Here is a 56533-nt window from a genome sequence, read left to right as displayed (position 1 = left end):
CCGGGTCTCGGGCGGCAACGGCAAACTCCAGAAATCGGTACCCCGGCCAGCCGCCCGGTTGTTCGCGATCGCCTGCTGGACCGCCCCCTCCCCTGCGTTGTAAGCGGCCAGGGCCAGCAGCCAGTCGCCCTGGAAACGGTCGTGCAGATGCTGCAGATAAGCCAGGGCGGCACCGGTGGAAACATGTATGTCATAGCGGCCATCGTAGTCCGCCGCCATCTCCACACCGAAGCGCTGCCCCGTGGCGGGAATCAACTGCCAAAGACCGGCGGCCGTTTTCGCCGAAAGCGCGCTCGGATCGCAGGCGCTCTCTACCAAGGGCACCAGCACCAGATCCAGCGGCAGTCCCCGGCGCTCGATCTCGCCGACCAGATAATGCAGAAACGGCTCCGCCCGTTTGGCCAGACCGCGAACCCGCGCCGGCCGGGCCCGGAAACCCGCCACTTCCGCCTCCACCGATGGATGGTTCCAGCGGGTCAATTCCAGACGCTCCCGGAGGTAATGCCACAAACCGTTCTTGTGGTGTTTGGGCGGCCCCACGGGAATCACCCGGATTCCCCTGCCCGACAAGCGCCGGGCCGGCTCGGGTGCCCCGCTCGCCGGTCCCGTCGCCATCTGCACCGGAACGGCGGGGGACTCCAGCGACCTGAAATAATCCGCCAGCAGGGTCTCGATTAGATCCCCATCGGCGGAGGAATTCAGGCGCGGAATCCGGTCGTCGCCGGCATCGGCCTCCCCGGTTTCACCTGCATCATCCAACATGGCCAGCCGGAACGGCGCTTCCGCGCAGCCGGCAAGCAGCGAGAGCAGCACGGCGGCCGTCGTGAATCGTGGCAAGCTCATTTCCAGCGGTCCTGTTGTAGTCTGGACGAGATTCGGCACCCCTTAATGTATAGCAGCGAACCGCCGCCTCTTCAAAACTTCCAGGACACGGATTCTTGTTGAGATCGACCCGGCCATGCCATCATCCGCCCGGCGTGCCCGCCCAGACACCGTGCGGGACGAGCGCCGCAGTTCACCATCATCCACGTGGAGGAGAACGAACATGCCTAGAAGAACGATGGGCCTGGCCCTGTATTCAGCCCTTGGCGCCCTGCTCTGCGGCTATGCGCAGGCCAGCGAAGAGCTCGCCAAGGCCAAAAACTGTGTCATGTGCCATTCGGTGGACAAAAAGATCCTGGGGCCGGCATTCAAGGACGTCGCCCAGAAATACGCCGGCCAGCAAGGCGCCGATGTCAAGCTCGCCGAGAAGGTGATGAAGGGAGGCTCCGGCGTCTGGGGTACCATGGTGATGCCGCCCAACCCCCAGGTCAGCGAAACGGAAGCGAAACAGCTGGTGCAGTGGATTCTGAGCCTGAAATAGGGTGAACCGGCTCGACGAAAACCTGCATCCTTCGAGGTGTGCAACGAGTCGAACCCGGTAAATCCCCCGACGAGACGGGGGATTTACCTCGACTCACCAAACCCTGTGTCCGGTTTCCGAGGCGCACCGCCGCCAGCCCGGGTTTTCGCCGGAGTGACGGGTCGAGCCTTTCCCCCACGGATCACCTCGGGACCCTGCCTGAGCCGGTTTGACTTCAATATCCCTCAGCCTCCGCTACCTCGAACGCCCCGAAGCAAGCGGCGTGATCATCGGGTCTTCACAAACGTTGCACTGAGCAAGTCGGCAGCACTGGTTTCTTTCAATACGGCGACGTCGCCAGGCTTTACGTCGGGGATCGTTTGCTCGGCGATTTCGGTCGAGATGTCCGGATCGCATATGCCGGATTTGATTTGCAGTATGCCGCGGCGATAGAGCTCCCTGGCGTCGAAAACAACCTGTCTCGTTCTGGCTTGTCCAAGGTCGAGTTCGCATTCGGCGAACGCCGCTCCGTCGGCGTGCCGGAATTCCACCAGCAGGCCCTGCCGGCTCTTTGCGTCGTCGGCCGTCATGAGCTTCAGGGTTTCGTTTGGTATTTTCACGGTGAGGGAAACCTCGATCTGGTCTTTCTTGGCGGACCACCAAGTTCGCTTCACCGTCAGTGCCATCCCGTCCTGCTTCCGCTTGGCCACGGTCACGAGGGGCTGCGCCTGTGGTTGGGGCGTAGGCGTGGTCAGGGGAGTCGTGGCGCTGGCGACGGCGTCATGAGCCAATGACTCCGCTCGCAAAGCGCTTACCACGGCGAGCAGTGCCGCCGCGGCGCTCGACGCTATCCACGAGCGGCTGATACGGATGGATGGTGACATCGAATCATCCCTTCGTCGTAGGTTTATGGAACACACCGGAATCCCGGCTCACGATCGTCGCCAGCCATGAACCGCTACACAGGCCCAGGCTGCAAGGAAAGCCATGCCGCCGACGGGCGTGATCAGGCCCAGCCAGCGGATGCCGGAAATGGCCAGCAGATACAGACTGCCGGAAAACAGGACGATGCCACCGAGCATCAGCCATGCCGCCCAGACCAACGGCCGGCACTGGGGAGCTTGCCGCATCAGGAGGGTGACCAGACCCAGCCCAAGCGCATGCCAGAAATGGTACTGCACGCCGGTCTGGTAAACCGCCAGCATCTCCGGCGCGATAGCGTTCCTGAGGCCGTGCGCGCCGAAAGCGCCCATGGCCACCCCGGTGAAACCGGCGATACCCGTCATCACGAGCCAACAGTTGGTTCCGCTCTTTCCCATTCCATCTCCCATGTGTCCTGGGCCTTGGCGACAATTGCGCCCTGCCGCAAAATGGTTCAGGCTACACTTTTCCCGAGTTTAGCGCCTTAGGACCTTTTCGCGTATCCCATGCCATGATCAGACACCTCGCTTCCGGATTCCTCGCCGTATTTTTCGCCGCCTCGGCCAGTGCCAATCCTGCCCCGGACTGCCGATTGAGCCGGTATCAGGACGGAGCTCCCCTGAATATCGCCGGTTTCAAGGGCAAAGTGACCTACGTCGACTTCTGGGCCTCCTGGTGCGGCCCTTGTCTGCAATCGTTCCCGTTCATGGCCGAAACCTACAAGGAATTCAAACCCAAGGGTTTCGAACTGATCGCGGTCAACCTCGACGAGGAGCGGGAGGGCGCAGACGCGTTCCTGGCGAAACAGCACGCCGACTTCACCATCGCCTCCGACCCGGCGGGCGATTGTCCCCGACAGTACGACGTCCAGGCGATGCCGTCATCGTTCCTCATCGACCGTAAGGGCAACATTCGCCATGTCCACCTGGGGTTCCGGGAAAAGGACAAGGCGGAGATCCGCGCCCAGATCGAAGCGTTGCTCAGCGAGCCGTGAGCGGACCGTGCTCCCCTCACGGGTACGAGTGCAAAGATCTTCCCGGGTTCGCTACAGGCACCACGCCGTGACGAAGCGCGTGATCGTCTTGTGCTGCCATCTCGCGCTTCTGCCCGGCTGCGTGCAGACGGTCGCTCCGTGGGAGCGAGGCGCGCTGGCCAAGCCGCAGATGGCGCTGGTGCCGGACGTCCAGCATTCGGCGCTCATGCTGCATACCTATGCTTCCAAGGAGACCTCGTCGGCCGGCTACGGCGTGGGCGGTGGAGGCTGTGGCTGCAACTGACAGGCTGGCGGCCTTCACGGCGGCGGCCCTGGCACTGCCGGGCATGGTGGCCGCGCAAGGGCTGGATCTCAGTCCGGAAGCCCCGGCCATCGACAGCGGCTACTCGAATTACCAGGAAAGCAACGGGCGCATGTCGGTGCAGGCGTTCCAGAACGATGCCTCGCTCCGGCTGGGCGAGGACGTCAATTTCCGGGTGAACAGCACGCTGGACTTCATCGGCGGTGGCTCGAATCCGATGAACCTGAGCCAGATCGGAGGTGCCTCCCCCACTTTCTATTGGGGCCGGAACAACAACTACGGCAGAAAATACGGCGAACTGGAACTGTCCCAAGCCACCCAGGGTCCACAGCGCGGCCGGCAGGGTGGCATCCACGACCAGCGCCTGGCCATCGACGGCGCCCTGAGCGTAGCGCTGGACGACCTGACCCTGGGCGTCGCCGGCGGCAACTCCACGGAGTGGGACTACATCTCCAACTTCTTCAACCTGGACGCGCGCTGGGACATCAACCGGAAGGCGACGACCCTCGCCGCCGGTTTCGGCTATGCCTCTGACACCGTATGGGCGGACGGCGGCAACCAGGGCCGCATCCACCAGCAATACACCGACGGCACGGTGATCGGCGGCGACAAGAATACCTACCAGGGGCTGCTGGGCCTGACCCAGGTGCTGGACAAGAACTCGCTGCTCCAGGTCAATCTGACCGTCGCCAACAGCTCGGGCTTCCTGTCCGATCCCTACAAATCGGCCTGGGTGAACGACGTACCCGCGGTCCGCTCGCCATCCCGCCGTTCCGCGTCCGCGCGGGCCGCTCCGGACATGTCGACGCATAGCGGTGCCAGCGGTGGGAGCCCCGAGCCGTCGCCGAGTCCCGTTCCCGCGCCCGACCAGCCGGCGGAGGTTCCTGCAACGCCGGTCAACACTTTTTGCCGCCAAAACGTGCCGTTTTCCTTCCAGGTCAATCTTTGCGCCGATACCCGGCCGGGCTCGCGCATCCAGTCCGCGGTGCTGCTGCGCTACGTGCGCAACATCCCGGAGCTCGATGCGGCCGCCCTGCACCTGGACTACCGATTCTATTCGGACGACTGGAACGTCGACTCGCATACCTTCGAAGCCGGCTGGCTGCAGCCGCTGCCCTACGAGACGCTGCTGACGTTCCGCCTGAGGTATTACACCCAGCGCTCCGCCTATTTCTACCAAACCGTCTACGACCACCCCACCGCCGATGGCCTGTATTCCTCCGACTACCGGCTCGCCAGTTTCGGCGCGGTCGGCGGCGGACTCCAGGTGAACAAGACCTTCTTCGGGATGCTGCAGATCGGCGGCGGGGTGGATCTGTATCAGCGCACCCAGGGCATGGGCTTCATGGGCGGTACCGGCAGTCACGTGGACAATTTCAGTTTCGCCCTCTATTCGGTCAACCTGAATCTCAAATTCTGACGAGCCCTTGTCCCTGAATCCGTTCCGTTTTCCATTCCGGGCAATGGGTTCGCCCTGCCACCTGATCCTCTATGCCGAAACCGAAACCGAGGCTCGGGCCGTGGCGAGGGAAGCGATCGGCGAGGTGCAGGTCCTGGAAGCCCGCTACTCCCGCTACCGCCCGGACAGTCTTCTGTCCAGGATCAACGCTCAGGCTGGAAGCAAAACGGGGGTAGTGGTCGACGACGAGATGGCGGCCTTGCTCGACTACGCCCGGACCTGCTACGAACAGAGCGACGGGCTGTTCGACGTGACCTCAGGCATCCTACGCCGGGCCTGGAATTTCGCGGGCGACCGGCTGCCCGAGCCGAGGGACGTCGAAGCCCTTCTGGAACGGGTCGGCTGGAACAAGCTGCGTTGGGAGCGGCCGGTGCTGAGATTCGAGGTGCCCGGCATGGAGCTCGATTTCGGCGGCATCGGCAAAGAATACGCCGCCGACCGGGCGGCCACGCGTTGCCTCGAACGCGGCATCACCGCCGGCGTGGTGAATCTCGGCGGCGACCTGCGGGTGATCGGGCCGCACCCGGACGGCACGGCCTGGGAGGTTGGCATCAACCATCCGCGTGAACCCGGCAAGCTCCTGGCCACCCTCAGCGTCCGTTCCGGCGCGATCACCACCAGCGGCGACTACGAACGCTGCATCAGCGTGGACGGCAGACGCTACGGCCATATCCTCGATCCCCGGACCGGCTGGCCCGTGCAGGGGCTGGCCTCGGTCAGCGTGGCCGCATCTCATGCGCTCATCGCGGGCAGCGCCTGCACGATCGCCATGCTGAAGGCATCCGACGGCCCGGAATGGCTGCGGAGCCTGGGGCTGCCGGCCCTGTGGATGGACCTGGACGGCCGTATCGGTCGGCACGAAGCCGGACCGGTCGAGCGACCTGAGACAAGGCCGTTGTAAAATGAGCGCCCACCGAGACGGCGGACCCCCATCCCATGTGCGAACTGCTAGGCATGAATTGCAACGTGCCGACGGACATCTGTTTCTCTTTCCGCGGCTTCACCCTCCGCGGCGGGCAGACCGGTCACCATACCGACGGTTTCGGCATCGCCTTCTTCGAGGATCGAGGCTGCCGAGTGTTCCTGGACTACCAGCCCTCCGCCGGATCGCCGATCGCCGAGCTGATCCGGAACTACCCGATCAAGTCGACCCACGTCATTGCTCACATCCGCAAGGCCACGGTCGGCGGGATCACGCTCGCCAACTGCCATCCCTTCCAGCGGGAGATGTGGGGACGAAACTGGATCTTCGCCCACAACGGCAACCTGGAAAACCTGCCCGCATTGCGCCGGCGCCATTACCGCCCGGTCGGCACCACCGACAGCGAGCAGGCTTTCTGCCTGATCCTGGAAACCCTGCGCGAACGTCATCCCGAACCGCCTGAAAGTGGCGATCTGGTCCGCACGATCGTCGAGGTGACGCGCGCAATCGCCGGACACGGGACTTTCAACTACATCCTGTCCGACGGCGAACTGATGTTCGCCCATTGTGCCACCCACTTGCACTACATCGTCAGGCAGGCGCCGTTCAGTCACGCCCACCTGGTCGACGAAGACCTCACCGTCGATTTCGCCGATCTCACCACGCCGGAGGACCGGGTGGCGGTCATCGCGACCCGACCGCTGACCGACAACGAAACCTGGACCGCCATGGCGCCGGGCGAACTGACCGTATTCAAGGACGGTGCGCCGGCGACATTCCCGACCGGAGACTTCGAATGACCCACCGCATCCACATCGTCGGCTGCTCGCCCCGCAGCGGGACGACGCTGCTCAACGAACTCATGGTGACCTGCTTCGAGATCGGCGGCTTCGCCGAGCACGAACAGAGCATCTACAAGCCCTATGACTACAGGGACGAGATCCTGCTGACCAAGTATCCGCTGCAGACCACCGTGGTCGCCCCGTTCCTGGCGGTAGACCCCGACCTGTGGGTGATCTACCTGCTGCGCGACCCGCGCGATGCCATCTCCAGCCGCAGCCACCGCAAGGACACGCAGCGCTACTGGAGCAACCTGGGACTCTGGCGCGAACTGCACGGTGCGGCCACTAAACTCATGCGCCATCCGCGCTTCATCACGATCCGCTATGAAGACCTGGTCACCGCTCCCGACGCCGTGCAGCGCGAGTTGATGGCCCGTCTGCCGTTCCTCGCGCTGCGCCATCCCTTCAGTGAGTTCCACCGCCACGCCCGGCCTTCCCGAGATTCGCTCGATGCCCTGGGGAGTCTGCGGCCGATCGACCCCGGCAGCATCGGCAACTGGCGCCGGCACAAGCCGCACCTGGTGGCGCAGATGGCGAAGTACGGCGATCTGTCCAAGCTTCTGATCGAGCTCGGCTACGAGAAGGACGATAGCTGGCTGGCCGAGCTGGAAGGCGTGTCGCCCGACGACAGCGGAAGCCTGGTGCTGCCGGAGCGGCCCTGGTATTGGCACCTGGGCAAGCGGCTGGACCTCTACTGGCGTGCAGCGGTGTACTGGCTCACCCGCCAGCCGGCGCTGACGCCGACGCTCTACCAGCTGCGCACCCGCCGCCGGCAACGGAAGTCCGCTCGATGAACGGTGCACCTTTGATCTATGTCGCCCGCTGTCGTTTGCACCGCAACGGCGCCAACCTGATCCAGGCACTGCACGTCGCCGAAAGCTTCGACCGGATCGGCGTGCCGACCCGACTGTACCTGCCGCCAGCCAAAGGCGTCACCGTCACGGCACGGTTGCGCGACTTCGGCATCGACGAATTCCTGGACCTGCGGCTCGATCCCTGGCTACATACCCGCTTCGGCCTGTGGCCGTTCTTCGTCCGCCATTTGGGCGAACTGCGCCGAGCCCGTGGCATCTTCACCCACAACCTGATGCTCAGCCGCTGGCTGGCCCGGTTTGGCCTCAAACACGTGCTGGAGATCCACGACGCCGACCGCGACCTGGTCCAGGGCGGCTGGATGGATCATGTGGTGGGCTGCCACCGCAGCCGGATCATCGACTGGCTGGTGCCGGTCAGCCGCGCCGCCGCCAAGGTACTGACGGAATCCGGCGCCGACCCGGAACGCGTTCTGGTCGCCCCCAACGCGGTCGCCTTGAAGGCCTACGCCGCGCTGCCGAAATTCGACCCCACCCGGCTCGATCACCCGACTTTCGTCTATCTGGGGACGCTGGCCGCGGACCGGGGGCTTCATGTCTTCGACGCCCTGGCAAGACGCGGCATCGGCCACGCCGTGCTGATCGGCGAGTCCGAACCGGGCTCCCATTTCGTCACGCCGGACAGCGTGGAATCCCATCCCTTCGTACCGCACCACGAGGTACCCGGCTGGTATGGCCGCAGCGACATCACCCTGCTGCCCTACCCGCCGCAGCTCGCCACTGCCGATTCAATGAGTCCGATGAAGCTGTTCGAGGCGTTGGCCGCCGGCCGGCCCATCATCGCCAGCGACCTGCCGGTGCTGAGGGAGCTGCTGGAACACGAGAAAACCGCCCTGCTGGTCGATCCGGAGGACATCGAGGCATGGATCGCCGCGATCCGGCGGCTTCAGTCCGACCGCCAGCTGGCCGTCCGCCTCGCCCATGCCGCCGCCGAACGCGCGCACGATTTTTCCTGGGAGAAACGGGAAGAGAAGATCGCTCGGACCTGCGGCTGGCTGTAAGGGTCCATCAGGGAAAGAACGTCTCCAAATGCATCCGGATGCTGTTTTCTACGGCATAGCCCTGCACCGCTTCGCGGAGGATGGCGGGGGACAAAGGATGATCCAGTGTCACCGCCATCGCCTCGGCCATCGCCTCCGCGTCACGCATCGGCACCAGCGGCCCGAAGCGACCGCCCTGCAGGATCTCGCGTGGTCCGCTGCGGCAATCGGTGGCGACCACCGGAGTGCCGACGGCCATCGCTTCGATGAGCACGTTCGGACATCCTTCCCATAGCGAGGACAGCACGAACAGCCCGGACCGCGCCATGTAGGCGTACGGGTTGGAGACGAAGCCGGCCAGCTCGAAATCCGCCCCGACCCCAAGCTCACGGGCTTGTGCCTCCAGACGTTCCTTCTGACGCCCCTGGCCGAGGATCATCAGGCGGCATGGGCGGTAGCGCCGCAGCAAGGCGAAAGCCTTGAGCAGCGTCCCGAAGTCCTTGGCCCGCCCCAACCGGCCGGCACCGAGAATCACCGGCGGCTCGCCGGACGCGAACCAGGGGTGGGTGAGGGGTTCCTCCGCCGCCGCCAGCAGTTCAGGGGTGATGGTGGGATTGGGCAGGACCGCGATGCCGTCACGGGGTAGATCCAGGAAGGTCACCAGATCATCCGCCACCCCTTCGGAATTACAGATCACTCCGTCGCACTGGCTGTAGATCTGCCGGAGTCTGCGGCGGTACAGGGCGCGGTTCAACCGGAACCGGTACTGGTTCGCCAGCCGTACCGACAAGGTGGTGACCATCCGAAGGAAAAAACGGACCCCGGGATCCCTGAGCTCCTTGCGCACGACCACGGCGATGCCATCGTCGCGCTCTTCGGTCGTCAGCACGACATCCGGTCGCCAGGCCCTCAGGAAGGCCAGCAGCTCGCGCGCCAGGCACCGGTCGCTGCGGCTCGGCAGCACCACCTGACGAACCTGCGGATACAGCTGCTCGGTGAACAGTTCGTTGGGGCGGTTCACCAGGACGCTGACTTCCATGCCGGCCCGTACGAAGCCATTGGCGAGATTGACGATGTCACGTGCAACCCCCCCTTCCCCGAAACTCGGGCCGAACAGGACGATGTGGCGGGATGCGCTAGCGGGCGTCTGCATGAGGAAAATCCACTCCGCCTTCAACGGAAGGCGCGGATGATCTCCAGCGCCGCCGGCAGGGCCTCCATGCCCGCATAAACCGCCAGCGCCAGAAACAGGACACCGCTGAGCCGGTGCAGCCAGACCAGCGGGATCGTCTGCAGGACGGTCCGCCCCGCCCAGATGCCCAGCACCGAGGTCAGGACCAGGGCGAGCGAAGCCCCGGCCCACACCGCCGAAGGCGACACCGACGTGCCCAGCCCGGCCACTGCCAGCTGGGTCTTGTCCCCGAACTCGGCGAAGAGGATCATCAGGAAGGTCGTGACGAAGACGCCGTGTCCGGGCTTTTCCTCGACCGACTCCTCCCCCGTCTCCTCCCGCGTCAGCACGGATTTCAGACCGAACCCCAGGAACAGCAGGGCGACCACACCCGCCACGACGGGCCGCGGAACCCAGTGGACCAGGGCCGCGCCGAACAGTACCGCTGCCAGATTGAGCAACCCGAAGGCGGCCGTTGCGCCCAGCAGCACTGGCAAACCGCGGTGACGAGCCGCCAGCGTCATGCAGACCAACTGGCTCTTGTCGCCGATCTCGGCGGCGGCGATCAAGGCAAAAGTGGTGGTGGAAGCCGTGGCCCATTCCAGGGCGCCGGAGGGCAACGTCGGTGAGCCGGCCCATTCGGGCAGGCTCCAGGACCAGAAACAGGACATGTCAACTGAACAGATTATCCAGGATCATCATGACGATGAAGCCGACCATGACGGCGAAGGTCGCTGCCCGCATCTTGCCGCGGGACTGGGTCTCGGGAATGATGTCGTCGCTGATCACGAACAGCATCGCTCCGGCGGCGAACGCCATACCCAAAGGCAGCAGCGGGAAGAAGGCGGAGACCATACCCAACCCCAGGACCCCGCCGAGCGGCTCCACCAGCCCGGTCAGGGTCGCGATCAGTACCGCCTGACGGCGCTCGTAGCCCATCCCCACCAGGGGCATGGCGACTGCCAGCCCTTCGGGAATGTTCTGCAGACCCACGGCGATCGCCAGCGTGGCACCGTTGTGCCAATCACCGCCGCCGAAACTCACGCCGACCGCCATGCCTTCGGGGAAGTTGTGCAGGGTGATGGCGACGATGAAAAGCCAGATTTTCCGGAGCGAGCCGATCAATTCGCCTTTCTGCGCCAGAAATCGCTCATAAGGCAGCATACGGTCCGCCACCTCCAGGAACAGGGAACCGGTCATCATGCCGAGCGCCACTGCGAAGATGCCCTTCCCCGGCCAGATTTCGTTGCCATACTGGATGCCGGGCACGATCAGGGAAAACGCCGTCGCCGCCAGCATGACGCCTGCCGCCCCGCCCAACATGATGCACAGGGTACGGTGGGAAACGTCGCGGACGAACAGCGCGGGCAAGGCGCCTGCCCCGGTCGCGAGTCCCGCCAGGATACTGGCGAGAATCCCGGCGGCGATCACCGGGCTGAGGTAAATGTAGACCAGCGCCAGCGCCAGGGTGAGCGATACGACCGCGGAAGCGACCACGACCAGCCGCTGCATCAGCGGCGGCAGAGCGCGGTAGCGTCGTGCCAGCGGCGAGGTGCCGATGCGCTCGCTCAGTTGCTTGAAAACAGCCGCCGCCATGTTCCCTCCTGCTCGATGCCGAAGAATGAAGTGGGTGCCGGAACACGGGCGCAACGGCCCCGCTCCCTTGCCAGCGGATTATACCTTTATGCCAGGATGCTCGACCGGTGAGAGCATTTTCTGGTTAGAATGAAAACATTGGTCTGGTCCGATCCTTCCGCCCTTCATGCACATACTCCTTAGCAACGACGACGGCTACGCCGCCCCCGGTCTTCGCGCCCTGGCCGCCGCCCTTTCGCCGTTGGCCAAGATCACCGTCGTCGCCCCCGAACGCAACCGCAGCGGTGCCAGCAACTCCTTGACCCTGGAACGGCCCTTGCGTGCCACCCGCGCCGAGAATGGCTTCATCCGGGTCGATGGGACGCCTACGGACTGCGTCCACCTGGCCATCACTGGCCTGCTCGACAGCGAACCGGACATGGTGTTCGCCGGCATCAACCACGGCGCCAATCTGGGCGACGACGTCATCTATTCCGGTACCGTCGCCGCGGCTACCGAAGGCCGTTTCCTCGGCCTGCCGGCCGTGGCGATCTCGTTGGCCGCCCACAACCCGGAGCACTTTGAAACCGCCGCCCAAGTCGCCGTCGAGCTTCTGGAGCGCATCCGGGAAAACCCGCTGCCGGCGGACACCATATTGAACGTCAACGTTCCCGACATTCCCCCGGATGAGCTCAGAGGCTATCGGGCCACGCGGCTCGGCGCCCGCCACAAAGCGGAAGCGGTCGTCCGCACCCGCGACCCGCGCGGGCGGGAGATTTTCTGGGTGGGCTGCGCCGGCCCCGAGGCCGATGCGGGCCCCGGCACCGATTTCCACGCCATCCGTCAGAACTGTGTTTCGGTCACCCCGCTGCAGATCGATCTCACCCGCTACGAGCGGCTCGATCAACTGAGCGCATGGCTGCCCGGCAGAGTCACCGCATGAACGTCCGCCTGCAGGGCATCGGCATGACGTCGCCGCGCACCCGCGAGCGCATGGTCGGCCGCCTACGGGAACTGGGGATCCGCCACCCCAGGGTGCTGACCGCCATGCGCAGCATCCCCCGCCACATCTTCGTCGAAGAGGCTTTCGCCAGCCGGGCGTACGAAGACATGGCCCTGCCGATCGGCTTCGGCCAGACCATCTCGCGGCCTTACACGGTCGCCCGCATGACCGAACTCCTGCTTGAGGACGGCCCCTTGCGCCGCGTGCTGGAAGTGGGCACCGGCTCCGGCTACCAGACCGCCGTCCTGGCCCAACTGGTCGGCACCGTCTATTCGGTGGAGCGCGTCCATGCCCTACAGGAGCGGGCCATCCGCAGCCTGGCCGACCTGAACCTCCGGAACGTGCGGCTGAAACACGGCGATGGCCATCTGGGCTGGCGCGAATCCGGCCCGTTCGACGGGATCATCGTGACCGCCGCCCCGCCGCGCCTGCCGGCTGCGTTGCTGGACCAGCTCAATCCCGGCGGCGTGCTCGTCGCTCCGATCGGCGTGGGCCGGCAACAGACGCTCGAACGCATCATGCGTACCGACGCGGGCTACGAAGCCCGCTCCGTGGAGCCGGTCGTGTTCGTTCCGCTGCTGGCCGGCACGGTGTAACGGCATGGCCGGCCCCTACCTCGACACCCTCTTCCAGCCCCGCAGTGTTGCCGTGTTCGGCGCCAGCGAACGGCCCGATTCGGTGGGATTCCGCCTCTTCAGCAACCTGCTCGAAGGCGGCTTCCGCAACCCGGTCCACCCCATCAATCCCAGGCACGAAAAGATCCTGGGTCAGCGCTGCTACAAGTCGCTGAGCGAAGTCGACGGCGCCGTCGATCTCGCCCTGATCGCCACCCCGGCACCGACCGTTCCCGGAATCCTGAGGGAATGCGGCGAACAAAACGTCCGCGCCGCGATTGTGTTTTCCGCAGGTTTCGGGGACGGCGACGACCAGGGCCGCCGCCTGTCCCAGTCCTTGCTCACGGAGGCCGGAAATCAGGGCATAAGGCTGCTCGGGCCGAACTGCCTGGGACTGATGCGGCCCAGCCTGAATCTCAATGCCACCTTCAGCAACAATGTCGCCCTACCGGGCGGGCTCGCCCTGGTCTCCCAGTCCGGCGCCTTGTGCACGGCGATCGTCGACTGGGCCAGCGCCCACCGCATCGGTTTTTCGGTGGTGGCATCCATCGGCTCGGCTTACGACCTCGATTTCGGCGACATCTTGGATTACCTGGCGCTGGACCAGGAGACCCGCAGCATCCTGTTGTATGTGGAAGGCATCCGCGACGCCCGCCGCTTCATGAGCGGCTTGCGGGCGGCGGCTCGGCTCAAGCCCGTCATCGTCATCAAGGCCGGCCGCTACGCCGAAGGCTCGCGGGCCGCGGTCTCCCATACCGGCGCGCTGGTGGGCGCCGACGACGTGTTCGACGCCGCTTTGAAACGGGCCGGCGTGGTCCGCGCCAAGACGATCGAGCAGTTGTTCGCCGCCGCCCAGTTGTTGGCGAGCGCCCATCCGGTCCAGGGGGATCGTCTGGCCATCGTCACCAATGCCGGGGGCCCCGGCGTGATGGCGACCGATGCCGCGGTCGAACGCGGACTACGCTTGGCGGAGCTGTCCGAGGCCACGCTGCAACGCCTCGACCAGGTGCTGCCGGCGTTCTGGTCACACGGCAATCCCGTCGACATCATCGGTGATGCCACACCGGAGCGTTATGCCGCCGCGGTCGAGGTCTGCCTGGCCGATCCCGGGACAGACGGCCTCTTGGTGATGCTCACGCCGCAGGCCATGACCGATCCGACCGGCGCAGCGAAACGGACGATCGAAGCCATCGGCGATTCGAAAAAGCCGGTCCTGGCCTGCTGGCTCGGGGAAACCCAGGTCAAGGAAGGCCGGGCACTGTTCACCGACCATGGCATCCCCTCCTTTCCCAACCCGGAAAGCGCCACCCAGGCCTTCGGCTTCCTCGCCGAACATCATCGCAACCAGCAGATGCTGCTGCAGGTGCCCGGCCCCCTGGCCGAACTCGAACCGCCCGACATCCCAGGCGCTCACCTGATCATGGAAGGTGCACTGGGAGACAAGCGCAGCCTGCTTTCCCCCCTGGAAACACGGGCCATCCTCGGCGCTTTCCGCATCCCCATGCTGCCGGCCCTCCCTGCCCATTCCCCCAACGAAGCCCTGGCCGCGGCGGAGTGCCTGGGATTTCCGGTGGCCCTGAAAGTGCTGTCGCCCGACATTACCCATAAGTCCGACGTGGACGGCGTGATGCTCAATGTGACCCATGCCGAATCGGTGCGGCAGGCCTACAACGAACTGCTTGCGCGGGTGGGTCGGCGTAAACCGGATGCCCGTATCGAAGGAGTGTCGGTGGAAAAAATGTACACGGGGCGGCACGGGCGTGAACTGTTGGTGGGCGTGATCGATGATCCGGTGTTCGGCCCCGTGATCGGCTTCGGCGCCGGAGGCACGGCGGTGGAGATCAGCCGCGACCGGGCGATCGGACTGCCGCCGGTCAACGCCCATATCGCCCGCACACTGATCGGCCAGACCCGGATCTCCGCCGCCCTCGGCGCTTTCCGCAACCTGCCGCCGATCCACATGGAGGCGCTGGTCCAGACCCTGCAGCGGGTGTCGGAAATGGTGTGCGAACTGCCGCAGATCCGGGAGATGGACATCAATCCCCTGATGGCTGACGAAACCGGGGTCTATGCGCTCGACGCCCGGATCGTAGTGCGCCACCCGCCGGCCGGACGCCGGCGCTACGATCACATGGCGATCCATCCCTATCCCGCCCAATGGGTCAGCCGGTTCCAGCTCAACGACGGCACGACGGTCACCACCCGCCCCATACGGCCCGAGGACGCGGCGATGGTACAGTCCTTCGTCCGCGGACTGTCGGAGGAAGCCAAGTATTTCCGCTTCATGCAGTCGGTTCAGGAATTGAGCCCCGAAATGCTGGTGCGCCTGACCCAGCTCGATTACCACCGGGAACTCGCGCTGATCGCCACCGTCGAGACCGACCAAGGCGAGACGGAGGTGGCAGTCGCGCGCTTTTTCAGCAATCCGGGCGGAGCCACGGCCGAGTTCGCCATCGTCGTCGCCGACGCCTGGCAGCGCCGCGGCATCGGTTCCCGCCTCATGGCCATGTTGTCCGACGCGGCACGAGAAAAAGGGATACAAAAGCTGCAAGGCGAAGTGCTGGCGGACAATGGCAAGATGCTCCACTTCGTGGAGACGCTGGGCTTCTCGGCAACCCCATCAGCCGAGGACGCTTCGATCGTGCAAGTATTCAGGAATCTGTGAACGGATGAATCCCCCATCGTCACCGGCCGAAGAACAGCCGCATCCTCACCGGGTTTCCGATCTCATCCCCCGGAAAACCCTGGAAACCTGCCTGGCACGCATCGAAACCCACCGGAGGCTGCTGGAAACCATCCGGCGTCTGCTACCGCCGCCCCTGGCCCACCATTGCCGAGAGTGCGTGGCGGGAGATGGCACCCTGGTGCTTTACGCCGAGTCGGCCGCCTGGGCTTCACAGTTACGCTTCTACCTGCCCCGGATCATCGAAGAACTGGCGCAGGAAGGCCACGGCCAGTTCCGCCGGGGCAAGGTCAGAACGCTCTCCCTGGCCATGGAAGCACCGCGCGCCGCGCCCCGCCGACCGGCCCCACACCGTCCCCTCCCGGCGACGATCGCCGCGATCGACGCAGCTGCGCGGGCCAGCGAGGGTGACATTGGAACCGCCCTCGCCCGCCTGTGCAGCACCCTGCGCCGGTTGCCGCGTTGAATGCTCAGCGCCCTGCCGGCGCCGTCCGCATATAGGAGATCGGGGCGTACCCCTCGTCCTCGAAGCTCACCATCTCCCAGGCATCGCGCGCCTTCAGGAGTTCGCACAGCAGATGATTGTTGAGGCCGTGGCCGGATTTGTAGCCCGTGAACGAGCCGATCAGGCTGTGCCCCAGGAGATAGAGGTCGCCGATGGCATCGAGGATCTTGTGCTTGACGAACTCGTCGCCGCTGCGCAGGCCGTCCTCGTTGAGCACCCGGAATTTGTCCACGACGATGGCATTGTCCATGGAACCGCCTAGGGCCAGACGGTTCTTGCGCAGCATCTCGATGTCGCGCATGAAGCCGAAGGTACGGGCACGGGCGATCTCCTTGACGAAACTGGTCGAGGAAAATTCGATGCTGGCAGTCTGCGAGTTCTTGTCGAACACCGGATGATCGAAGTCGATGGTGAACGTCACCTTGAAACCGTCATGAGGCTCGAACCTGGCCCATTTGTCGCCATCCTCGACCTGGAGCGGCCGCTTGATGCGTATGAACTGCTTCGGCGCTTCCTGTTCCTGCACGCCGGCGGACTGGATCAGGAACACGAAGGGCCCCGCACTGCCGTCCATGATCGGCACTTCCGGCGCGCTGACGTCGACATAGGCATTGTCGATCCCGAGGCCGGCAAACGCGGAAAGCAGATGTTCCACCGTGGAGATGCGCACGTCGCCCTTCACCAGCGTCGTCGACAAGGTGGTGTCACCGACGTTGTCGGGCCGGGCATCGATCACCACCGGCTCGGCGAGATCGACCCGTCTGAACTTGATGCCTGAATTGGGTGCCGCCGGCCTGAGCGTCAGATAAACCTTTTCACCGGTGTGAAGACCCACGCCGGTGGCGCGGATGACGTTTTTCAAGGTTCTTTGTTTGATCATACAGATGTCCCCCCATACTAAGGGGCCGCCGTGCGGCGGCCGATCCGGTAGGTCGTTCGATGCGTCATCCGGGCCACGGTCCACATGTTTCCCGAAGGAGCTTTTGAAGGCGCGGAGAGAGCAGGAGCCGGAAACTCAATCAGCTTGGCGGCGCAGGAATGCGGGAATGTCGAGATACTCTAGATCCATCTCCTTACTGGGTTCGCCGCGCGGCTCGTGTTTGGGCTGCTTGCGCAGCACCGTGGGACGCTGCATCTGCTCGTAGTCGATTTCGCCGGTCTGCTTGTGCACCAGTTTCAGCGGGGCCTCGGAGACCATCTGGGACTGGCCCGAGAGTCCGGTCGCCACCACGGTGACGCGGACCTCGTCCTGCATCTCCGGATCGATCACCGTACCGATGACGACCATCGCCTCGTCGGAGGCGTAGTCCTTGACCGCATTGCCCACTTCGTCGAATTCGCCGATGGCGAGATCGAGACCGCCGGTGATGTTGACCAGGATGCCCTTCGCGCCGGACAGGCTGATGTCTTCCAGCAGCGGGCTGGCGATGGCCCGTTCGGCAGCGTCGCGCGCGCGGGTCGGACCGCTGCCCACACCCGTACCCATCATGGCGACGCCCATTTCCGACATGACGGTGCGCACGTCGGCGAAATCCACGTTGATGAGACCCGGACGGGTAATCAGCTCGGCGATGCCCTGCACGGCGCCGAGCAACACATCGTTCGCCGCCGCGAACGCGGCCATCAGACTCACGTCCTTGCCCAGCACCGGCAGGAGCTTCTCGTTCGGAATGGTGATGAGGGAATCCACGAACTGGCTCAGTTCCGCGATGCCCTTGTCGGCGACCAATCGGCGCTTGCGGCCTTCGAACGGGAACGGCTTGGTCACCACCGCAACGGTGAGGATGCCGGCTTCCTTGGCGATTTCCGCGATGACGGGCGCGGCGCCGGTACCGGTGCCTCCGCCCATGCCCGCCGTGATGAACACCATGTCGGCACCATCCAGCACCTCGAGGATGCGCTCGCGGTCGTCGAGCGCAGCCTGCCGGCCGATATCCGGATTGGCGCCGGCGCCCAGCCCCTTCGTCAGATTGTTGCCCAACTGGATGACGGTGCGCGCACCGAGGTTCCGGAGCGCCTGGGCATCGGTATTGGCACAGATGAAATCCACGCCCTCGATCTGACTGCTCACCATGTGATTGACGGCATTGCCGCCGCCGCCGCCGACGCCGATCACCTTGATGACTGCGTTCGGACTGAATGAATCTACGAGTTCAAATTTCATGTTCCCATCCCCTATGAATACGGGCCATCCGGAAAAACCGAAAATCTCAGAAATTTCCCTGAAACCAATTCTTCATGCGCAGCCAGATGCTCCTGAAACCGCCACCTCCCAGCAGGGGGCGCTCCCCGGAAAACAAATGCTGCCGCCCATGCAGCAACAACCCCACTCCCGTGGCGTAGGCCGGATTGCGAATCACGTCGTTGAGACCGGAAACCGTGTAAGGCACGCCCAGCCGCACCGGCATGTGGAAGATTTCTTCCGCCAGCTCCACCAGTCCTTCGACCCGCGAACTGCCGCCGCTCAGCACGATGCCTGCCGCGATCAGATCGTCGAAACCCGCCCGGCGCAGTTCCGCCTGCACCAGCAGCAGCAATTCTTCGTAGCGCGGCTCCACGATCTCCGCGAGATTGAGCCTGGAAATCTGCCGGGACGGCCGGTCGCCGATGCTGGGCACTTCGATCGTGTCTTCGATGTCGGCGAGCTGGGTCAGCGCGCAGGCATGCTTGAGCTTCAACGCCTCGGCATGGGGTGTGGGCGTGCGCAGCGCCACGGCGATGTCGTTGGTCACCTGGTCGCCGGCAATGGGGATCACCGCGGTGTGGCGGATGGCGCCGTCGGTGAACACCGCGATGTCCGTGGTACCGCCGCCGATGTCCACCAGGCACACGCCGAGCTCCTTCTCATCGTCCGTCAGGACGGCTTGGCTCGACGCCAGTTGTTCGAGCACGATGTCGTCGACCTCCAGGCCGCAGCGCTGGATGCATTTCTGGATGTTCTGGGCCGCGCTCACCGCGCCGGTGACGATGTGCACCCGGGCCTCGAGGCGTATACCCGACATGCCGATGGGCTCCTTCACCCCCTCCTGCCGATCGATGACGAATTCCTGTGGCAGGATGTGCAGAATTTTCTGGTCGGCCGGAATGGCGACCGCCCTGGCGGAGTCGATGACACGGTCGACATCCCCCTGGGTGACCTCCTTGTCCCGGATCGCGACGATGCCGTGGGAATTCATGCTGCTGATGTGGCTGCCGGCGATGCCGGCGTAGACCGAGTGGATGCGGAAACCGGCCATCAGCTCCGCTTCCTCGACCGCGCGCTGAATGGAATGAACGGTGGTTTCGAGATTGACGACGACGCCTTTTTTGAGCCCCCGCGAGGGGTGGGTGCCCAGGCCGACCACCTCGATCTGGCCATCCTCATTGACCTCACCCACGAGACAGGCCACTTTGGAAGTGCCGATGTCCAGCCCTACGATTACATTCTTGTCAGACTTTTTGCCCATGAAGTGATATTCGAAGGATGTGTCAGACGCATGCCCAGCCTATTGTGTTCAATAGCCGACCCTGCCGTTCCCCGCCCGACCGGGCGTGTTGTGCGGAAAAAGATTCCCTCTCGTCGATGCGCGGCCGCCGCTTCATGCAGGAGGCTTCCCCCCAAGCTGTTCGAGGGGAGCCTCCACGTCGGGCGGATATGTTTTCCAAACCACCGCGAAGCCGTAAGGATACCTCAAATCGATACTTTGGAGCAGGGCCATGCGTTCTTTTCCCAACAGCGGCAGGAGGGCCAGGAGGCTGGAAATCACCTCGACCGGCTCCCGGCGCCCGAACTCGACGCGGAGGTCCGATTCCAAGCGCAACGACCATGACCAGCGATCGGTCAACCGAAGTTCGGCGACCCGTGTTCCCCAGCTTTCGAACCGTTCATCGAGAGCGATCAGCACCTTGACCAGCCGGCGTTCCTGACCGTCCGGCCCTGCCAGCAGTGGCAGATGTTCGAACCCTCGGGTACTACCGACATGGAAACGGTTCATGCGGTCGTCGATGAAGTCCGTATCGCCCCAGCGCGCCACGGGGCGGTGTTCCCGCACATCCACCTCGAGCCGGTCCGGCCATCGCCGTTCCACCGAAGCTTCGGCCACCCAGGGAATGGTGGTCACCGCCTGCCGGATTTCGGCCAGGGGAACTCCGAAATAGGTGTTGCCGGTGACCAGCTTCTCTCTGACGGTGTCTTCCACCGACGCCGGATCGATATAGCGGAAAGCGCCCTTCACACGGACGGTCTGCACCCGCCGCTCGGCGATCCACGATACTCCCCAGCCGACGCCCCCCCAAATCAGGCAGAGAGCGAACAGCGCCGTCACGGCCGCGCGCGAGCCGCGGCCGGCCGGAACGGCCACATTCCCGGCGCGAGACCGCCGTTGCCGCTTCAGGCGAAGCTGGTTTCCAGGATGTGCCACACCAGCTCCTGAAAATCGATGCCTGCGGCCTTGGCAGCCATCGGAACGAGACTGTGGTCCGTCATGCCTGGCACGGTATTGACCTCGATCAGCCAGGGCTGGCCGCTGCGGTCCACCAGCAGGTCGACCCGGCCCCAGCCGCTGACGCCGACGATCTGGCAGGCCCGCAGCACCAGCGCCTGCAGCTCGGCCTCGCGCCCGGTGTCCAGTCCGCACGGACAGTGGTAACGGGTGGTGTCGGCCCGGTATTTGGCATCGAAATCATAGAAGGCGTGTGGGGTTTCCAGGCGGATCAGCGGCAACGGCACACCCTTGAGCATGCCGCCGGTGTATTCGACGCCGTCGATCCAGCGTTCGGCGAAAACGGCGCAGCCGTAACCGGAGGCACGCTCCCAGGCCTGTGCCAGTTCTTCGGCCGTCGCAGCACGGCTCATGCCTATGCTCGACCCCTCTTCCGCCGGCTTGACGATCACCGGGAAACCCAAGGCCTGCCGGCAACGCTCGAGATCGTCGGGCGAATCCAGGCGCAGCCAGGGGGGGGTCGGCAGACCGGCTCCCGTCCAGCACAGTTTGGTACGCAGTTTGTCCATACTCAGCGCGGAAGCCAGCACACCGCTTCCGGTGCAAGGAACCCTCAAACAAGCGAGGGCGCCCTGCAGCACGCCGTCCTCGCCGCCGCGTCCGTGAATGACATTGAACACCCGGTCGAAGCGACGCTCCAGCAACGGGGCGATCAGGTCTCGCCCGACATCGATACCTTCGGCATCGATCCCGCCGCTCCGCAATGCTTCCAAAACGGCCTTGCCGCTTTTCAGCGAAATCTCCCGTTCGGCCGCCGAACCGCCCATCAGGACTGCGACCTTGCCAAACTCTGATGCCTGCTGAATCCTTTTTTCCACTCGGTTCCTCACAAAAAATGGTTTACGCCTGCGCTTCGCCCACGATTCGGACTTCGGGCTCGAGCCAGACACCGCAGAGCAGGGCCACCCGATCGCGCACTTCCGCAATCAAGGTCTCGATGTCAGCCGCCGTCGCATCCCCTGAGTTGACGATGAAATTGGCATGCTTGAGGGACACCTGGGCCCCACCCACGGTATGCCCCTTAAGACCGCAGGCCTCAATCAGGCGGGCGGCGAAATCGCCGGGCGGATTCCGGAACACCGATCCGCAGCTCGGCTGATGGGTCGGCTGAGTCGCCGAGCGCCGCGCCAGCAGGGCCTTGATGCGCTCGCGCCCGGCGCGCCCGTCGCCGGGCGCGAGTTCGAGTTCCGCCGCCACAAACCACTCCCCTTCCGGCCCTTGCACATGACGGTAGCCCACTTCGAATTCCTCGGGGGCCCGCCAGATCATCCGGCCGCCACGGTTCACCGTGAGCACGCGTCGCACCAGGCTCCAGGTCTCGCCCCCGAACGCGCCGGCGTTCATCGCCAGAGCACCGCCCAGGGTGCCGGGAATGCCGGCCAGGAATTCGGCGCCGACCCAGTCCCGCTCGGTACAGAAGCGGGCCACATGAGCACAGGGGATACCGGCTTCGGCATAGACGCAGGCAGGGCCCCGGGCTTCGATGACGCGCAGACGGTTCTTGGTGCAGACCACCGTACCGCGGATACCGCCGTCCCGGACCAGCACGTTGCTGCCTAGGCCCAACCAGAACAACGGCTCCTGGGGCGACAGGGCGCGGAGGAACTGGACCAGATCGTCGAGATCGGCCGGCTGATAGAACCGCTCTGCCGGCCCACCCACCCGCCAGCTGGTATGCCCGGCCAGCGGCTCGTGTTCGAGCCAGGTTCCACGCGAAGGTGCGGCGGTACGGGCAGCGGACTCGCGGACCGTCACGGAACCGCCTCCGATCCCAGACGCTCGGGCAACTGCTGGGCGAGCACGCCGACACTGCCGGCACCCAATGTCATCACGACGTCGCCCGGCTTCAGTACATTCGGCAGGATGTCGAACACCTCTTCCGGCATTTCGGCGAAAATCGGATCGATCTGTCCCCGCACGCGGATGGCCCGGCTGAGGGATCGCCCGTCGGCGCCGGCGATGGGCGCCTCGCCGGCGGAGTAGACCTCCAGCAGGATCAGCACGTCGACCCGGGACAGGACCTGCACGAAATCCTCGAACAAATCGCGGGTCCGCGTATAGCGGTGGGGCTGGAACACCACGACCAGACGCCGGTCCGGCCAGGCGTTGCGGGCGGAATCCAGGGTCGCCGCCAATTCGCTCGGGTGATGACCGTAATCGTCGACGAAGGTGATTTCGCCGTCACCGAAGTTCAGGCAGGCATTGATCTGAAAGCGCCGGCCGATGCCGCGGAATCCCGCCAGCGCCCGCTGGATCACCGCGTCGGCGACACCCAGCTCGGTGGCCACGCCGATCGCGGCCAGGGCATTGAGAATATTGTGGTAGCCCGGCAAATTGAGTGTGATTTCCAGCGGTTCGGCGCCCTGCCGCAGCACGCTGAACCGGCTCTGCAGACCGAGACGCTGGATGCCGACCGCGCGGATGTCGACACCTTCCCTTTCTCCATAGGTGCGGTATGGCTTGCTCAGGCGCGGCAGGATGTCACGCACGCCGGGGTCTTCGGCACACAGCACCGCCGTCCCGTAGAACGGCACATGGTGGAGGAACTCGACGAACGCATCCTTGAGCCGGCCGAAATCGTTGCCGTAGGTGCCCATGTGATCCTGGTCGATGTTGGTCACCACCGCGATCATGGGCTGGAGATGCAGGAACGAAGCGTCGCTCTCATCGGCTTCGGCGACCAGATACTCGCCCTGGCCCAGCTGGGCATTGGCACCCACACTGTTCAACCGGCCGCCGATCACGAAAGTCGGGTCCAGCCCCCCTTCGGCCAGGATGCTGGCGGTCAGGCTGGTGGTCGTGGTCTTGCCGTGGGTGCCGGCCACCGCCACGCCGTAACGGAAGCGCATCAGCTCCGCCAGCATTTCGGCCCGCGAGATGACCGGAATCCGGGCGGTCCGGGCGGCATCGATCTCCACGTTGGACTGCTCCACCGCACTGGAAACCACTACGACGTCCACGGTCTCGACATGGCGGGCCTCATGCCCGATCGAGATCACGGCGCCCCGCTCGGCCAGGCGGCGGGTATTGGCGTTCTGCTGCAGATCGGAACCGGATACCCGGTAGCCGAGATTCAGCAGGACCTCCGCGATACCGCTCATGCCCGCGCCGCCCACACCGACGAAATGGATGCGGCTGATCTTCTTCATGCCTTCGGTTCGGGGTGTCATGCGCCGGCCTCCTCCAGACAGACCTTCGCGACGCTTTCTGCGGCATCGTAACGGGCCAGGTTACGTGCCGCCGCGCTCATCGCCTCGAGCCGGTCGCGTTGGTCCAGGAGTGCGCGGATCTCGACCGCCAGCGATACCTCATCGAGGGACGACTGCGGCATCAACACCGCCGCACCCGCCGCCGCCAAATAGTCGCCGTTGGCAGTCTGGTGATCGTCGATGGCGTAGGGGAAAGGCACGAGTATGGCAGGCAACCCCGCCGCGGCCAGTTCGCTCACGGTCATGGCGCCGGCACGGCATATCGCGAGGTCGGCCCAGCCATAAGCCTCCTCCATGTCCTCGATGAATGGGTCCACTTTCGCGGTCAGTGCGAGCTGCTGGTACAAATCCTGGGTTTCCTGGAACATGGCCTGCCCGGTTTGATGACGAATCGCGACCGGCTCCCCGCCTAGGCGCGCGAGGGCCCGCGGTACGATGCGGTTCAAGGTCTGCGCGCCCAGGCTCCCGCCCAGGACGAGGACGCGCCGGCCTTCACGGGCCGTATGATGGTCTCGAAAGGTTTCTATGCCCTGCCGCAAGGGATTGCCGGTGCAGACGGCGCCGGCGGATGCCTGGAAGGCGCCGGGAAAGGCCTCCAGCACCCGGTTGGCTATCCGGGACAACCATCGATTGGTGGTGCCGGGAATCCGGTTCTGTTCGTGGATGATCAGCGGAATGCCGAGCACCCGGGCCATGAGTCCGCCCGGACCGGCAACGAAGCCGCCCATGCCCAGTACGGCATCCGGCTTTCTGCGGCGAAGTATACGCAGGGCCTGCAGACAGGCCAAGCCCAGCATGGCCGCGGCCTTCGCCTTGGAGGCCAAGCCCTTGCCGCGTATGCCGCTGACGCTGAGCCAGTCGATCGGATAGCCGGCGGCCGGCACGACCCGTGCCTCCAGGCCAGTCCGGGTCCCCATCCAGAAAACCTCGGCGCCCGCCCGGCGCAGTTTGCCCGCCACCGCCAGCGCGGGAAAGATGTGGCCGCCGGTCCCCCCGGCGAGAATCACTATACGCCGGGCCATAGACCCTTCCGGCCGTTGCCCAGAAAGCTGGCCACCGCCTCGCTGCGGATACGGAACAGCAAGCCGATCGCGGCGCAGACCACCATCATGCTGCCGCCACCGTAACTCATCAGCGGCAGGGTCAATCCCTTGGTGGGCAGCATGCCCATGTTCACCCCCATGTTGATGAAAGACTGCAGACCCAGCCAGATGCCGATGCCGTAGGCGAGGAAAGCGGCGAACAGATTGCCGCTGCGCTCGGCGAGCCGACCGATCGCCAGCGCCCGCCATACCACGATGGCGAACAGCAGGATGACCGTGGTGGCTCCCCACAGGCCCAGCTCTTCGCCGATCACCGAAAACAGGAAATCGGTATGGGCTTCGGGCAGATAGAACAGTTTCTGGACGCTGGAACCCAGGCCAACCCCCTGCCACTCGCCACGGCCAAAGGCGATCAGGGCCTGAGTCAACTGAAAACCCGAGTTGAGCGGATCGGCCCAAGGGTCGAGAAAGCTGAGCACCCGCCTGAGCCGGTATTCGGCGGTGTAGATCAGCACAGTCCCGGCGACCGCGACCAGTCCCAACAGACCGACGAACACCCAAAGGCGGGCACCCGCGAGAAACAGCATCCCCAAGGCAGTCGCCATGACTACCGCGGTGGCGCCGAAGTCGGGTTCCTTCAGCAGGAGGACCGCGCCGATGGCGAGCAGGCTCAAAGGAAAGATCATCCCCTTGACCGAGGTCCTGACGGTTTCCAAGTGCCGGCTGATATAGCCCGCCACGTAGATCGCCGCCACCAGTTTGAATACCTCGGACACCTGGACACGCAGCCCGAACAGGTTGATCCAGCGCACACTGCCGTTCACCGACTTGCCGACACCCGGGATGAGGACCAGGACCAGCAGAGCGATACCCGCCCAGAACAGCGACCTGGAATGCCGTTCCAGGGTGTCCAGGCGGACCCTCGCGGCCCCCCAACCCGCCGCCAGCCCCAGCAGGATATGCACGAGCTGATGTTTGGGGAAATAAAAGCTGTCACTCGCCATCTTTTCGCCGAGATGCAGCGAGGCCGAAGACACCATGACGAAACCGAAAAGCATCAGTCCCAGGGATACCGAAAGCAGAACGGTGTCCAGATAGAAACGTCCGGCCCCCCATTTCAACACCAGTCCACGGGCGCCACGAATCGCTTGGGTACTCATGCCAGGCTCCTCACCGTTGCAGCGAAATCCCTTCCGCGCTCTTGATAGTCCTCGTACTGGTCGAGGCTGGCGCAGGCCGGCGCCAGCAACACGGTGTCCCCGCTCTGCGCCACGCCCCTCGCCGCCCGCACCGCCTCGAACATCGTCTTCACCCGGATGGTGGGTACGACACCCTTGAGCACCTCATCGATCAGCGGGCCGTCCCTCCCCATGAGGACAGCGGCCCGCAGCTTCTCCGCCGCCACCGGCACCAGGGAGGAAAAATCCGCGCCCTTTCCGTCGCCGCCGGCGATGAGCACGACCTTCCCTTCCAGTCCGGAAAGAGCCGCGATACAGGCGCCGACATTGGTCGCCTTGGAATCGTTGACATAGGCGACACCGCCGATATCCGCCACCCATTGCATGCGGTGATCCAGCCCCGGAAATGTGCGCAGAACCCCTACCACAGCCTGGCGGTCGAACCCGCAGGCATCGGCAATCGCCACGGCGGCGAGGGCATTGGCCAGATTGTGCCGGCCCTTGATCCGCACCTCGTCGGCGGGGAGCAGCGGAACCCCCTTCGCCAGCAGCCAGGCACGGCCTTCACATCGGGCTAGCGAATAGTCCAGCTCGTCGCCGCTGCCCAACCCGAACCGCGCCACCCGCCTGCCGGGCCGGTACATGGCGGCGACGAGCGGATCGTCCTGATTCAGCACCATCAGGCCCTCGCCGCGAAACACCCGCCGCTTCGCCTCGGCATAGGACGCCAGGTCGGGGTAACGGTCCATGTGATCCGGACTGATGTTGAGCACGGTCGCGACGTCCGCCTCGAGCAATTCCGAGCGTTCCAGCTGGAAGCTCGACAGCTCGAGGACGTACAGCGCCGCAGCCGCGTCCAGCAGGTCCAGCATTGGCGTCCCCAGGTTGCCCCCCACCGCGGCATTGACACCGGCTGCCTTCGCCATCAGGCCCACCAGGGTCGTGACCGTACTCTTGCCGTTCGCGCCGGTGATGGCCACGACAGGCGCCCGCACGCAGCAGGCGAACAGGTCCAGATCGCCGAACACACGCACCCCGCAGCGGTGGCTTTCGCGGATTTCGGCCAGATCCAGTGAAAGTCCCGGACTGACCACGAGATGCGTCGCCGCAGCCAAGGCGCTCCGGCTGAAGTCGCCGAGGAACAGCGGAACATCGGGGAACGCTTCACGCAGCTCCTGCAAACCCGGAGGGGCGAGACGGCTGTCCATGACCGCACATTCGAAACCGTGACAGCGCAGGAAACGGACGGTCGACAGGCCGGTCGCCCCCAAACCCAGCACGATTACCCGGGAACGGACATCGAGGCCGAGACGGACAAAACCGCAGGCCGGATTTTCGTCGATGAGGCGGTCGTGCATGTTCATCAGCGCAGTTTCAAGGTCGCAAGACCGATGAGCACCAAGATGACGGAGATGATCCAGAATCTCACGATCACCCGGGGTTCCGGCCATCCTTTCAATTCGAAATGGTGGTGGATCGGCGCCATACGGAAGATGCGCCGGCCGGTCAATTTGAAAGACAGGACCTGCAGCATCACCGAGACCGTCTCCATGACGAAAATCCCACCCATGATCATAAGCACGATTTCCTGCCGGACCAGCACGGCCACCATCCCCAGCGCAGCCCCGAGGGCCAAGGCTCCGATGTCGCCCATGAAGACCTGCGCCGGATAGGTGTTGAACCAAAGAAACCCCAGCCCGGCTCCGACCAGGGCACCGCAAAACACCACCAGCTCACCGGCCTTGGGCAAATAAGGAATCCCCAGGTACTCCGAAAACTCGCTGTGGCCGGAGGCGTAGGCAAAAATCGCCAGTCCTCCCGCGACCAGCACCGTCGGAAGAATCGCCAGTCCGTCGAGACCATCGGTCAGGTTCACGGCATTGCTCGAACCAACGACGACGAAGTAGGCCAGCGGGACATACAGCCATCCCATGTTCAATACCACCTGTTTGAAGAATGGCACGATGAACTGGGTTTCCTGCGGCGAACTGGCGGTGTGGTAAAGAAACAAGGCCGCCCCGAGACCGAACACCGATTGCCACAGATATTTGTAGCGCGCCGCCAACCCCTTGCTGTTTTTCAGAACCAGCTTTTTATAGTCGTCGACGAAGCCGATGAGCCCGTAAGCCAGTGTCACCAACAGCACTGCCCAGACATAACGGTTGCCGAGATCCGACCACAACAGGGTGCTGACGGTGATCGTCACCAGAATCAACGCGCCACCCATGGTGGGCGTGCCGGCCTTCGACAGATGGCTTTGCGGGCCGTCGTCGCGGATCGTCTGGCCAATCTTGTAGCTTCCCAGGTACCGAATCATCGGCGGGCCGACGATGAAAGAAATCACCAGCGCGGTCAGGATCCCCAGAATTCCGCGGAGCGTGAGATAGTGAAAGACTCTGAACACATCGAAATAGTGTTCGAGCCAGTTCGCCAGAATCAATAGCATCGTATTTCCTTAAACTGCTTCAACATGGGGCATATCGCCCCTGCAAAACCTCAGCCGCCACTGCCGTACCGGGCTGACAACGCTTTTCGGACCTCTTCCCGATCGGAGAACTCGTAGAACACGCCGGCCACTTCCTGGAAAGCTTCGTGCCCCTTGCCGGCCACCAGCACGATGTCACCGTCGCCGGCTTGGGCGATCGCCGCTCGGATGGCCGTCCGGCGATCGCGCACGACCGTGACGGCAGTCTCTCCACAACCCGCGAGAATGTCCTGAACGATGGCATCCCCCGGTTCGCTGCGGGGATTGTCGTCGGTAACGATGACATGGTCGGCGATGCGCGCGGCAATGGCCCCCATCTCCGGCCGCTTGCCCCGGTCCCGGTCGCCGCCGCAGCCGAACACCACCCACAACCGCTCCCGGCAATGCCGGCGCAGACTCGTCAGCACGTTTCGCAATGCGTCCGGGGTATGCGCGTAATCGACGATCACTGTCAGGCCATTTTCGCGAAACCGCTCCATGCGCCCGGGAACCGGGCGGACCCGGCCAACCCGCGAAGCAGCCGCTTCGGCCGGATAACCGAGACCGACCAGAACCGCCAATGTCCCCAGAAGATTCTCTGCATTGAAATCGCCGTACACCGGCGCATCGATCTCGATGGTCCGGCCCGCGCAGTCCACCTTCAGATGCAGCCCCTCCCGCGTCTGCTCCAGCGCCTCAACGCGAAGCACCGGGAAATCCACCGATTCCCCGCCTCCCAGGCTGTAGCCGATCACCTTCACCCCGGCGGGGACGCTCCTCAGAATGGCATCGACGGACGGATCGTCGAGGGTAACCGCGACGAACTCCAAGGCAGGGTTGGCCAAAAGCCCCAACTTGGCTGCCAGGTAAGACTCGAAGGTTCCGTGATAATTGAGGTGATCGCGGGTAATGCGGGTATAGAGCGCACCGCGGCAACGTACCCCGTTGATGCGGCCTTGGGCCTGCCCGTGCGAGGATGCCTCCAGAGCCGCCAGTCGGAAACCCTGGGCCTTGAGCGTCGCAAGTATGGCATGGATCTCGATCGCATCGGGGGTGGTGTGGGCGATCCGCCGCAGGTTTCCGGGTAATCCCCAGCCCAGCGTCCCGATGACCGCAGTCGGATGGTCCGGCTGCAGGGCTTCCGCGATGAAATGGGTACAGGAAGTCTTGCCGTTGGTCCCCGTGACCGCAATGACGTCCAAGGTTTCCGAAGGGTGGCCGAAAAAACGGGCAGCTATGCTGCCCAAGTGACGTCCCAGATCGCGAACCGGGACGGCGAAACCCAGGCCGGGTTCCGGCGCCCTGACACCGGCCCCCGAAGAATCATAGACGACGATGAGCGCGCCCCGCCGGACGGCCTCTTCTGCATACCGGGATCCGTGTTCCCGGCTCCCCGACAACGCGAAAAAGGCGTCGCCGGTGCGCACCGAGCGGCTGTCGAGACTCAGGCCATAGACCGGAATGTCCGGCACGTCCTGACTGTCGGTCAAGCCATCCAGCAGCCACCGCAGGGAGGCCCCGCCACCTTCGCGGCTCAAAAGACTTCTTCCTTCTGGGCCGAAAGAATCGAGGGGCCCATGTCCTGATCCGGCAGGACGTTGAGCAGCCTCAGAGCCGGCTCCATGACCGCGGCGAATGCAGGCGCCGCCACCGCGCCGCCGTAATATTCCCCCGCCGAAGGCTCATCGATCATCACCACGGTGACCAGCCGCGGATCGCTTGCCGGCGCCATGCCTGCAAACACCGAGATATAGCGCGAGGACTGATAACCACCCCGCCCGGCGTTTTTCTTGACCGTTCCGGTTTTTCCGGCGACCCGGAATCCTGGAATGCTGGCCTTGATCGCCGTGCCATCGGCCGAGACCACTCCTTCGAGCATGTTGCGTACGGTCATAGCGGTCTTTTTCGACATCACCCGGACCGGTTCCGGCGAGCGGTCCAGCTTCAGCAGGCTCACCGGCGGTATCACACCATCGCTGGCCAGGGCCAGATAAGCCCGCGCCAGATGCAGCGGCGAGGCCGATACGCCGTAGCCGAACGACAGCGTGGCCTGCGCAAACGGCCGCAAGCCCTTGCGGTCCGGCATGCGTCCCTGGGCTTCACCGGGAAAACCGGTGCTCAAGACCTGCCCGAAACCGAGATCACGATAGAAATCCCAGAACTTGTCCGGCGGCAATGCGAGGGCCATCTTGGTCACCCCCACGTTGCTCGATTTGCGCAGCACCCCGGCGACATCGAGCACCCCGTAATTGTGCACGTCCTTGACCACGTTGGAACCGACGTGCATGAGGCCGGGCGAAGTGTTGATCACTGCATTGGGGCGGAATGCCCCCATTTCCAGGGCACACGCGACCGCGAAGGGCTTCATCGTCGATCCCGGTTCGAACAGATCGGTGATCGCACGGTTGCGGGTGGAGCCGGGCACGGTACCGTTGCGGCTGTTGGGATTGAAAGCCGGCTGATTGACCATCGCCAACACTTCACCCGTCTTGGCGTCGAGCATGACCAGGGCACCCGCCTTGGCCCGGTGCTGCTGCACCGTCCTCTTCAACTCCCGATGCGCCAGATACTGGAGCCGCTGATCGATGCTGATGCTCAGGTCCTTGCCGGGGACGGGCGGACGGACGTTTTCGACATCCTCGATGACCCGACGCTTTCCATCGCGGATGATGCGCCGGGCCCCCTCGATACCCTTCAGATGCCCGTCGAACGCCAACTCCAGCCCTTCTTGGCCATTGTCATCGATGTCGGTAAAACCGAGAACGTGGGCTGTCACCTCGCCGGTGGGGTAATAACGGCGGGACTCTTCTTCGGCATAGACACCAGGCAAACCGAGCGACGTCACCTGATCGGCAAGCTCCGGGCTGACACGACGTTTGACGTAGACGAAGGCCCGATTGGTGCCGGCCTCACCCAGCCGGCGCTTCAGATCCTCCGGCGTCTCTCCGATCAGTGCCGCCAAAGTCTGGTACTGGGCTTCGGTGGCCTCGAACTCTTTAGGATTGACCCAGATCGACTTCACCGGGCAGCTGGTCGCGAGCAGATCCCCGTTCCGGTCCAGTATACGGCCGCGATGCGCCGGCAAAGGCACGACGCCCATGTGCCGCAGGTCGCCCTGATGCTTGAGAAACTGCCGGTCCACCACCTGCAGATCGACGGCCCGACCGACCAGGACCAGCATGGCCGCCATCATGCCGATCAGCAATAGCGACCAGCGCGCGCCGTAATCGCTCTCTCTCTGCGGATTCGTTATGTACATCATTGCACACACCCCCTCATCCCCACATGAGCTCAGGGTTTGATGTAAATGATCGACTCGCGCGCCGGCAGAACCATACCCAGCCGGCTGCGGGCCAGATGTTCGATGCGGCCGTGCTCAGCCCAGGTGTTCTGCTCCAGTTGAAGCTGGCCCAGTTCCACCTCGTACTGATCCAAGGCCAGTTCCAGACGCTGAACCTCGGCGAACAGCATCCGCGTGCGGTATTTCGCATAGACCACGGCGAGCGCCGAACAGACGGCAACCACCGCCAGCAGGAATATTCGTGTCATGCCGCCCGCTTTTCGGCTGCGCGCAACAGAGCGCTCCGCGCCCGAGGATTGATCCGGATTTCGTCGTCTCCGGCCTTGAGCGGCTTTCCCAGAACGGCAAGGCGCGGGCACGAGCGGGTTTCAAAGATTCCCCCGGCCATCTCCCGACCGCGCGCCTCATCCCGCATGAACCTCTTGACGATCCGGTCCTCGAGCGAATGAAACGAGATCACCACCAAACGCCCCCCGGCGGCGAGCACCTCGACCGCCTCGTTCAATCCCTGTTGCAACTGTCCCAACTCGTCATTGACGGCGATCCGGATCGCCTGGAAGGTACGCGTCGCCGGATGCTTGAATTTGTCCTTAAACGGAATCGCGGCTTCGATCAGCCGGACCAGGTCGGTCGTCGTGACGATCGGACGCCGCCGCCGCTCTTCAACCACCGCGCGGGCGATGCGCCCGGCAAAACGTTCCTCGCCATAGTCCCGTAGCACACGGGCCAGCTCCCGCTCGGAAACCTCGGCAAGCCACTCCGCGGCGGTGGTCTTCTGAGTCGGGTCCATCCGCATGTCGAGCGGCCCGGCCCGAAGAAAACTGAAGCCGCGCCGGGCATTGTCCAACTGCGGCGACGATACCCCCAGGTCCATCAGGATGCCGTCGACCCGGCCTGTCCATCCTCTTGCGCCGACGAACCGACCGACGTCCGAAAAACGGCCATGTTCGATGCCAAACCTGGCATCGGCGGACAATCCGGTGGCGCCGGCTGCCGCCACCGCTTCCAGGTCCCGATCGATCGCCAGCAGACGCCCTTCCGGCCCCAGGCGCTCCAGGATCGCCCGGCTGTGCCCGCCGCGCCCGAAGGTGCAATCGACGTAAATACCGTCCGGCCTAACCGCCAGCATCTCGAGCACTTCGGACAGCATGATGGGGAAGTGTCCACTTTCCGCCGCCATCAAAAAGCCAGTGCCCCGAGCTCCGGTCCCATGTCCTCCAATCCTTCGAGGCTCGCCTCTTCCAACCATTCCTGACGGCAGCGATCCCAAAGGACTTCATCCCAAATTTCGAACTTGTTGCCCTGACCGATCAGGACGACCTGTTTGTCCAAGCTGGCGAACCGGCGTAACGGTTCGGGTATGAGGAAACGCCCTTGACCGTCCAGTTCACACTCGGCGGCATGACCGATCAGGAGACGCTGAAGCCGCTTCACCTGTTTATTCAAGGCCGGAAGTTTCACCAGCTTCCGTTCCAGCTCCTCGAACTCAGGCAAAGGGAAGAGCAGCAGACAGGTATCCGTTCCAACGGTGACCACCAGTTGCCCCTCGCAGGACTCCCGGAGTTCCGACCTGTAACGGGTGGGCACCGCCATGCGCCCCTTGTCATCCAGGCTGATGGAATTAACGCCTCTGAACAAGCCGCCCCCAAGCTCCACATTCCCCCAGAAAACCCCACTTTCCACCACCCGTAAACCACTATAGGAACGCGCCGAGGGCAAGTCAAGATGAGCTGCAAAAAAAACTCACCGCCTTGTTTGGTAGCGATTTTTTGTCCGTTTTGGGCGTCCCCGGAAGGACTCGCAGAAGGCCGTCTGCAAACACCTCCCCAGTTGGCGGCGCGACGGGGCGCCCCCTCGGAAAAGCCGGGAAGGAACCCAGGCGAAAGCACGGGGAATTTTCAGACGGACGGCGGAGAGAACCGACGATGCACAGCCATGGGAGACGGGAGGAAAGGCCCCTTTCAGAGGGGAGATGCCCTGCTCAAAGCGACGAAAATTACGGCCGCCCCCGCTCGAGCAGATCCAGGAAGCCCTTCTCGTCCAACACCGGGACGCCGAGTTCGGAGGCTTTGTCCAGTTTCGAACCCGGTTCCGAACCGGCAACGACGAAACTGGTGTTCCTGGATACGCTGCCGGTGCATTTCGCCCCGAGAGCTTCGAGCCGGGCTCGCGCTTCGTCCCGGCTCATCGAGGCCAATGTGCCGGTGAGCACGAAAACCAGACCCTGCAGCGGCAGCTTCCGCGGTGCCGGCGCCGGCTTCTCCCAGCTTACGCCGCACGCCAGCAGTTGCGAGATCACCTCGCGGTTGTGAGGCTGAGCGAAAAACAGCCGGATGTGGCGGCTCACCACCGGGCCGACATCGGCAACGGCCAGAAGCTCTTCTTCGGTAGCCTCCATCAACGCCTCGAGGGAACCGAAATGCTCCGAAAGTACCTTGGCCGTCACCTCGCCCACATCGCGGATGCCCAGCGCATAAAGGAAGCGCGCCAGCGTGGTGCGCTTGCTGCGCTCCAATGCAGCCAGCAGATTGGCGGCGGATTTCTCCCCCATCCGGTCCAGCCCCGCAAGCCGGTCCAGATCGAGGCGGTAAAGGTCAGCCACCGTTGCGATCAGCTTTCTGCCCACCAGCTGATCCACCAGTTTGTCGCCCAGCCCTTCGATATCCATCGCCCGCCGGGACGCGAAGTGCTTGATCGACTCTTTGTGCTGGGCAGGACAGTACAGGCCACCGCTGCAGCGGGCCAACACCTCGCCTGGTTCCGCCTCTACGGCGGAGCCACATTCGGGACAAACTTCCGGCATCCGAAACGGTTCGGCCCCCGGCTTCCGCAGTTCCGGAACGACCCGGACGATTTCTGGAATGACGTCCCCGGCCCGCCTCACGATCACGGTGTCCCCGGGCCGGACGTCCTTCCTGCGGATCTCGTCGGCATTGTGCAGGGTCGCATTAGTGACGGTGACCCCGCCAACGAACACCGGTTCCAGCCTCGCCACGGGAGTCAGGACGCCGGTACGACCCACCTGGACGTCGATGCCCACGACCCGCGTTCTCGCCTCCTCGGCGGGAAACTTGTGGGCGATGGCCCAGCGGGGGGCGCGCGAGACGAATCCCAGCTCGGCCTGGGCCTTCAGGTCGTCGACCTTGTATACGACGCCGTCGATATCGTACGGCAGATCGTGACGGCGCTCCCCCAGCGAGCGATAGTACTCAAGACAACCGGCTGCTCCCCGAACGACGCGATACTCCGGAGAAACCGGCAGCCCCCAGCGTTGCAGGGATTCGAGGAGTTCATGCTGCGTGGCGGGGAGTCTGGCGTCGGGAAACGCGCCGATACCATAGGCATAAAAGGACAAGGGACGCGATGCCGTGACCCTCGCGTCGAGCTGGCGCAGGCTGCCCGCCGCGGCGTTGCGCGGATTCACGAACGTTTTCTCTCCGCTGCGGCGGGCGCGCTCGTTGAGGGCGAGAAAGCCCCGTTTGGGCATGAACACTTCACCCCGCGCCTCGAAACGGTCCGGAAAGTCTTCGCCCTTTAGCCGCAGAGGGATCGCCCGAACCGCCCGGACGTTGTGCGTCACATCCTCCCCGACTTCCCCGTCACCGCGGGTGGCGGCTTGGACCAGAACGCCGTCCTGGTAGAGCAAATTGACGGCGAGCCCGTCGAGCTTCGGCTCCGCGACGTATTCGAGCGTATCCCGGGACAGCTCCTTGCGTACCCGCCGGTCGAATGCGGTGAGATCCTCCTCGCTGAAAGCATTCTCCAGCGACAGCATGGGCACTTCGTGGCGAACTTCAGTGAAAGCTTCGACCGGAGGAGCACCTACCCGTTGGGTGGGCGAATCGGGTGTGACGAGCTCCGGATAACGGGCCTCGATGGCAAGCAGTTCCGCCATCAGGCGGTCGTATTCGGCGTCGGTGATCAGGGGATCGTCGAGCCGGTAGTAACGAACGTTATGAAACTCGATTTCTTCGCGCAGTTTGCGGGCTTTTTCGACCACTTCGGCAGGAACGCTCACGACTGTTCGCACGCTTCCGCCAGAATTTCGCGCATTTCGATCACCCGGGCTTCGGTGAGCTCCGCCCGGTGTTCGTCGAGCACCCTGCCCTCCAAAGCGCCTGCCAGTCCTCGACAGGTATCGACGAGGTCGTCGAAAACCTCCAAGGGGTCCGGTACCTTGGCCGGCTGGAAAAAGAAGACGACGCCGGGGGTGCGGAAATTCTCCATGTCGTTCACGGGAAAAGTGCCGGGCTCGACCAGACTGGCCACGCTGAACAGGGGCTCGCGATAAGCGCTGTCATAGCGGTGGAAAATCCCCATTTCACCGTAAACGAGATCCAGGTCGATCAGGGCATCCCGCAGGCGCTCGCCGGAGAACCGGCCACCGCCGCCCTTGACGACGCTGAGCTGGATGAGAAACGGCGCCCCCAACGCTCCCGAAGTGCCGGCCGACCGCTCCTCGACCGCTTCCCGCGGAAGCTCGTCCACCCGCCCGCCCGCGTCTGCTTCACCCGCGGCCGGCTCGTTCGCCGCTCCCGTGAAGCCATGGTCCGTGTCCCTGACCGGCCGGCGCGACTCCCCGATCTCGTCTTCCTTCTCGAAGACGCCGAATTCGCCGAACCGCTCCAGCGCAGCGAGGATCTTTTGTTTGTAGCGGCCCCAGACATAGATGCCGGCAATCACCAGCACGCCTGCGACCAGAATGATGATTCGGACCGTATCTCTATCCATTTCGTCCCTCAAACCGAAGCCAGTTCAACCGCCGCATCGATGTCCACCGTCACGATGCGCGACACCCCGGGCTCCCGCATGGTGACCCCGGCCAGATATTGGGCGATTTCCATCGTGGCCTTGTTATGGGTGATGAAGAGAAATTGTACTTTCTCGGACATTTCTTTCACCAACTGACTGAACCGTCCGACGTTGGCATCGTCCAGCGGCGCGTCCACCTCGTCCAGCAGACAGAAGGGCGCGGGGTTCAACTCGAAGATGGCGAACACCAGGGCAGCCGCCGTCAGTGCCTTTTCCCCCCCGGAAAGGAGATGGATCGAACTGTTGCGCTTGCCGGGCGGCTGGGCCATGACGCTGACGCCCGCGCTCAGCAAGTTGTTTTCCGTGAGCTCAAGGGCCGCTTTCCCTCCGCCGAAAAGCTTGGGAAACATGCGCTGAAAACCGGCATTGATCTTTTCGAAGGTCTCCTTGAACCTGGCCCGACACTCCCGGTCGATCTTTTCGATAGCCTGCTCCAGTGTCGCCAGCGACTCGGTGAGATCCCGGTCTTGTTCCTCAAGATAGCGCAGGCGCGCTTCCTGCTCCTGATACTCCTGCATCGCCGTGAGATTGACCGGTCCGAGCCGTTCGATCTCCTCGCCCAGGCGAATCACGGACGCCTGCCAGGCGCTTTCCTCGGCATCTTCTGGCAACCCCGCCACGACCGCCGCCGGTGCCGCACCAAGCTCTGCGAACTGTTCTTCGATCCCCTGGCGGCGGACTTCAGCAGTCTGCCACGCCAGCTTCATCTGGCCGATGCTTTCCCGCAAGGCCGCCAGTTCATGCTCCGCACGCTGCCGCTCACCCGCAACGCGCCGGACGTCCGCTTCGAGTTCGCTGAGCCTTCGGCGCTGGCGCGCCATTTCGGCCTCGAGCACGCCCCGCTCCTCCGTCAGCGCATCCAGACGTGACCGTTCGTCCTCCAGCGGTGTCTGTGACTCGGCCAGCCTCTGGACGATGGCGGCAAGCCGGTCCGCGGTCTGGCCGTGCTGCTGTTCCAGCCGCTGCAGATGGGCAGCGGTCAACGCTGCGTTCGATTCGAGCATGGCTGCCCGGCTGCGGAGTGCACGAACGTCCTCGTGCAGCGACTTCTCGGCCGCCTCCGCGGCGGCGAATGCCTCTTCCAGCGCCAGCCACTCCCCCTTCCGCTGCGCCGCCACATCCTGCAGTCTTGACGAATCACGCTCGGCCGTCTGCAAGGCTTCCTCGGCCTCGGCACGCTTCTCGGCGAGTTCGAGCTCCTGATCGGCCAATTCGTTCAGCTCATGGCTGAGCTGGTCCAGGCGATGCCTCCATTGCTCGCTCCTGGCCTCGGCCGCCGCCAACTCGGATCTCGCGAGGGAAAGGCCGGCGGAGAGCTCGTCCGCCTTCTTTCTTGCCTCGCGTCCCTCGGACTCCAAACGCTCCAGTTCGACCTCGGCCTCCGACGCCTCCCTTTCCAGAGTCCGGCACTGCGCTTCCAGCTCTTCGACTCGCCGCCTACATTCGCGCAGTTCGCGCTCGCGGGCAAGCGCCCCGGCATGGCCGGCGTCCGGCTTCTGCGCCAGCATCCAGCCCTTTCCGATACGGAATCCGCCCGGTGTCACCACCGACTCGTGCGGCTGCAGCGAACGCGCCCGCTCCGCCGCCTCCGCCGGATCAGAAGCGCAGTAAATCCCCGCCAGCAGACCTTCGAGCGCCAGGGGAGCTCGAATGTAATCGAGCAGACGCGGCCCGCCGGTTCCTTCGGCAACCGGTCCTTGCCGATATTCACATAAGGCCAGAAACTCAGCAGGCTCCTGAGCCTGGAGGTTCGCCAGGTAATGCGTCAGACTGTCGACACACACGGCTTCGAGATGCGCCCCCAGCACCGTCTCCACGGCATTCTCCCAGCCGGGTGCCACCTCGATCTTCTCGCCCAGGCGGTCGGCCGCCGACAGTTGCCACGCCTCGAGCACCGCCGCCGCGGCACTGCGATCACGCCCCATCGCGTGGCGCTGCAGCGTCTCGAGCGAAGCGACCTTCCCCTGCACGGCATGCAGACCGGCGCGCGCCGGATTCAGGCGCTCACGCGCGAAGCGCAGCCTGTCCCGCTGCCGTTCCGCCTCTCTCGCCAATGCTTCGACCGCGCCGACGGTCTCTTCCCGTTCCGCCTCGATACCTGCCACCTCTAAACGGTGGGCCTGCACGTCGAGAGCGGCAAGCGCTTTTTCCAGTTCCGACTGTTGCTGCAACAGTCGCTGGCGCCGCCCGCCGAGCTGCTGTCCATGCTCCCGCAGCTGCTGCAGCCGTGAACGCTGCAAAGCCGCTTGTCCTTCGAGTCTGTGCCGATCGCCGGCCAGCGCCTCCCAGCCTTCACGGCACGTCTTCAGCTTCGCTTCCGCGGCCTGGCGAACCGACACCGCTTCCGCTACTTCCTGCTCCAGCGAGGCCAGCTTCCCCTTCAGCTCGGCCGCCTCGGCCCGCACCGCCTCGAGCCGGAGACGGTCGTCGTCACGGTCGGATTCGACTTTCCGCAATTCGGCCTCGACCCGCTCCCGTTCCTGAACCAGTTCCGCCCGCGACTTCTGGGTATGGCGAATGAACTGGTCCAAGCGGCTGATTTCCGCGCCCAACTCATAGAACCGCCCCTGTTGGACATCGAGTTTTTCCTGTGCAACGCCGCGCAACCTGTTCAGCTCCTCCAGCCGTGTCTCGCAGGCGTGCTCTTCACCGGTGAGCCGACGGAACCGCTCCTCAGAGTCCGTCAGCCCGGCTTTGAGCCGATCGAGCTGCCGTTCCAGAGCGCGCCAGCGCAGCCCCAGAAGTTCGAGCTTGAGCCGGCGTTCCTCGTCGCGCAGGGCTATGAACTTCTCGGCTTTCCTGGCCTGACGTTGCAGATGGCCCAACTGCCTGCCGAGTTCCTCGCGCAAATCGGCCAGGCGCTCGAGGTTCTCGCGGGTATGGCGCATCCGTTGCTCGGTTTCGTGCCGACGCTCCTTGTACTTGGAGATGCCGGCCGCCTCTTCGATGATCTCGCGCATTTCTTCGGGCTTGGCTTCGATCAGCCGGGAAATCGTGCCCTGCTCGATGATGGCATAGCTGCGCGCACCCAGGCCGGTCCCCAGGAACAGGTCGGTGATGTCCTTGCGGCGGCAGCGCGTCCCATTCAGGAAGTAGCTCGACTGGCCGTCGCGGGCCACCTGGCGCCGGATGGCGATCTGCTGATATCGGGCGTATTCGCCGCCTGCACGCCCGGAAGAATTGTCGAATACCAGTTCCACCGATGCCTGACTCGCCGGCTTCCGGGTGCTGGAACCGTTGAATATCACATCCGCCATGGTTTCACCGCGCAAATGGCGCGCCGAGCTTTCCCCCATGACCCAGCGCACCGCGTCAATGACATTCGACTTGCCGCAGCCGTTCGGGCCCACCACGCCCACCAGGTTGCCCGGCAAGGGGAGGGTCGTCGGATCCACGAAAGACTTGAAACCGGCGATCTTGAGCTTTTCCAGTCGCATGGGGAATTCAGGACGATGACACCGGCCGGGAGGACGGCGATTGTTCGAGGGTGACTCGGCGGGTTATTATACAAGCCAGCGCTGGCCACGATCCGCAAGTGCGGCGCCGGCCGCACCCCAGCAATACACGAATGACACCCGATGCCCTCCCAGCCCAGCAAGACTCTGGAAACCTTCGACAATCCGCGTCCGGACCACGACTACACGATCCGCATCGAAATCCCCGAATTCACCTGCCTGTGCCCCAAGACCGGCCAGCCCGACTTCGCGACGATCCTGCTGGAATACGTGCCGGACCGGCAGTGCATCGAACTCAGATCGCTGAAAATGTACATCTGGTCTTTCCGGGACGAAGGAGCATTCCACGAAGCCGTGACCAACACCATCCTGGACGATCTGGTCACCGTCTCACGCCCTCGGTTCATGCGCGTGACCGCGAGATTCAACGTGCGCGGCGGCATTTACACGACCGTGGTGGCGGAACGGCGCGCGCCGGACTGGGAACCGACGACGCCGGTCGCCCTGCCCTGAGCGTCATCCCAGTTTTTCGCGCAGGCTCTCGCGCCAGGCCCCGGACAGCGCCTCCAGGCTCAGCAGCTTGGCAATGACCTCCCGTTGCCGCGGCCCTTTTACCAGTGCCAGCATGGCCTCGCGGACGCTGACGCCGCCCGGGTCCACGGCCGTGCGTTCCAGGTGGTCGCCGACCCGAAGCTCTCCTTCTTCCAGCACCCTCAGGTAGAACCCCACCCGGCCGGAGATGAGAAAGCGTTTGGGAAAGGTGTGGTCGCCCACTTTGACGCCGAGCTTGAAACAGGGAACCCGGGGCTGCGTCACCTGGAACCGTACCGACCCGCCCCGGAAGGTATCCCCGATGTGCACCTCGTCATCGCGCCCGCCGGTAATGGTCAGATTCTCTCCGAAATGACCGTAGGGCAGGGATTCGAGGCCGAGGTCCTCCTGCCAGTAGCCATAGTTGTCGGCACTGTAGGCGTAAACCGCCTTGTCGGGCCCACCGTGGTTTTCCCGGTCGACTTGAACGTCGCCCTCGATGCCGTCCACTCTGACATGGACGGGATGATCGACCGGCGCCTTGTAGATGCCCGTACCGATGCGGCGGCCGGCATGTTCGATCCGGCACTCGCTGCCTATGCTGATCGCTACGATTTTCATGAAGCCGAACTCCGGTCGATGACTGCCCGCACCGGCGCGAAGCTGCGCCGGTGAAAGAAGCCCGCTCCCCGACTGGCCAAACGATCGATGTGCAGTCGGGTGGGGTAACCTTTGTGCACCCCTAGCGCATAGCCCGGACAAAGCCGGTCCAGCACCTGCATTTCGCGATCCCTGAAGACCTTGGCGAGTATCGACGCGGCCGCAATCTCCGCCACCGACGCATCCCCGCCGACGATAGCCTCGCCGGGACAATCCAGGGGAGGATAGCGATTGCCGTCCACCCTGACCCAGTCCGGCAGGACGGGCAGCGCCGCGACCGCCCGGCACATGGCCAAATGGGTGGCTCGGAGGATATTGAGCTGGTCGATTTCAGACACCTCCGCGCGGCCCACCGCCCAAGCCAGGGATTCGGAGCAGATGCGGCCGGCCAAGACCAGCCGGCGATCCGGGCGCAGCCGCTTCGAATCAGCGAGGCCATGGGTGTCCTGACCGGGAGCGAATATCACCGCCGCAGCGATCACCGGCCCGGCGATACAACCGCGCCCCACCTCGTCGATGCCTGCGACCAAAGACGCCATCCCCCCTCCCGATGGAATTCAGCGGATGATGCTGCGGCCCGTGGCCCTCAGAAAATCCACCATGCAGGCGAGCTCCGGCCCATCCTCGCTCATTTCCTCCAACAGACGGATCGCCTCTTCGAGTTTGAAACCGGTCTTGTAGACAATTTTGTAGGCTTTCTTGATCTGCCTGATCGCCACGGAATCGAATCCGTTCCGCTCCAGTCCGACTGCATTGATCCCGTGCGGCTTGGTCGGCCGTCCCCCCACCATCACATAAGGCGGGACGTCACGGGATATCACACTGCCCATGGCGGAGAAGCTGTGCTGGCCTATCCGGCAGAACTGATGAACCAGAGAGAAACCGCCCAGGATGGCATCGTCATCGACCCGCACGTGCCCTGCCAGAGAAGCGGCATTCGCCATGATGACCCGGTTTCCGATCACACAGTCGTGGGCTACGTGGGTATACGCCATGAAGAGGTTGTCATCCCCGATGCGGGTGACTCCCTTATCCTGAACCGTACCGCGATGAAGAGTGGCGAATTCGCGTATGACGTTCCGGTCGCCGATTTCCAGTGCGGTCGTTTCCCCGCGGTACTTTTTATCCTGCGGATCCTCACCGACCGAAGCGAACTGGAAAATGCGGTTGTCATTGCCGATCCGGGTCGTGCCGCGGATGACCACGTGCGGCCCGATAACCGTGCCCGACCCGATACTGACACCGCGACCCACGATGGAATAGGCGCCGATTTCGACGCCTTCTCCAATGTCCGCCGCCGGATCAATGATCGCCGTCGGGTGGATCAAGATCCCTGCTCCGCAGCTGCGCACATGATCTCGGCACTGGCCACGAACTCGCCTTCGACGTCGGCACGACAGGCGAATGCCCAGATGTTGCGTTTATGGCGCAAATACGTCGCCTCAAGGCGAAGCTGATCGCCCGGCACGACGGGCCGCTTGAAACGCACCTTGTCGAGCCCGACCAAGTAGTAAGTGGCCCCTTTTCCGAGCACGTCGGGCGCCGTCTCCGAGGCGAGCAGGCCGGTCGTCTGGGCCAGCGCCTCGATGATCAGCACCCCCGGCATGATCGGCACACGCGGGAAATGTCCCTGAAAGAACGGCTCGTTATAGGTGACGTTTTTGATGGCGAGCAGCCGCTTCCCGGGCTCGCACTCCAGCACTCGATCGACCAGAAGAAACGGGTAACGATGAGGCAAAAATTCCTTGATCGCTTGAATATCCAATACTTTTTCCTTCTCGGGTTTCGTCGTCAGGCCATCGACCCGAATCCGGATTATTTCTTGCCCGAGGGGCGGTAGCTGGCAACCAGCTTCTTCTCCACTTTGTCTGTCACATCGATGCTCTCCGCCGCGTAGACCACGCCATCGGTCAGCAACAGGTCGAAATTTTCCTCTTTGGCGAGCGACTGGATCGCCTCGAAGATTTCCTTTTGGAGCTGGGCCAGCTCCTCGTTTCTGCGCAAATTGAAATCCTCCCGGAATTCGTCCTGCGCCCGCTTGGCCTCCCGTTTGCGGTTCATGAGATCGCGCTCCTGCTCCTTGGTGATCTCCCCGCCTTTCGCCAGCCGCTCTTCCAGTGCTTTGATCTCCTTCTGTTCCGCGACCAGTTTCTTGTCCCTGCCGGAGAATTCTCTTTCGAGCTCCTTCTTGGCAGCTTCGGCCTGCGGCGCTTTCTCCAGCAGTCGCCCCACATTGACGAAACCGATCTTGATGTCAGCCGCGCAGGGTTCGGCAAAGACAGCCGCCGACACGAGCAAAGGCAATAGAACTTTCCGTACCATGATTCCTCTCCGATGATGAATGTTGACCGGGACCGAAATGCCGCCGATTCAGGAGCCTGCCCCACCCCACGCCGCAAGGGGCTTCGGCCGGGCTTGCATTGACGCCGGGAAACCCGCCGCATTATACAAAAATACTCACACCTGCCCGAAGCACGGGATCACATGCCCTGGAATCCGGAACCGAAATTGAATTGAAAATGCTGAATTCGGTCCCCGCTCTGGGAGTTGAGCGGCTGGGCGATCGAGAACATCAGGGCCCCGAAGGGTGACAGCCACTTGGCCGAAATGCCGGTCGAGAAGCGCAGGTCCGAAAGCTGGGGCGAATTGACGAACACATTCCCGCCGTCGACGAAGGTACCCAAGCGGACACTCTTCAGTTTCTCGCCGGCAAACGGGACCGGAAACAGCAACTCCACCGAGCCGGTCAGTTTGCTGTTGCCGCCGAAGGCGTAGCCACGGCTGTCCCTGGGCCCCAGTGAATTGGGCTGGTATCCACGCACGGAATTCGGACCGCCGGCGTAAAAGTGTTCCCAGAACGGAAGGACGCTGTTGCCGCCACTGCCATAGCCGCCGCCGTAACCGAAATCGCCATTCAACCACAGCGTCAGATCCTGGGTCAGCGGAAAATACTGCTCCAGGCGCACGTTGGCCTTGTAATACTGCAGGGTGCTGAACGGCAGGGCAAACAGTCCCGTCAATCGCTGCGCGCCACCGCTGGTCGCGAATATCGCCCGATTCAGGGTGTCATGGGTCCAACCCAGCGAGGACGAATAGGTCGAATACTCGCTGCCATGGTCGGCAATGAACGCTCTGATTTGATCGGAAGACTGGGAGGTCGTCTTGAGCTTGGTGTTACTGTAGTCCAGGTTGGTCCGAATACTGTCGAACTCTCCGATGGGCAACCCCCAGTTGCCGCCCACCTGGAACACATTGGTAATGTAGTTGGCAACATAGTTCGAATAGCCGGTGTTGGTGTCGCGATAGCTGATGTCGAAACCACTGCTGATGCCATCCAGGGTGGCGTAGGGATTGAAATACCCCAAGGCATAGATGGTGTTGATCTGGCTGTTGTTGAAATTGAAACTGACACGCTTGCCGCTGCCGAAAATGTTGTCCTGGGTGACCGCCGCATTGAATATGATGCCCTGGAACTGGGAATACCCTACACCCGCCGTCAGGTTGCCGGAAGACTTCTCGGTCACGCTGTAGTTGACGTCGATCTGATCCGTCGTTCCCGGCACCGCGGGCGTCTCCACGTTGACATCCTGGAAATAGCCGAGACGCTCGAGCCTGGTCTTGGAACGCTCGATCTTCGCGGTCGACGCCCAGGCCGCCTCCATCTGCCGCATTTCCCTGCGCAGCACTTCGTCACGCGTCTTGGTATTGCCCTGGAAATTGATTCGCCTCACGTAGACCTGTTTGCCCGGATCGACGAAAAAGGTGATGTTTACGGTCTTCTTCTCCTGATTGATGTCCGGCACCATATTGACGTTGGCGAAGATGTAGCCCTCCTCGCCCAAACGATCGGAAATGCCCTTCTGGGTTTCTGTCGCCAGTTTCCTGGAAAAAATATCCTCCGGCCCGATACGCACGAGCGGGACGAGTTGTTCGGGCGGCACGATGGTCTTGCCGGTCAGCCTGACCTGCTCCACCTTGAAGACCTCGCCCTCCTTAACGTTGATGGTGATATATATTTCTTTCTTGTTGGGCGTGATCGATACCTGGGTGGACTCGATTTCGAAATTGACGTAACCGCGATCGAGATAGTAGGAGCGCAGCCGCTCCAGATCGGCCGACAATTTCTGCTTGGAATACTGATCATCCTTGGTATAGAAAGACAGGAGATTGGATGTACTCAGCTCAAAATCCTGGGTCAGCTCCTCATCACTAAAGGCGTTATTGCCGATGATATTGATCTGTTTTATGCGGGCGACGCGACCTTCTGCGATATTGATATTCACCGCCACACGGTTCCGGGGCAGTTCCGTCACCTGGGAATCGATTTTGAGGCTGTATTTGCCCCGGCTGTAATACTGGCGCCGCAGTTCCTGTTCGACCTTGTCGAGAATCTGCCGGTCGAATACCTTCCCCTCCGCCAGCCCGATTCCCTTGAGCGCCTTCAGCAGATCCTCGCTACCGATGTCATGGTTGCCGTCGATCTTTACGCTGGAAATCGAAGGACGCTCTTCGACGTAGATGATCAACTTACCGTCGTCCTCGTCCAGACGGACGTCCTTGAAAAACCCCGTCTTGAACAGCGCCCGGATCACCTCGGCCGACCGTTTTTCATCGAGGGTGTCGCCCTCCCGGACAGGCAGGTAGTTGAACACCGTACCCTCCGAAATCCGCTGCAGCCCTTCGATCCGGATGTCCCGGATGACGAAGGGCTCGAACGCGAACAGCACGGACGACCATGCCAGGATCAGCAGCCATGCACACAGGCGGCGCACGGATTCCAACCCCCCTGAAAATGCGGCGGAACTATCGTTCAAGGGCCTGGCCGGAAACTATGGGATGGGGCATGCGTAAGTCCGGAACCCGTCGGTCATTCGCTTCGCAGATCTTCCTCGAGCTGCTCGAGGCTGATGTGCCGGATGATCTTCCCTTTGGCGTAGTAGATGACGTATTCGCCGATGTTACAGGCGCGATCACCGACGCGCTCCAGCGCCCGCGCGGACCACATGATGTTGAGAGACACGGGAATGGTACGGGGGTCTTCCATCATGTAGGTGATCTGCTGGCGCAGGATGGTCTCGTACTCGCGATCCGCCAGACGGTCGTCCTGGACCACGCGGAGCGCGGCATCCACGTCGATGCGCGCAAAGGAATCCAGGGCGCTGCGCAGTAGGTTACGCACGTACCTGGCCAATTCCTCGATCTCGGAAAGCTGGTTCCTGCGGGGAAAATGTCCGACCATGTCCAGGGTGTGGCGCGCGATCCGTTTCGCCTCGTCGCCGATCCGCTCCAGATCGGTGATGGTCTTGATGACAACCACGACCAACCGCAAATCCCGCGCGGTCGGCTGGCGCCGAGCCAGGATCTGAGTACATTCATCGTCGATGGAGACTTCCATCGTGTTGACCTTGTAATCGTCGGCGATGACGCGTTCAGCGAGCTCGACATTGCCTTCCAGCAACGACCTGACCGCAGAAGCCACCTGCTCCTCCACCAGTCCTCCCAGGGTCAAAACCCGGCTGCGAATGTCCAGCAATTCGTGGTCGAACTGTTTGGACGTGTGCTGATGTTGGTGCTCGGGATCGATGAAGGACGGCATGGGCTGGCTGACGGCTGTCTCGGATGGCGGGGCTGCGGACTAACTGCGCAACGATTCTATCAACTCGGCTGGCGAGGTAAAAGACAAGGAGTCGCCGAGCATTTCCCGATCTTCCGGAAATTCCCGGCTATCCTATAGAATCCAGCCCATCCAAATAAAACCGGCGCCCCATTCCCGCCTTCGACCCGGCATCACCCGTCCACAAGACCTGAAGAACCTGGATACCTCAAGAAATATGACGTTTTCATTAAAGCGGCTCGGGCTGGGCCGCTCCCGGCGGACTATATGAGAATACTGATCACCGGCACCGCCGGCTTCATCGGATCGCACCTGGCCCACAAACTGCTGGACCGGGGTGATGAAATCATCGGCATAGACAACGTCAACGATTACTACGACGTCAGCCTCAAAGAAGCACGCCTCGCCCGGCTCCATGCCCGCCCCGGCTTCAGCGAGGCACGTATCGCCCTGGAGGAACGCGACAAGCTGTTCGCGACGTTCGCCCGCCACCGTCCCGAACGTGTGGTGAACCTGGCCGCCCAGGCCGGCGTGCGCTATTCACTGGAAAACCCGCATGCCTACGTCGAGGCCAATCTGGTCGGCTTCTGCAACATCCTGGAAGCCTGCCGCCACTATGAGGTGGAGCACCTGGTCTATGCTTCCTCCAGTTCGGTCTACGGCGCCAACACCGCCATGCCGTTTTCGGTGCATCACAACGTCGACCATCCGGTCAGCCTTTATGCCGCGACCAAGAAGGCCAATGAATTGATGGCCCATACCTACAGCCATCTGTTCGGGCTTCCCACCACGGGCCTTCGCTTCTTCACGGTCTACGGCCCGTGGGGGCGGCCGGACATGGCCCTGTTCAAGTTCACCCGCAACATCCTGGCGGGACGGCCGATCGACGTCTACAACTACGGGCACCACCGGCGGGATTTCACCTACATCGACGACATCGTGGAAGGGGTAGTACAGACCCTGGACAAAGTGGCTGCGCCCGATCCGGCATGGCGTGGCGACCGGCCCGACCCCGGCACCAGCCGGGCCCCCTACCGGCTGTACAACATCGGCAACAACGAGCCGGTCGAGCTTTTGCGCTTCATCGAGGTGCTCGAGCACTGTCTGGGATGCAAAGCCGAGATGAACCTGCTGCCCATGCAGGACGGCGACGTGCCCGACACCTATGCCGACGTGGACGATCTGATGCGCGATACCGGTTACCGGCCGGCAACCCCGATCGAAACCGGCATCGCGCGCTTCGTCGAGTGGTACCGGGATTATTACGGCGTCCGCTGAACCGATGGCTACCCCGGTTCTGGGCTTTGCCGCCTTTAGCGGCACCGGAAAAACGACTTTGCTGAAACGTCTCATCCCGCTCTTGAAACGAGCGGGCCTGAGGGTCGGCGCCATCAAGCACAGCCACCACAGCTTCGACGTAGACCACCCCGGCAAGGACAGTTTCGAACTGCGCGCCGCTGGCGCCAGCCCGGTGATGATCACCTCATCGAAACGCCGGGCCGTCATCACGGAACGCGAGACTCCACGGGAACCCAGCCTTGCCGAGGAGCTCACACTTCTGGAAGATTCCGGCCTCGACCTCATCCTGGTGGAGGGGTTCAAGCACGAACGCTACCCCAAGATCGAGCTGCACCGTCCGGCCCTGGGCAAACCCCTGCTGTTTCCGGAAGACGACTCCATCATCGCCCTGGCGACGGACGATCCGCAGCCCTCCGATTCCCTTGCCATTCCGCGGCTCGATCTCAACGATCCGCGCCAGATCGCCGATTTCATCCTGGACTGGCTGCACGCATGCAGCGGTTCGAATCAACCCCTGAGACCCTATATCCCATGAAACGCAAAGGCATACTCGTCACCGGCGGCGCCGGCTATATCGGCAGCCATGTCGTCAAAACCCTGGGCGAAGCGGGCGAACGCCTGGTCGTGCTGGACAACCTGTCGACCGGCTTCCGCGATGCCGTCCTGTATGGCGACTTCATCGAAGGCGACACCGGCGACGACGTCCTGCTGGACAAGATCATGCGGGACTACGAGGTCGAGGCCGTCATGCATTTCGCCGCCCACACCATTGTGCCGGAATCGGTCGAAGACCCGCTGAAGTATTACGGCAACAACACCTGCAAGACCCGCACCCTGCTGGAATCCTGCCGGAAGGCCGGGGTCAGCCATTTCATCTTCTCCTCGACCGCGGCCGTTTACGGCATCCCAGAAGGCGAATTTGCGCTGGAAACCTCGCCACTCGCGCCGATCAACCCTTACGGCAGCTCCAAGCTAATGAGCGAGATCATGCTGCGCGACCTGTCCGCCGCCAGCCCCTTGCGCCATGTGGTGCTGCGCTATTTCAACGTCGCCGGCTCGGACCCCGAAGGCCGCATCGGCCAGAGCACGGTCAAGGCCACCCTTCTGATCAAGGTCGCGGCCGAGGTCGCCACCGGCAAGCGCGATCGCCTGTGCATATTCGGCACCGACTATCCGACACCGGACGGCACCGGCATCCGCGACTACATCCACGTGTCGGACCTGGCCGATGCCCATGTCGCCGCCCTCGCCTATTTGCGCGCTGGCGGCGAATCCAGGACGCTCAACTGCGGCTATGGCCACGGCTACAGCGTGAGGGAGATCATCGATACCATGAATCGCGTCAACGGCACCCCCATCGCGGTCGAAGAGCGACCGCGCCGGCCCGGAGACCCTCCCCGCCTGGTTGCCGGCGTGGAGCGCATCCGCGAAATCCTGGAATGGACGCCCCGTTACGACGACATCGAACTGATCGTGCGGACCTCCCTCGAATGGGAGCGCAAGCTCGCCGCCCGGAAGGCGCCTGAGGTCCGTCAACGGGAAAGTCCGGCCCGGTAACTGGCTGCCACGGCCAGGAATGCGACGATGTCGTAAAGCGAGTGGATCAGAATGGGAACGAGCAGATTGCGCTCGCCACCGACGTCCAGCGCGAAGCCGAGGTAAATGCCGGTCAGGCCCGCCAGCAGGGCGTATAAAGGGGAAATCCAATGCACCAAGGCGAACACCAGGTTGCTGAAAACCAGGCCGCCCAGCCAACCCCAGTCGGCCTCGAACCAGGGCTGAAGGAATCCCCGGAACAGGATTTCTTCGGTGAAACCGGCGAGGAAGCCGAGGAACAGCAAGTCCGCCATGCCACAGCCCGCGAGCAAAGGCCCCAGACGATCCACCAGCACCCGTTTGATTTCCCTCAGGCTGGCGACGTGGGTGTTGTAGGACCACTGGAACACCAGATACAGCGGCAAGGTTCCGGCCAGCCCGTAGACCAGTCCGTCCAGGTCGAAACGCAGCGCAGCGACCGGATCGATCCCCGCCAGACCGCCGAAGCCGAACGCCAGCAGCAGCAGGCCACCCTCGAACACGGCCGCGAACCTGAGAAAACCGCCGCGAGGCGTGCTCACGCCTCCACCCCGCCGGAATCCGGGTCTTCCACCCGAAGGCTCAGGTGTTCCGGAGTCGCCGGACTGTCCAGATGCCGCGCCAGGGCGAGCAGGAATACGTCCATGACACCGTGATAGGACAACACATAACGCACGAAGAACCGGAAGGCCGGATGGAAAATGCTGTCCCGTTCGGTGATCGTCAGAACCGTCCCTGCATCGCCGTCCGCCTGCAGGTCGTACACCCACACCCCCCGCAACGGCAGATGTTCGCCCGCCAGACAGGTGACCAGGCGCCGGGGCGGCACGGCTTCCAACACCCGGAACCGCACCTTCGCTCCCATCGCGCACACCTCGTCCCAACTGGGGAAGCCGTCGACGTCCGGAGCACGATCCACGGCGGCGAGGCCTGGCCTCCAGCGCGGAAAACCCTCGAAATCGGTGATGATTTCCCAGACCCGCTCCGGGGTCGCCGGCAGCCTGATCCGGCTCGCCGCCCGGTGGGTCTTCGGCAGACGCATGCCCACCACCACGAGGACACCCAGCGCCAGCAGCACGAACCCTGCGAGGAACAGAAGCGTGGTCATTCTCGTGAAGCCGGGTACCGCTCCTCTTGAGACCAGCGGTTGAAGGGCCGCATGGACAGGCAGGTGTTGTAGTAGCGCGCGTCATGGGTGACCTCCTCGCCCGCCCATTCCGGCAGCTCGAAAGGTTCCTCGGGATGATCGAGTTCGAGTTCGGCCACCACGAGTCCTGCGTTCTCTCCTTCGAACACGTCGACCTCCCACACCCTGTCAGCCACTGGGACGAAATAGCGCACCTTCTCGATCAGCGGCTTGCAGCTGAGCTCCGCGAGCATGGATTCGCCGTCGGCGACCGGTATCTCGTATTCGTATTCGTGACGCCGGGCTCCGATCGTGGCGCTCTTGATATTGAGCCAGGCCCGCTCACCGCTGATCCGGATCCGTACCGAACAGCGCTGTTCGTCATTCAGATAGCCCTGGCAGATGCGCATGGAATCGCTCACCGCCTTACGCCAGCCGTCGCCACGCACCAGGAACTTCCTTTCGATTTCAAACCCCATGGTTCACTGCCGTCCGTGCCTACCACGCCACCAACGGCGCAGCTGCTTCTCGTTGAAGAACAGCAGCGCCAGCCCCGCATATCCGCCCCCTGCAAGCCAATTTCCGTGGTAGACGGAGCCTACCGCCGCCATGAGGGAAAACAGGACGATGATGTCTTTCAGTGCCGCCACCAGACGATCATGCTCGTCCATCACCCCTCCTCGCCCACCGCCGGGCAGAAAACTCTCACTCTTGGCCATCCTCGGGATTCATTGGCCGCCCATTTCCCCGCTTTCGGGATGCATCCACTCTTCCCAATAGGGCGTGGGATGAAACCGCTCATGGAGGAAGTCCACGAAGGTACGCACCTTGGCCGACAAATGCTTGCGGTGCGGGTAAACGGCATGGATGTCCGCCGCCGCCGGCACGTAATCGGTCAGTACCGCCTGAAGCCGCCCTTTGCGGATGTCCTGGCCGACCATGTAGGTCGGCAGCAGAACCAGGCCCAGGCCGCTGATCGCCGCCATGCGCAGGGCATCCGCCGAGTTCGCCTCCAAGGTTCCGGAGACCTTGATGACCGTCGATTTGCCGTCCTGCGACACGAACTGCCACTGGTCGCGCGGCGGCAGGCTGGAATTGCTCAGGCAGTTGTGCTTCTTGAGGTCTTCCGGCGTCTTGGGCACGCCGCGTTTCTCGAAATAGCTTGGCGCGCCGCAGACGATGCGCTGGGACGTGCCCAGTTTGCGGGCGATCAGACTGGAGTCGCGCAGCTCGTCCAGGTGAATGGCGAGATCGAACCCTTCTTCCACCAGATCGACATAACCCGCCTGCAGCACCAGCTCGACGTTGACGTCGGGATAGATTTCGAGGTAGGCCGCAATCGCCGGCGCCAGATGGTAGGCGCCGAAAAAGGGTGCAGCATTGAGCTTGAGCGTCCCGCGGGGTTCCGTCTGCAGACGCGTCACGGCCAGCTCGGTCTCTTCCAGGTCGTCCAGGATCTGCAGGCAACGTTCCAGATAGACCATACCGACCTCGGTCAGACTCAAGTGACGCGTGGTCCGGTTCAAGAGCCGCACCCCCAAGCTGTTTTCGAGCTGCATCACGTGCTTGGTCGCCATGGCCCGCGACAGCCCCAGTTCCTTGGCCGCAGCCGCGAAGCTTCCCGCTTTCGCGACCTTGGTGAATACGACCATGCTTGTGAGTTTGTCCATGTCCTGTCCCGACTAAAGTTCTATTTATTGAAACAATTCGTAAATTTTATTGGATATTGTAAACCATGACATGGTTTCCTATAGTCAGTCCAAACCCTACTGACCATGGAGAACCCCGTGCGTACTCAAATCTTCTCGCTGACGGCCCTCTTGGGCCTGTTGACCACCCCCGGATGGGCACAGGAAGACATCCGGACCATCGCCGCCAACAACGCCGCCGAGTGGAACCAGGCGTTCGCGGATGGCAAGGTCGATGAAATCGTTTCCCTGTACACGAGCGATGCCATTTTGGTGCAGCCGAACGGAAAAGTCTCCCGCGATCTGGGCGAAATCCGCAACTTCTGGCGAACCTTGATCGACCAGGGCGCCTTTAAGATCGATATCGTAGATGTTAAAGGCGAAAAAGACGACACCATCGTCACGACCACCACCCTCTCCGACCTGAAGACATTGCAGGATTCACGCCAGACGCTCCGCTATCACTATGACGGCGTGTTGTACAGCGTGCTCAAACGCCAGAGCGACGGCACCTGGAAAGCCCAGGTTCAGCAGTGGTCGGAACGATCCCGCGGCTGACACCGGAAAAGCCGACTCCTTCTTGCGCAAAACGAGCTTCCCCTGAAGCTCGTTTTTTGCTTTCCCCAGGCCAGACGCTCCCGGCCCCGAATTTCAACCCTTGATGGCGGCTGCCAAGGTTCGCTTTCCTTAGTAAAATACCCGGGATTTTTCCGCCCGAAGGCTCCCCGCCATTCAGGTGATGATTTTCCACACCCCTACAAGGAGACTCGCCATGACCCATGAACTGCCTGCTCTACCCTATGCCAAAACCGCCCTGGAGCCGCATATTTCGGCGGAAACGCTGGAATACCACTACGGCAAGCACCATCAGACCTATGTCACCAATCTGAACAACCTGATCCCGGGCACCGAGTATGAAAACCTGTCCCTGGAAGAGATCATCCGCAAAGCACCCGCGGGTGGCGTCTTCAACAATGCGGCCCAGGTCTGGAACCACACGTTCTATTGGAACAGCCTTTCGCCGAACGGCGGCGGCGAACCCACCGGCGCGCTGGCCGAGGCCATCGTCAAGAGCTTTGGCTCGTTCGAGAAGTTCAAGGAAGCGTTCACCCAGTGCGCGGTGACCACCTTCGGCTCCGGTTGGGCCTGGCTGGTGAAGAATGCCGACGGCAGCCTGGCACTGGTCAGCACCAGCAACGCCGGCTGCCCGCTCACCTCGGACCAGGCGCCTCTGCTGACCTGCGACGTGTGGGAGCACGCCTACTACATCGATTACCGGAACGCCCGTCCGAAATACCTGGAAGCCTTCTGGAACCTGGTGAACTGGGAGTTCGCCGCAGCCAATTTCGCCGGTTGAAGCCCCGCAGGAGCATAAGAGGGCCCTCGTCCAGGAGGACGAGGGCTTTTTTGTGCCCGCCGGTGTAATAGAATCCGCATCCACAACATCCACCACCTGAGAGACCTACCGTGCTTTCCGTTCTGGTGACCGGTGCCAACCGCGGGCTCGGCCTCGAATTCACCCGCCAGTACCTCGACGCCGGTTGGCGAGTGATCGCCACCTGCCGTGCCCCCCATGAGGCTCCCGAGCTGCGCGAACTGGCCAAGCGCTACGAGCATCTGGCGATCCATGCCATCGACGTGCGGAATTTCGTTGCGATCGATCAGCTGGCCTCGGCCCTTGCCGACCAACCGCTCGACGTCCTCATCAACAACGCCGGCGTCTACGGCGACAAACCCGGCAACGGTTTTGGAAGCATCGATTACGGGCTATGGCAGGACGTCCTCAAGACCAACACCCTGGCGCCCGTGAAACTTTCGGAGAGCTTCCTGGCGCACCTAAGACGCGGGAGCCGCAAGCTGATCGTGGGCATCACCAGCCTGATGGGCAGCATGGGCGACAACACCAGCGGCAACGCGATCTGTTACCGCTCCAGCAAGGCGGCGCTGAACGCCGCATTCAAGAGCCTGTCTCTGGACCTCAAACCGCTCGGTATAGGCGTACTGATCCTCAACCCCGGCTGGGTATTGACCGACATGGGCGGACCAGGGGCGACGACGACCGTCGAGCAAAGCATCACCGGCATGCGGCGGATCATCGACCAATACACCCCCGCCCTGTCCGGACGCTTCATGAACTTCGACGGCAGGGAACTGCCGTGGTAACCGGTCTTCAACCTCGAGGAAGCCATCATGCCAAATAAACCGCTTCCCGCCTTGCTCGCGCTGCTTTGCCTCGGTGCCGCCGTCCCGTCGGCGCAGGCCGACGACTATGGCACCACCACGACGCTCAAACTGGGCAGCGGCCTGTCGAACCTGACCCTGGGCTGGCTGGAAATCCCCAAGAACATGATCAACACCAGTAACCAGATCAACGTCCTGTTCGGCATCTCCGGGGGCCTGCTCAAGGGGTTGCTGCACACGGCCGGCCGTACGCTTACCGGCGCCGTGGACTTCCTCACATTCCCGGTGCCAACCCAGCCGATCGCCCACCCTGAATTCGTCTGGCAGAAATTTTCCGATGAAACCAGCTATGGCCCGGCATTCACCTCTGGAACCTTCAAGAACCCGAAGCCGGCTCCAGCCCCGGCTACCTCGCCCTATTCGAAGATGTGAGCGGCATCGACCATGAAACCACACGAAGCGGTTCTTCGCCGAAATGTGGACTACAGTGACCCAAACGAACGTTCGGCCTGTCAGCGAGACACGGTGCGACGCTCGGCGCTCTCCCGCGGGCCTGGCGTCCCCAGGGCTGGACGGACTGTCGCATCCAACCGCCAAGGGTTGTGGACAATGCACTTGCGGCGGACGACGCATCACCCCGCCCACCGCGCGCCTCTTTGCCCACAACGCCACAGCCTGCCATCTATTCTCATCCTTTTGAAAAGCAAGACATGCAAGGCCCGGGGTGTGAGGATCGGCCATGGCGAACCGTTGCGATCATTCGACGCCTCCTCGTAGCGCCCCCGCCGGGCGCAGATCGAGGTGCAAATCAGCCTCCTTGCCGATACGGCATCATCCAGGATGGCGGAGCGCCATGATCGTCAGCGGAACTGCCGGCGGCAGCGCCGGACATAGGCAGAGGCATGGGTCCTGATGAAATCGTCCAGGCTCCAGCCGCGATAAACCAGCAGATGCTCGCTGCAGGGGGGGATCAGATAAACCTGGGCCGGCTGACAACCCAGCTCGACCGTTGAAACCATGACCCCGGTCCTTGTGTAGAAACCGTCTTCGAAACGGTCCAGACGGGCCAGAGCCTGCGGATCGAGGCCGAGAAACAGGGTGCCGGCGGTGACTGCCCCGGTTTCGCGCCGCAAACCCGGATAGATGCGGTGGCGCAGGCGGTAGCGGGCATGGTCAAACAGCCATGCCGGTACGGCAGCGAAAGTCCGCCCCGTCACGGCGGCCATCACCTCCGGCAATTGCAGAGTGCCATAAGCGAACAACGAAATTTGAAGCTGCGTGCGACGAATGAACACGTAATTGTGAGATAAACCGTCCATGCGCGATTTTGCGCGCGGGAAACATGATAACCTCATGAGCCTGCACGTGCCGCACAGATCACGCCCAGCTCCGAACGATGGGTTCGCCGCTCGAACTGCTGGATCGCTTGTATCCACCGCCTGAGCAAGGGATGTCGATGTGTGTCGTCGGAAGCCCTTCGTGCACGTCACGCCTCTCTGGGATACCGTTCACCCAGATGACCATCCTTCCATCGATCGTCCGGTTGGAGTGGCGGAACGCTTCAACCGGACGCTGAAGGAACAAGCCATTCATGGCAGCCTCTTCCGCGACCTCGAAGAGGTGCGGCAGGCCGTCTCCGAGTTCAGGGATCGCTACGATCGCCATCGGCACCTGGAGAAACCGGGCTTCCTGTCATCCCGGGAAGCCCGACAGTCTCATGCCATACGGAAGG

Annotated in this window: 59 protein-coding genes (2 of these 59 cut by a window edge); 21 read left to right on the top strand and 38 right to left on the bottom strand. The window is 63.4% G+C overall.

Annotation, left to right across the window (positions count from 1 at the left end; genetic code table 11):
- Positions 1–843 carry the 5' portion of a transglycosylase SLT domain-containing protein gene (locus H156_RS0105930; protein ID WP_017366093.1) on the bottom strand. 444 nt of this gene lie to the left of the window's left edge, so 843 of the gene's 1287 nt are visible here — the first part of the coding sequence; the start codon lies at positions 841–843; its stop codon lies off the left edge, out of view.
- 202 nt (positions 844–1045) lie between these two features.
- Here H156_RS0105930 and H156_RS0105925 point away from each other — a divergent pair, with 202 nt between their 5' ends.
- Positions 1046–1363 (top strand): c-type cytochrome, encoded by a 318-nt coding sequence (locus H156_RS0105925; protein WP_154656668.1) that lies wholly within the window; start codon positions 1046–1048, stop codon positions 1361–1363.
- A gap of 266 nt (positions 1364–1629) precedes the next feature.
- Here H156_RS0105925 and H156_RS0105920 read toward each other — a convergent pair whose 3' ends face one another.
- Both H156_RS0105920 and H156_RS0105915 read right to left on the bottom strand, forming a co-directional pair.
- Positions 1630–2226 (bottom strand): hypothetical protein, encoded by a 597-nt coding sequence (locus tag H156_RS0105920; RefSeq protein WP_017366095.1) that lies wholly within the window; start codon positions 2224–2226, stop codon positions 1630–1632.
- A gap of 48 nt (positions 2227–2274) precedes the next feature.
- Positions 2275–2661 carry a DUF423 domain-containing protein gene (locus H156_RS0105915; RefSeq protein WP_017366096.1) on the bottom strand — a complete coding sequence of 129 codons (387 nt, stop codon included), beginning with the start codon at positions 2659–2661 and terminating at the stop codon, positions 2275–2277.
- 113 nt (positions 2662–2774) lie between these two features.
- Between H156_RS0105915 and H156_RS0105910 the strand changes: the two genes are divergently transcribed.
- The 7 genes from H156_RS0105910 (at position 2775) to H156_RS0105880 (ending at position 8654) form a co-directional block, all read left to right on the top strand.
- Positions 2775–3257 (top strand): TlpA family protein disulfide reductase, encoded by a 483-nt coding sequence (locus H156_RS0105910; RefSeq protein ID WP_017366097.1) that lies wholly within the window; start codon positions 2775–2777, stop codon positions 3255–3257.
- Between the two features lie 67 nt (positions 3258–3324).
- A complete protein-coding gene (locus H156_RS17500) occupies positions 3325–3540 on the top strand; it encodes a DUF4266 domain-containing protein (protein ID WP_238536900.1) in 216 nt (71 codons plus the stop codon).
- Positions 3527–4978 (top strand): DUF3570 domain-containing protein, encoded by a 1452-nt coding sequence (locus tag H156_RS0105900; protein WP_017366099.1) that lies wholly within the window; start codon positions 3527–3529, stop codon positions 4976–4978. Before H156_RS17500 ends, H156_RS0105900 begins: the two co-directional genes overlap by 14 nt.
- A 7-nt stretch (positions 4979–4985) precedes the next feature.
- Positions 4986–5918, top strand: coding sequence for an FAD:protein FMN transferase (locus tag H156_RS0105895; RefSeq protein ID WP_017366100.1), 933 nt, complete (start codon positions 4986–4988; stop codon positions 5916–5918).
- 35 nt (positions 5919–5953) lie between these two features.
- Entirely contained in the window at positions 5954–6739 is a 786-nt protein-coding gene (locus tag H156_RS0105890) for a class II glutamine amidotransferase (protein ID WP_017366101.1), read from the top strand.
- Positions 6736–7575, top strand: coding sequence for a sulfotransferase (locus tag H156_RS0105885; RefSeq protein WP_017366102.1), 840 nt, complete (start codon positions 6736–6738; stop codon positions 7573–7575). Before H156_RS0105890 ends, H156_RS0105885 begins: the two co-directional genes overlap by 4 nt.
- The gene (locus tag H156_RS0105880) at positions 7572–8654 is read left to right on the top strand and encodes a glycosyltransferase (RefSeq protein ID WP_017366103.1); all 1083 of its coding nucleotides are present in this window, start codon (positions 7572–7574) and stop codon (positions 8652–8654) included. Before H156_RS0105885 ends, H156_RS0105880 begins: the two co-directional genes overlap by 4 nt.
- Positions 8655–8661: 7 nt before the next feature.
- On the opposite strand, the gene H156_RS0105875 is transcribed toward H156_RS0105880, so the two are convergent.
- Genes H156_RS0105875 through H156_RS0105865 form a run of 3 tightly spaced genes read right to left on the bottom strand, consistent with a single transcriptional unit; the run spans position 8662 to position 11400 of the window.
- A complete protein-coding gene (locus tag H156_RS0105875; protein ID WP_036246154.1) occupies positions 8662–9786 on the bottom strand; it encodes a glycosyltransferase in 1125 nt (374 codons plus the stop codon).
- A 20-nt stretch (positions 9787–9806) separates the two neighbouring features.
- Entirely contained in the window at positions 9807–10475 is a 669-nt protein-coding gene (locus tag H156_RS0105870; RefSeq protein WP_017366105.1) for a TMEM165/GDT1 family protein, read from the bottom strand.
- A gap of 1 nt (position 10476) precedes the next feature.
- Positions 10477–11400, bottom strand: a complete 924-nt coding sequence (locus H156_RS0105865) for a ZIP family metal transporter (RefSeq protein WP_017366106.1) — start codon at positions 11398–11400, stop codon at positions 10477–10479.
- Positions 11401–11566: 166 nt separating this feature from the next.
- On the opposite strand from H156_RS0105865, the gene surE reads away from it, so the two are divergent.
- The 4 genes from surE to H156_RS0105845 are packed head-to-tail and all read left to right on the top strand — an operon-like array spanning position 11567 to position 16145.
- Complete coding sequence (gene surE / locus H156_RS0105860; RefSeq protein WP_017366107.1) at positions 11567–12322, top strand: 5'/3'-nucleotidase SurE; 756 nt, start codon at positions 11567–11569, stop codon at positions 12320–12322.
- The gene (locus H156_RS0105855; protein ID WP_010961644.1) at positions 12319–12978 is read left to right on the top strand and encodes a protein-L-isoaspartate(D-aspartate) O-methyltransferase; all 660 of its coding nucleotides are present in this window, start codon (positions 12319–12321) and stop codon (positions 12976–12978) included. The genes surE and H156_RS0105855 overlap by 4 nt, the downstream gene beginning before the upstream one ends.
- A 4-nt stretch (positions 12979–12982) precedes the next feature.
- Positions 12983–15661: a bifunctional acetate--CoA ligase family protein/GNAT family N-acetyltransferase gene (locus H156_RS0105850; RefSeq protein WP_017366108.1), complete on the top strand. Its 2679-nt coding sequence runs from the start codon at positions 12983–12985 to the stop codon at positions 15659–15661.
- Between the two features lie 4 nt (positions 15662–15665).
- Positions 15666–16145, top strand: coding sequence for a DciA family protein (locus tag H156_RS0105845; protein WP_017366109.1), 480 nt, complete (start codon positions 15666–15668; stop codon positions 16143–16145).
- Positions 16146–16149: 4 nt separating this feature from the next.
- Here H156_RS0105845 and lpxC read toward each other — a convergent pair whose 3' ends face one another.
- The 19 genes from lpxC to smc form a co-directional block, all read right to left on the bottom strand.
- Positions 16150–17064, bottom strand: coding sequence for a UDP-3-O-acyl-N-acetylglucosamine deacetylase (gene lpxC / locus H156_RS0105840; RefSeq protein ID WP_010961647.1), 915 nt, complete (start codon positions 17062–17064; stop codon positions 16150–16152).
- Between the two features lie 135 nt (positions 17065–17199).
- Positions 17200–18348 carry a cell division protein FtsZ gene (gene ftsZ, locus H156_RS0105835; RefSeq protein WP_010961648.1) on the bottom strand — a complete coding sequence of 383 codons (1149 nt, stop codon included), beginning with the start codon at positions 18346–18348 and terminating at the stop codon, positions 17200–17202.
- A 46-nt stretch (positions 18349–18394) separates the two neighbouring features.
- Complete coding sequence (gene ftsA / locus H156_RS0105830) at positions 18395–19630, bottom strand: cell division protein FtsA (protein WP_010961649.1); 1236 nt, start codon at positions 19628–19630, stop codon at positions 18395–18397.
- Between the two features lie 132 nt (positions 19631–19762).
- Positions 19763–20584, bottom strand: a complete 822-nt coding sequence (locus H156_RS0105825) for a cell division protein FtsQ/DivIB (RefSeq protein WP_010961650.1) — start codon at positions 20582–20584, stop codon at positions 19763–19765.
- Positions 20554–21483 (bottom strand): D-alanine--D-alanine ligase, encoded by a 930-nt coding sequence (locus tag H156_RS0105820; protein ID WP_017366111.1) that lies wholly within the window; start codon positions 21481–21483, stop codon positions 20554–20556. Before H156_RS0105820 ends, H156_RS0105825 begins: the two co-directional genes overlap by 31 nt.
- Positions 21484–21505: 22 nt before the next feature.
- Positions 21506–22420, bottom strand: a complete 915-nt coding sequence (gene murB, locus H156_RS0105815) for a UDP-N-acetylmuramate dehydrogenase (protein WP_017366112.1) — start codon at positions 22418–22420, stop codon at positions 21506–21508.
- The gene (murC, locus tag H156_RS0105810; protein ID WP_017366113.1) at positions 22417–23835 is read right to left on the bottom strand and encodes a UDP-N-acetylmuramate--L-alanine ligase; all 1419 of its coding nucleotides are present in this window, start codon (positions 23833–23835) and stop codon (positions 22417–22419) included. Before murC ends, murB begins: the two co-directional genes overlap by 4 nt.
- Positions 23832–24896, bottom strand: coding sequence for an undecaprenyldiphospho-muramoylpentapeptide beta-N-acetylglucosaminyltransferase (murG, locus tag H156_RS0105805; RefSeq protein ID WP_017366114.1), 1065 nt, complete (start codon positions 24894–24896; stop codon positions 23832–23834). The genes murC and murG overlap by 4 nt, the downstream gene beginning before the upstream one ends.
- Positions 24881–26077, bottom strand: coding sequence for a putative lipid II flippase FtsW (gene ftsW, locus H156_RS0105800; protein ID WP_017366115.1), 1197 nt, complete (start codon positions 26075–26077; stop codon positions 24881–24883). The genes murG and ftsW overlap by 16 nt, the downstream gene beginning before the upstream one ends.
- Complete coding sequence (gene murD / locus H156_RS0105795) at positions 26074–27453, bottom strand: UDP-N-acetylmuramoyl-L-alanine--D-glutamate ligase (RefSeq protein WP_026046044.1); 1380 nt, start codon at positions 27451–27453, stop codon at positions 26074–26076. Before murD ends, ftsW begins: the two co-directional genes overlap by 4 nt.
- A 5-nt stretch (positions 27454–27458) precedes the next feature.
- On the bottom strand, positions 27459–28541 hold the full coding sequence (mraY, locus tag H156_RS0105790) for a phospho-N-acetylmuramoyl-pentapeptide-transferase (protein ID WP_017366117.1): 1083 nt from the start codon (positions 28539–28541) through the stop codon (positions 27459–27461).
- Between the two features lie 50 nt (positions 28542–28591).
- The gene (locus H156_RS0105785; protein ID WP_017366118.1) at positions 28592–30097 is read right to left on the bottom strand and encodes a UDP-N-acetylmuramoyl-L-alanyl-D-glutamate--2,6-diaminopimelate ligase; all 1506 of its coding nucleotides are present in this window, start codon (positions 30095–30097) and stop codon (positions 28592–28594) included.
- Positions 30094–31821, bottom strand: a complete 1728-nt coding sequence (locus H156_RS0105780) for a peptidoglycan D,D-transpeptidase FtsI family protein (protein ID WP_017366119.1) — start codon at positions 31819–31821, stop codon at positions 30094–30096. Before H156_RS0105780 ends, H156_RS0105785 begins: the two co-directional genes overlap by 4 nt.
- A 29-nt stretch (positions 31822–31850) precedes the next feature.
- Positions 31851–32108, bottom strand: a complete 258-nt coding sequence (ftsL, locus tag H156_RS0105775; protein WP_017366120.1) for a cell division protein FtsL — start codon at positions 32106–32108, stop codon at positions 31851–31853.
- The gene (gene rsmH / locus H156_RS0105770; protein ID WP_017366121.1) at positions 32105–33040 is read right to left on the bottom strand and encodes a 16S rRNA (cytosine(1402)-N(4))-methyltransferase RsmH; all 936 of its coding nucleotides are present in this window, start codon (positions 33038–33040) and stop codon (positions 32105–32107) included. The genes ftsL and rsmH overlap by 4 nt, the downstream gene beginning before the upstream one ends.
- Positions 33040–33498: a division/cell wall cluster transcriptional repressor MraZ gene (gene mraZ / locus H156_RS0105765; RefSeq protein ID WP_010961662.1), complete on the bottom strand. Its 459-nt coding sequence runs from the start codon at positions 33496–33498 to the stop codon at positions 33040–33042. Before mraZ ends, rsmH begins: the two co-directional genes overlap by 1 nt.
- A 358-nt stretch (positions 33499–33856) precedes the next feature.
- Positions 33857–35878 (bottom strand): NAD-dependent DNA ligase LigA, encoded by a 2022-nt coding sequence (gene ligA, locus H156_RS0105760; protein ID WP_017366123.1) that lies wholly within the window; start codon positions 35876–35878, stop codon positions 33857–33859.
- Entirely contained in the window at positions 35875–36591 is a 717-nt protein-coding gene (locus tag H156_RS0105755; protein WP_017366124.1) for a cell division protein ZipA C-terminal FtsZ-binding domain-containing protein, read from the bottom strand. Before H156_RS0105755 ends, ligA begins: the two co-directional genes overlap by 4 nt.
- Positions 36592–36599: 8 nt before the next feature.
- Entirely contained in the window at positions 36600–40109 is a 3510-nt protein-coding gene (gene smc, locus H156_RS0105750; RefSeq protein ID WP_017366125.1) for a chromosome segregation protein SMC, read from the bottom strand.
- 141 nt (positions 40110–40250) lie between these two features.
- On the opposite strand from smc, the gene queF reads away from it, so the two are divergent.
- Positions 40251–40640 carry a preQ(1) synthase gene (queF, locus tag H156_RS0105745; protein ID WP_017366126.1) on the top strand — a complete coding sequence of 130 codons (390 nt, stop codon included), beginning with the start codon at positions 40251–40253 and terminating at the stop codon, positions 40638–40640.
- Positions 40641–40643: 3 nt separating this feature from the next.
- Here the strand turns inward: queF and H156_RS0105740 are convergent, their stop codons facing one another.
- From H156_RS0105740 to phoU, 7 genes are all read right to left on the bottom strand, one after another.
- Positions 40644–41279: an MOSC domain-containing protein gene (locus H156_RS0105740; protein ID WP_017366127.1), complete on the bottom strand. Its 636-nt coding sequence runs from the start codon at positions 41277–41279 to the stop codon at positions 40644–40646.
- On the bottom strand, positions 41276–41857 hold the full coding sequence (locus H156_RS0105735; RefSeq protein WP_017366128.1) for a ribonuclease HII: 582 nt from the start codon (positions 41855–41857) through the stop codon (positions 41276–41278). Before H156_RS0105735 ends, H156_RS0105740 begins: the two co-directional genes overlap by 4 nt.
- 18 nt (positions 41858–41875) lie before the next feature.
- Complete coding sequence (gene lpxA, locus H156_RS0105730; protein WP_026046045.1) at positions 41876–42646, bottom strand: acyl-ACP--UDP-N-acetylglucosamine O-acyltransferase; 771 nt, start codon at positions 42644–42646, stop codon at positions 41876–41878.
- Positions 42643–43083 carry a 3-hydroxyacyl-ACP dehydratase FabZ gene (gene fabZ / locus H156_RS0105725; protein ID WP_010961670.1) on the bottom strand — a complete coding sequence of 147 codons (441 nt, stop codon included), beginning with the start codon at positions 43081–43083 and terminating at the stop codon, positions 42643–42645. Before fabZ ends, lpxA begins: the two co-directional genes overlap by 4 nt.
- Before the next feature lie 50 nt (positions 43084–43133).
- The gene (locus H156_RS0105720) at positions 43134–43640 is read right to left on the bottom strand and encodes an OmpH/Skp family outer membrane protein (protein WP_010961671.1); all 507 of its coding nucleotides are present in this window, start codon (positions 43638–43640) and stop codon (positions 43134–43136) included.
- Positions 43641–43798: 158 nt separating this feature from the next.
- Entirely contained in the window at positions 43799–46081 is a 2283-nt protein-coding gene (gene bamA / locus H156_RS0105715; protein WP_256996567.1) for an outer membrane protein assembly factor BamA, read from the bottom strand.
- Positions 46082–46185: 104 nt separating this feature from the next.
- A complete protein-coding gene (phoU, locus tag H156_RS0105710; protein WP_010961673.1) occupies positions 46186–46914 on the bottom strand; it encodes a phosphate signaling complex protein PhoU in 729 nt (242 codons plus the stop codon).
- A 285-nt stretch (positions 46915–47199) separates the two neighbouring features.
- On the opposite strand from phoU, the gene H156_RS0105705 reads away from it, so the two are divergent.
- From H156_RS0105705 to galE, 3 genes are read left to right on the top strand one after another with little or no spacing between them, the layout of a single operon-like run.
- Positions 47200–48210 (top strand): NAD-dependent epimerase, encoded by a 1011-nt coding sequence (locus tag H156_RS0105705; RefSeq protein ID WP_017366130.1) that lies wholly within the window; start codon positions 47200–47202, stop codon positions 48208–48210.
- A 4-nt stretch (positions 48211–48214) separates the two neighbouring features.
- Entirely contained in the window at positions 48215–48766 is a 552-nt protein-coding gene (mobB, locus tag H156_RS0105700) for a molybdopterin-guanine dinucleotide biosynthesis protein B (RefSeq protein WP_017366131.1), read from the top strand.
- Positions 48763–49788, top strand: a complete 1026-nt coding sequence (gene galE / locus H156_RS0105695; RefSeq protein WP_017366132.1) for a UDP-glucose 4-epimerase GalE — start codon at positions 48763–48765, stop codon at positions 49786–49788. Before mobB ends, galE begins: the two co-directional genes overlap by 4 nt.
- Here galE and H156_RS0105690 read toward each other — a convergent pair.
- The 5 genes from H156_RS0105690 to H156_RS0105670 are packed head-to-tail and all read right to left on the bottom strand — an operon-like array spanning position 49764 to position 52602.
- Entirely contained in the window at positions 49764–50348 is a 585-nt protein-coding gene (locus tag H156_RS0105690) for a CPBP family intramembrane glutamic endopeptidase (RefSeq protein ID WP_017366133.1), read from the bottom strand. The two genes, galE and H156_RS0105690, sit on opposite strands and share 25 nt — an antisense overlap.
- A complete protein-coding gene (locus H156_RS0105685) occupies positions 50345–50914 on the bottom strand; it encodes an SRPBCC family protein (RefSeq protein ID WP_017366134.1) in 570 nt (189 codons plus the stop codon). Before H156_RS0105685 ends, H156_RS0105690 begins: the two co-directional genes overlap by 4 nt.
- Entirely contained in the window at positions 50911–51411 is a 501-nt protein-coding gene (locus H156_RS0105680) for a CYTH domain-containing protein (RefSeq protein WP_010961679.1), read from the bottom strand. The genes H156_RS0105685 and H156_RS0105680 overlap by 4 nt, the downstream gene beginning before the upstream one ends.
- 3 nt (positions 51412–51414) lie before the next feature.
- The gene (locus H156_RS15850) at positions 51415–51603 is read right to left on the bottom strand and encodes a hypothetical protein (RefSeq protein WP_017366135.1); all 189 of its coding nucleotides are present in this window, start codon (positions 51601–51603) and stop codon (positions 51415–51417) included.
- 57 nt (positions 51604–51660) lie between these two features.
- Positions 51661–52602: a LysR family transcriptional regulator gene (locus H156_RS0105670; protein ID WP_017366136.1), complete on the bottom strand. Its 942-nt coding sequence runs from the start codon at positions 52600–52602 to the stop codon at positions 51661–51663.
- Between the two features lie 105 nt (positions 52603–52707).
- Between H156_RS0105670 and H156_RS0105665 the strand changes: the two genes are divergently transcribed.
- From H156_RS0105665 to H156_RS0105650, 4 genes are all read left to right on the top strand, one after another.
- Positions 52708–53178 carry a YybH family protein gene (locus tag H156_RS0105665; protein WP_228370199.1) on the top strand — a complete coding sequence of 157 codons (471 nt, stop codon included), beginning with the start codon at positions 52708–52710 and terminating at the stop codon, positions 53176–53178.
- 214 nt (positions 53179–53392) lie between these two features.
- Positions 53393–53977 (top strand): superoxide dismutase [Fe], encoded by a 585-nt coding sequence (gene sodB, locus H156_RS0105660; RefSeq protein ID WP_017366137.1) that lies wholly within the window; start codon positions 53393–53395, stop codon positions 53975–53977.
- Positions 53978–54087: 110 nt separating this feature from the next.
- The gene (locus H156_RS0105655) at positions 54088–54783 is read left to right on the top strand and encodes an SDR family oxidoreductase (RefSeq protein WP_017366138.1); all 696 of its coding nucleotides are present in this window, start codon (positions 54088–54090) and stop codon (positions 54781–54783) included.
- A gap of 27 nt (positions 54784–54810) precedes the next feature.
- Complete coding sequence (locus H156_RS0105650; protein ID WP_010961685.1) at positions 54811–55233, top strand: exosortase system-associated protein, TIGR04073 family; 423 nt, start codon at positions 54811–54813, stop codon at positions 55231–55233.
- Positions 55234–55661: 428 nt separating this feature from the next.
- Here the strand turns inward: H156_RS0105650 and H156_RS0105645 are convergent, their stop codons facing one another.
- On the bottom strand, positions 55662–56120 hold the full coding sequence (locus tag H156_RS0105645) for a gamma-glutamylcyclotransferase family protein (RefSeq protein WP_017366140.1): 459 nt from the start codon (positions 56118–56120) through the stop codon (positions 55662–55664).
- Positions 56121–56280: 160 nt separating this feature from the next.
- Between H156_RS0105645 and H156_RS0105640 the strand changes: the two genes are divergently transcribed.
- Positions 56281–56533, top strand: the 5' portion of a protein-coding gene (locus H156_RS0105640; protein WP_161625737.1) for an integrase core domain-containing protein. The gene runs 32 nt beyond the window's last position; the window shows 253 of its 285 coding nt (coding positions 1–253); the start codon lies at positions 56281–56283; its stop codon lies beyond the right edge, outside the window.

The organism is Methylococcus capsulatus str. Texas = ATCC 19069 (genome assembly GCF_000424685.1).
In the GTDB taxonomy this organism is placed as follows: domain Bacteria; phylum Pseudomonadota; class Gammaproteobacteria; order Methylococcales; family Methylococcaceae; genus Methylococcus; species Methylococcus capsulatus.
Note: the sequence above shows the minus strand (reverse complement) of the source record. Positions and strands in the feature narration are given on the sequence as shown.

Bases quoted from the DNA above. Each gene is read 5' to 3' on its own strand.
- H156_RS0105925 (WP_154656668.1), top strand. From the start codon at position 1,046: ATGCCTAGAAGAACGATGGGCCTGGCCCTGTATTCAGCCCTTGGCGCC.
- H156_RS0105920 (WP_017366095.1), bottom strand. From the start codon at position 2,226: ATGTCACCATCCATCCGTATCAGCCGCTCGTGGATAGCGTCGAGCGCC.
- H156_RS0105915 (WP_017366096.1), bottom strand. From the start codon at position 2,661: ATGGGAAAGAGCGGAACCAACTGTTGGCTCGTGATGACGGGTATCGCC.
- H156_RS0105910 (WP_017366097.1), top strand. From the start codon at position 2,775: ATGATCAGACACCTCGCTTCCGGATTCCTCGCCGTATTTTTCGCCGCC.
- H156_RS0105890 (WP_017366101.1), top strand. From the start codon at position 5,954: ATGTGCGAACTGCTAGGCATGAATTGCAACGTGCCGACGGACATCTGT.
- H156_RS0105885 (WP_017366102.1), top strand. From the start codon at position 6,736: ATGACCCACCGCATCCACATCGTCGGCTGCTCGCCCCGCAGCGGGACG.
- H156_RS0105880 (WP_017366103.1), top strand. From the start codon at position 7,572: ATGAACGGTGCACCTTTGATCTATGTCGCCCGCTGTCGTTTGCACCGC.
- H156_RS0105875 (WP_036246154.1), bottom strand. From the start codon at position 9,786: ATGCAGACGCCCGCTAGCGCATCCCGCCACATCGTCCTGTTCGGCCCG.
- H156_RS0105870 (WP_017366105.1), bottom strand. From the start codon at position 10,475: ATGTCCTGTTTCTGGTCCTGGAGCCTGCCCGAATGGGCCGGCTCACCG.
- H156_RS0105865 (WP_017366106.1), bottom strand. From the start codon at position 11,400: ATGGCGGCGGCTGTTTTCAAGCAACTGAGCGAGCGCATCGGCACCTCG.
- surE (WP_017366107.1), top strand. From the start codon at position 11,567: ATGCACATACTCCTTAGCAACGACGACGGCTACGCCGCCCCCGGTCTT.
- H156_RS0105855 (WP_010961644.1), top strand. From the start codon at position 12,319: ATGAACGTCCGCCTGCAGGGCATCGGCATGACGTCGCCGCGCACCCGC.
- H156_RS0105850 (WP_017366108.1), top strand. From the start codon at position 12,983: ATGGCCGGCCCCTACCTCGACACCCTCTTCCAGCCCCGCAGTGTTGCC.
- H156_RS0105845 (WP_017366109.1), top strand. From the start codon at position 15,666: ATGAATCCCCCATCGTCACCGGCCGAAGAACAGCCGCATCCTCACCGG.
- lpxC (WP_010961647.1), bottom strand. From the start codon at position 17,064: ATGATCAAACAAAGAACCTTGAAAAACGTCATCCGCGCCACCGGCGTG.
- ftsZ (WP_010961648.1), bottom strand. From the start codon at position 18,348: ATGAAATTTGAACTCGTAGATTCATTCAGTCCGAACGCAGTCATCAAG.
- ftsA (WP_010961649.1), bottom strand. From the start codon at position 19,630: ATGGGCAAAAAGTCTGACAAGAATGTAATCGTAGGGCTGGACATCGGC.
- murC (WP_017366113.1), bottom strand. From the start codon at position 23,835: ATGACACCCCGAACCGAAGGCATGAAGAAGATCAGCCGCATCCATTTC.
- murG (WP_017366114.1), bottom strand. From the start codon at position 24,896: ATGGCCCGGCGTATAGTGATTCTCGCCGGGGGGACCGGCGGCCACATC.
- ftsW (WP_017366115.1), bottom strand. From the start codon at position 26,077: ATGAGTACCCAAGCGATTCGTGGCGCCCGTGGACTGGTGTTGAAATGG.
- murD (WP_026046044.1), bottom strand. From the start codon at position 27,453: ATGCACGACCGCCTCATCGACGAAAATCCGGCCTGCGGTTTTGTCCGT.
- mraY (WP_017366117.1), bottom strand. From the start codon at position 28,541: ATGCTATTGATTCTGGCGAACTGGCTCGAACACTATTTCGATGTGTTC.
- H156_RS0105780 (WP_017366119.1), bottom strand. From the start codon at position 31,821: ATGATGTACATAACGAATCCGCAGAGAGAGAGCGATTACGGCGCGCGC.
- ftsL (WP_017366120.1), bottom strand. From the start codon at position 32,108: ATGACACGAATATTCCTGCTGGCGGTGGTTGCCGTCTGTTCGGCGCTC.
- rsmH (WP_017366121.1), bottom strand. From the start codon at position 33,040: ATGGCGGCGGAAAGTGGACACTTCCCCATCATGCTGTCCGAAGTGCTC.
- H156_RS0105755 (WP_017366124.1), bottom strand. From the start codon at position 36,591: ATGGATAGAGATACGGTCCGAATCATCATTCTGGTCGCAGGCGTGCTG.
- smc (WP_017366125.1), bottom strand. From the start codon at position 40,109: ATGCGACTGGAAAAGCTCAAGATCGCCGGTTTCAAGTCTTTCGTGGAT.
- queF (WP_017366126.1), top strand. From the start codon at position 40,251: ATGCCCTCCCAGCCCAGCAAGACTCTGGAAACCTTCGACAATCCGCGT.
- H156_RS0105740 (WP_017366127.1), bottom strand. From the start codon at position 41,279: ATGAAAATCGTAGCGATCAGCATAGGCAGCGAGTGCCGGATCGAACAT.
- H156_RS0105735 (WP_017366128.1), bottom strand. From the start codon at position 41,857: ATGGCGTCTTTGGTCGCAGGCATCGACGAGGTGGGGCGCGGTTGTATC.
- H156_RS0105720 (WP_010961671.1), bottom strand. From the start codon at position 43,640: ATGGTACGGAAAGTTCTATTGCCTTTGCTCGTGTCGGCGGCTGTCTTT.
- phoU (WP_010961673.1), bottom strand. From the start codon at position 46,914: ATGCCGTCCTTCATCGATCCCGAGCACCAACATCAGCACACGTCCAAA.
- H156_RS0105705 (WP_017366130.1), top strand. From the start codon at position 47,200: ATGAGAATACTGATCACCGGCACCGCCGGCTTCATCGGATCGCACCTG.
- mobB (WP_017366131.1), top strand. From the start codon at position 48,215: ATGGCTACCCCGGTTCTGGGCTTTGCCGCCTTTAGCGGCACCGGAAAA.
- galE (WP_017366132.1), top strand. From the start codon at position 48,763: ATGAAACGCAAAGGCATACTCGTCACCGGCGGCGCCGGCTATATCGGC.
- H156_RS0105685 (WP_017366134.1), bottom strand. From the start codon at position 50,914: ATGACCACGCTTCTGTTCCTCGCAGGGTTCGTGCTGCTGGCGCTGGGT.
- H156_RS0105680 (WP_010961679.1), bottom strand. From the start codon at position 51,411: ATGGGGTTTGAAATCGAAAGGAAGTTCCTGGTGCGTGGCGACGGCTGG.
- H156_RS15850 (WP_017366135.1), bottom strand. From the start codon at position 51,603: ATGGACGAGCATGATCGTCTGGTGGCGGCACTGAAAGACATCATCGTC.
- H156_RS0105670 (WP_017366136.1), bottom strand. From the start codon at position 52,602: ATGGACAAACTCACAAGCATGGTCGTATTCACCAAGGTCGCGAAAGCG.
- H156_RS0105665 (WP_228370199.1), top strand. From the start codon at position 52,708: ATGGAGAACCCCGTGCGTACTCAAATCTTCTCGCTGACGGCCCTCTTG.
- sodB (WP_017366137.1), top strand. From the start codon at position 53,393: ATGACCCATGAACTGCCTGCTCTACCCTATGCCAAAACCGCCCTGGAG.
- H156_RS0105650 (WP_010961685.1), top strand. From the start codon at position 54,811: ATGCCAAATAAACCGCTTCCCGCCTTGCTCGCGCTGCTTTGCCTCGGT.
- H156_RS0105645 (WP_017366140.1), bottom strand. From the start codon at position 56,120: ATGGACGGTTTATCTCACAATTACGTGTTCATTCGTCGCACGCAGCTT.